This window comes from Frankia sp. CpI1-P (assembly GCF_001421075.1).
Lineage (GTDB): Bacteria > Actinomycetota > Actinomycetes > Frankiales > Frankiaceae > Frankia > Frankia torreyi.
This window is the reverse complement of record NZ_LJJX01000038.1, coordinates 1-57,671: the sequence shown is the minus strand read 5'-3', so window position 1 is coordinate 57,671 and position 57,671 is coordinate 1. Positions and strand designations below refer to the sequence as shown.

Annotated in this window: 36 protein-coding genes and 40 pseudogenes (1 of these 76 running past the window's edge); 34 read left to right on the top strand and 42 right to left on the bottom strand. The window is 73.5% G+C overall.

Going from position 1 to position 57,671, the window contains the following annotated elements:
* From FF86_RS54820 to FF86_RS54810, 3 genes and pseudogenes are all read right to left on the bottom strand, one after another.
* Nucleotides 1-2,091, bottom strand: partial view of a WD40 repeat domain-containing protein gene (locus tag FF86_RS54820; RefSeq protein ID WP_255355875.1) — the 5' portion only. 3 nt of this gene lie to the left of the window's left edge; 2,091 of the gene's 2,094 nt are visible here — the first part of the coding sequence; it begins with the start codon at nucleotides 2,089-2,091; the stop codon falls past the left edge of the window.
* 591 nt (nucleotides 2,092-2,682) lie between these two features.
* Nucleotides 2,683-3,123: pseudogene (locus tag FF86_RS54815) on the bottom strand (hypothetical protein); the annotation flags it as partial.
* Nucleotide 3,124: 1 nt separating this feature from the next.
* Nucleotides 3,125-4,035: DUF4062 domain-containing protein (locus tag FF86_RS54810; protein WP_242419276.1), on the bottom strand; the 911-nt coding region annotated here is incomplete at its 3' end.
* A 285-nt stretch (nucleotides 4,036-4,320) separates the two neighbouring features.
* On the opposite strand from FF86_RS54810, the pseudogene FF86_RS54805 reads away from it, so the two are divergent.
* The 4 genes and pseudogenes from FF86_RS54805 to FF86_RS22180 all read left to right on the top strand — a co-directional run.
* Nucleotides 4,321-4,436: pseudogene (locus FF86_RS54805) on the top strand (nicotinate-nucleotide--dimethylbenzimidazole phosphoribosyltransferase); the annotation flags it as partial.
* A 1-nt stretch (nucleotide 4,437) separates the two neighbouring features.
* A pseudogene (locus tag FF86_RS54800) lies at nucleotides 4,438-4,784 on the top strand (nicotinate-nucleotide--dimethylbenzimidazole phosphoribosyltransferase); the annotation flags it as partial.
* Between the two features lies 1 nt (nucleotide 4,785).
* Nucleotides 4,786-5,457 (top strand): nicotinate-nucleotide--dimethylbenzimidazole phosphoribosyltransferase (locus FF86_RS54795; RefSeq protein WP_242419275.1); only part of this gene is annotated, 672 nt, incomplete at its 5' end.
* Nucleotides 5,457-6,293 (top strand): adenosylcobinamide-GDP ribazoletransferase, encoded by an 837-nt coding sequence (locus FF86_RS22180; RefSeq protein ID WP_044888264.1) that lies wholly within the window; start codon nucleotides 5,457-5,459, stop codon nucleotides 6,291-6,293. The genes FF86_RS54795 and FF86_RS22180, both read left to right, overlap by 1 nt.
* Before the next feature lie 16 nt (nucleotides 6,294-6,309).
* Here the strand turns inward: FF86_RS22180 and FF86_RS54790 are convergent.
* From FF86_RS54790 to FF86_RS67650, 3 genes and pseudogenes are all read right to left on the bottom strand, one after another.
* Nucleotides 6,310-6,720: pseudogene (locus FF86_RS54790) on the bottom strand (glycine cleavage T C-terminal barrel domain-containing protein); the annotation flags it as partial.
* Nucleotide 6,721: 1 nt separating this feature from the next.
* Nucleotides 6,722-7,333 (bottom strand): annotated as a pseudogene (locus FF86_RS54785) (glycine cleavage system protein T); the annotation flags it as partial.
* Between the two features lies 1 nt (nucleotide 7,334).
* Nucleotides 7,335-7,455, bottom strand: a 121-nt coding sequence (locus FF86_RS67650) for a hypothetical protein (RefSeq protein WP_396230007.1), incomplete at its 3' end; no start/stop codon positions are given.
* A 90-nt stretch (nucleotides 7,456-7,545) separates the two neighbouring features.
* Between FF86_RS67650 and FF86_RS22170 the strand changes: the two genes are divergently transcribed.
* From FF86_RS22170 to FF86_RS22155, 5 genes and pseudogenes are all read left to right on the top strand, one after another.
* Nucleotides 7,546-9,124 (top strand): leucyl aminopeptidase (locus FF86_RS22170; RefSeq protein WP_242419274.1); only part of this gene is annotated, 1,579 nt, incomplete at its 5' end.
* Between the two features lie 339 nt (nucleotides 9,125-9,463).
* A complete protein-coding gene (gene lpdA / locus FF86_RS22165) occupies nucleotides 9,464-10,846 on the top strand; it encodes a dihydrolipoyl dehydrogenase (RefSeq protein ID WP_044888267.1) in 1,383 nt (460 codons plus the stop codon).
* A 145-nt stretch (nucleotides 10,847-10,991) separates the two neighbouring features.
* Nucleotides 10,992-12,263 (top strand): annotated as a pseudogene (locus FF86_RS22160) (2-oxo acid dehydrogenase subunit E2); the annotation flags it as partial.
* A 1-nt stretch (nucleotide 12,264) separates the two neighbouring features.
* Nucleotides 12,265-12,434: 2-oxo acid dehydrogenase subunit E2 (locus FF86_RS54780; RefSeq protein ID WP_242419281.1), on the top strand; the 170-nt coding region annotated here is incomplete at its 5' end.
* A 103-nt stretch (nucleotides 12,435-12,537) separates the two neighbouring features.
* A complete protein-coding gene (locus tag FF86_RS22155; protein WP_044887544.1) occupies nucleotides 12,538-13,449 on the top strand; it encodes a TIGR01777 family oxidoreductase in 912 nt (303 codons plus the stop codon).
* A 1-nt stretch (nucleotide 13,450) separates the two neighbouring features.
* Here the strand turns inward: FF86_RS22155 and FF86_RS22150 are convergent, their stop codons facing one another.
* The gene (locus FF86_RS22150; RefSeq protein ID WP_242419273.1) at nucleotides 13,451-15,427 is read right to left on the bottom strand and encodes a serine/threonine protein kinase; all 1,977 of its coding nucleotides are present in this window, start codon (nucleotides 15,425-15,427) and stop codon (nucleotides 13,451-13,453) included.
* Between the two features lie 375 nt (nucleotides 15,428-15,802).
* Between FF86_RS22150 and FF86_RS22145 the strand changes: the two genes are divergently transcribed.
* From FF86_RS22145 to FF86_RS22125, 8 genes and pseudogenes are all read left to right on the top strand, one after another.
* Nucleotides 15,803-16,537 (top strand): peptidase E, encoded by a 735-nt coding sequence (locus FF86_RS22145; protein WP_044887536.1) that lies wholly within the window; start codon nucleotides 15,803-15,805, stop codon nucleotides 16,535-16,537.
* 53 nt (nucleotides 16,538-16,590) lie between these two features.
* Nucleotides 16,591-17,259 carry a lipoyl(octanoyl) transferase LipB gene (gene lipB / locus FF86_RS22140; protein ID WP_236706459.1) on the top strand — a complete coding sequence of 223 codons (669 nt, stop codon included), beginning with the start codon at nucleotides 16,591-16,593 and terminating at the stop codon, nucleotides 17,257-17,259.
* Nucleotides 17,256-17,357 (top strand): annotated as a pseudogene (locus tag FF86_RS54775) (lipoyl synthase); the annotation flags it as partial. The gene lipB and the pseudogene FF86_RS54775, both read left to right, overlap by 4 nt.
* Before the next feature lies 1 nt (nucleotide 17,358).
* A pseudogene (locus FF86_RS54770) lies at nucleotides 17,359-17,945 on the top strand (lipoyl synthase); the annotation flags it as partial.
* A gap of 1 nt (nucleotide 17,946) precedes the next feature.
* Nucleotides 17,947-18,089 (top strand): annotated as a pseudogene (locus FF86_RS54765) (lipoyl synthase); the annotation flags it as partial.
* Nucleotide 18,090: 1 nt separating this feature from the next.
* A pseudogene (locus FF86_RS54760) lies at nucleotides 18,091-18,205 on the top strand (lipoyl synthase); the annotation flags it as partial.
* 172 nt (nucleotides 18,206-18,377) lie between these two features.
* Nucleotides 18,378-18,686 (top strand): hypothetical protein, encoded by a 309-nt coding sequence (locus FF86_RS22130; protein WP_044887533.1) that lies wholly within the window; start codon nucleotides 18,378-18,380, stop codon nucleotides 18,684-18,686.
* A gap of 137 nt (nucleotides 18,687-18,823) precedes the next feature.
* The gene (locus FF86_RS22125; protein ID WP_044887532.1) at nucleotides 18,824-19,654 is read left to right on the top strand and encodes a DUF4191 domain-containing protein; all 831 of its coding nucleotides are present in this window, start codon (nucleotides 18,824-18,826) and stop codon (nucleotides 19,652-19,654) included.
* Between the two features lie 208 nt (nucleotides 19,655-19,862).
* Here the strand turns inward: FF86_RS22125 and FF86_RS54755 are convergent.
* Nucleotides 19,863-20,056: pseudogene (locus FF86_RS54755) on the bottom strand (RDD family protein); the annotation flags it as partial.
* Nucleotide 20,057: 1 nt separating this feature from the next.
* Nucleotides 20,058-20,342: pseudogene (locus FF86_RS54750) on the bottom strand (RDD family protein); the annotation flags it as partial.
* Between the two features lie 182 nt (nucleotides 20,343-20,524).
* Here FF86_RS54750 and FF86_RS54745 point away from each other — a divergent pair.
* The 7 pseudogenes from FF86_RS54745 to FF86_RS54710 all read left to right on the top strand — a co-directional run.
* A pseudogene (locus FF86_RS54745) lies at nucleotides 20,525-21,227 on the top strand (glutamine synthetase beta-grasp domain-containing protein); the annotation flags it as partial.
* A 1-nt stretch (nucleotide 21,228) separates the two neighbouring features.
* Nucleotides 21,229-21,531 (top strand): annotated as a pseudogene (locus tag FF86_RS54740) (type I glutamate--ammonia ligase); the annotation flags it as partial.
* Between the two features lie 42 nt (nucleotides 21,532-21,573).
* Nucleotides 21,574-21,668, top strand: a pseudogene (locus FF86_RS54730) (hypothetical protein); the annotation flags it as partial.
* Nucleotide 21,669: 1 nt separating this feature from the next.
* A pseudogene (locus FF86_RS54725) lies at nucleotides 21,670-21,949 on the top strand (glutamine synthetase); the annotation flags it as partial.
* Nucleotides 21,950-22,399: 450 nt separating this feature from the next.
* Nucleotides 22,400-22,525, top strand: a pseudogene (locus FF86_RS54720) (glutamine synthetase); the annotation flags it as partial.
* A 1-nt stretch (nucleotide 22,526) separates the two neighbouring features.
* Nucleotides 22,527-23,128: pseudogene (locus FF86_RS54715) on the top strand (glutamine synthetase); the annotation flags it as partial.
* Between the two features lies 1 nt (nucleotide 23,129).
* Nucleotides 23,130-23,461 (top strand): annotated as a pseudogene (locus tag FF86_RS54710) (glutamine synthetase); the annotation flags it as partial.
* Between the two features lie 335 nt (nucleotides 23,462-23,796).
* Here FF86_RS54710 and FF86_RS22105 read toward each other — a convergent pair.
* The 15 genes and pseudogenes from FF86_RS22105 to FF86_RS63730 form a co-directional block, all read right to left on the bottom strand.
* Nucleotides 23,797-26,105, bottom strand: a pseudogene (locus FF86_RS22105) (bifunctional [glutamine synthetase] adenylyltransferase/[glutamine synthetase]-adenylyl-L-tyrosine phosphorylase); the annotation flags it as partial.
* Nucleotide 26,106: 1 nt separating this feature from the next.
* Nucleotides 26,107-26,961: pseudogene (locus FF86_RS54705) on the bottom strand (bifunctional glutamine-synthetase adenylyltransferase/deadenyltransferase); the annotation flags it as partial.
* 10 nt (nucleotides 26,962-26,971) lie between these two features.
* A pseudogene (locus FF86_RS54700) lies at nucleotides 26,972-27,624 on the bottom strand (glutamine synthetase family protein); the annotation flags it as partial.
* Nucleotide 27,625: 1 nt separating this feature from the next.
* Nucleotides 27,626-27,750, bottom strand: a pseudogene (locus FF86_RS54695) (hypothetical protein); the annotation flags it as partial.
* 1 nt (nucleotide 27,751) lies between these two features.
* The coding region (locus FF86_RS54690) for a glutamine synthetase beta-grasp domain-containing protein (protein ID WP_242419271.1) at nucleotides 27,752-28,330 on the bottom strand (579 nt) is incomplete at its 3' end.
* Between the two features lie 1,584 nt (nucleotides 28,331-29,914).
* Nucleotides 29,915-30,581, bottom strand: a pseudogene (locus FF86_RS67645) (ParA family protein); the annotation flags it as partial.
* Nucleotide 30,582: 1 nt separating this feature from the next.
* Nucleotides 30,583-30,639 (bottom strand): annotated as a pseudogene (locus FF86_RS67640) (hypothetical protein); the annotation flags it as partial.
* 1 nt (nucleotide 30,640) lies between these two features.
* A pseudogene (locus FF86_RS67635) lies at nucleotides 30,641-30,783 on the bottom strand (hypothetical protein); the annotation flags it as partial.
* 1 nt (nucleotide 30,784) lies between these two features.
* Nucleotides 30,785-31,219 (bottom strand): annotated as a pseudogene (locus tag FF86_RS36270) (ParA family protein); the annotation flags it as partial.
* Between the two features lie 68 nt (nucleotides 31,220-31,287).
* Nucleotides 31,288-31,689 (bottom strand): HEPN domain-containing protein, encoded by a 402-nt coding sequence (locus FF86_RS22090; RefSeq protein WP_110431508.1) that lies wholly within the window; start codon nucleotides 31,687-31,689, stop codon nucleotides 31,288-31,290.
* Nucleotides 31,690-31,834: 145 nt separating this feature from the next.
* Nucleotides 31,835-32,790 (bottom strand): annotated as a pseudogene (thrS, locus tag FF86_RS54685) (threonine--tRNA ligase); the annotation flags it as partial.
* Nucleotide 32,791: 1 nt separating this feature from the next.
* Nucleotides 32,792-32,907: pseudogene (locus FF86_RS54680) on the bottom strand (hypothetical protein); the annotation flags it as partial.
* 1 nt (nucleotide 32,908) lies between these two features.
* A pseudogene (gene thrS, locus FF86_RS54675) lies at nucleotides 32,909-33,734 on the bottom strand (threonine--tRNA ligase); the annotation flags it as partial.
* Nucleotide 33,735: 1 nt separating this feature from the next.
* Nucleotides 33,736-33,985: pseudogene (locus FF86_RS67630) on the bottom strand (hypothetical protein); the annotation flags it as partial.
* Nucleotides 33,960-35,090, bottom strand: coding sequence for a TetR/AcrR family transcriptional regulator C-terminal ligand-binding domain-containing protein (locus FF86_RS63730; RefSeq protein ID WP_044887525.1), 1,131 nt, complete (start codon nucleotides 35,088-35,090; stop codon nucleotides 33,960-33,962). The pseudogene FF86_RS67630 and the gene FF86_RS63730, both read right to left, overlap by 26 nt.
* Nucleotides 35,091-35,390: 300 nt before the next feature.
* On the opposite strand from FF86_RS63730, the pseudogene FF86_RS54665 reads away from it, so the two are divergent.
* Both FF86_RS54665 and panB read left to right on the top strand, forming a co-directional pair.
* Nucleotides 35,391-35,646: pseudogene (locus FF86_RS54665) on the top strand (3-methyl-2-oxobutanoate hydroxymethyltransferase); the annotation flags it as partial.
* 1 nt (nucleotide 35,647) lies between these two features.
* On the top strand, nucleotides 35,648-36,302 hold a 655-nt coding region (panB, locus tag FF86_RS22075; protein ID WP_242419270.1), incomplete at its 5' end, for a 3-methyl-2-oxobutanoate hydroxymethyltransferase.
* 115 nt (nucleotides 36,303-36,417) lie between these two features.
* Here the strand turns inward: panB and FF86_RS22070 are convergent.
* The 3 genes and pseudogenes from FF86_RS22070 to npdG all read right to left on the bottom strand — a co-directional run.
* Nucleotides 36,418-37,035 (bottom strand): annotated as a pseudogene (locus FF86_RS22070) (helical backbone metal receptor); the annotation flags it as partial.
* A 1-nt stretch (nucleotide 37,036) separates the two neighbouring features.
* The coding region (locus FF86_RS54660; protein WP_242419269.1) for a helical backbone metal receptor at nucleotides 37,037-37,305 on the bottom strand (269 nt) is incomplete at its 3' end.
* A gap of 14 nt (nucleotides 37,306-37,319) precedes the next feature.
* On the bottom strand, nucleotides 37,320-38,003 hold the full coding sequence (gene npdG / locus FF86_RS22065; RefSeq protein WP_044887523.1) for an NADPH-dependent F420 reductase: 684 nt from the start codon (nucleotides 38,001-38,003) through the stop codon (nucleotides 37,320-37,322).
* A gap of 453 nt (nucleotides 38,004-38,456) precedes the next feature.
* On the opposite strand from npdG, the gene FF86_RS54655 reads away from it, so the two are divergent.
* Nucleotides 38,457-38,675 carry a hypothetical protein gene (locus FF86_RS54655; RefSeq protein WP_009742848.1) on the top strand — a complete coding sequence of 73 codons (219 nt, stop codon included), beginning with the start codon at nucleotides 38,457-38,459 and terminating at the stop codon, nucleotides 38,673-38,675.
* A gap of 161 nt (nucleotides 38,676-38,836) precedes the next feature.
* Here the strand turns inward: FF86_RS54655 and FF86_RS54650 are convergent.
* The 3 genes and pseudogenes from FF86_RS54650 to FF86_RS54640 all read right to left on the bottom strand — a co-directional run.
* Nucleotides 38,837-39,278 (bottom strand): annotated as a pseudogene (locus FF86_RS54650) (tyrosine-type recombinase/integrase); the annotation flags it as partial.
* A gap of 1 nt (nucleotide 39,279) precedes the next feature.
* Nucleotides 39,280-39,717, bottom strand: a pseudogene (locus FF86_RS54645) (tyrosine-type recombinase/integrase); the annotation flags it as partial.
* Between the two features lies 1 nt (nucleotide 39,718).
* The coding region (locus tag FF86_RS54640; protein WP_396230005.1) for a site-specific integrase at nucleotides 39,719-39,988 on the bottom strand (270 nt) is incomplete at its 3' end.
* 117 nt (nucleotides 39,989-40,105) lie between these two features.
* On the opposite strand from FF86_RS54640, the gene FF86_RS22050 reads away from it, so the two are divergent.
* Nucleotides 40,106-40,795 (top strand): hypothetical protein, encoded by a 690-nt coding sequence (locus FF86_RS22050; protein ID WP_044887522.1) that lies wholly within the window; start codon nucleotides 40,106-40,108, stop codon nucleotides 40,793-40,795.
* A gap of 650 nt (nucleotides 40,796-41,445) precedes the next feature.
* A partial coding sequence (locus FF86_RS54630; RefSeq protein ID WP_242419267.1) for a PKD domain-containing protein occupies nucleotides 41,446-41,757 on the top strand: 312 nt, incomplete at its 5' end.
* A gap of 184 nt (nucleotides 41,758-41,941) precedes the next feature.
* Here FF86_RS54630 and FF86_RS22040 read toward each other — a convergent pair.
* From FF86_RS22040 to FF86_RS22010, 10 genes and pseudogenes are all read right to left on the bottom strand, one after another.
* On the bottom strand, nucleotides 41,942-42,565 hold the full coding sequence (locus FF86_RS22040) for an NUDIX domain-containing protein (RefSeq protein WP_044887520.1): 624 nt from the start codon (nucleotides 42,563-42,565) through the stop codon (nucleotides 41,942-41,944).
* A pseudogene (locus FF86_RS54625) lies at nucleotides 42,562-43,086 on the bottom strand (CTP synthase); the annotation flags it as partial. The pseudogene FF86_RS54625 and the gene FF86_RS22040, both read right to left, overlap by 4 nt.
* A gap of 1 nt (nucleotide 43,087) precedes the next feature.
* A pseudogene (locus FF86_RS54620) lies at nucleotides 43,088-43,327 on the bottom strand (CTP synthase); the annotation flags it as partial.
* Nucleotide 43,328: 1 nt separating this feature from the next.
* Nucleotides 43,329-44,544, bottom strand: a 1,216-nt coding sequence (locus FF86_RS54615; RefSeq protein ID WP_242419266.1) for a CTP synthase, incomplete at its 3' end; no start/stop codon positions are given.
* Nucleotides 44,545-45,153: 609 nt separating this feature from the next.
* The gene (locus FF86_RS22030; RefSeq protein ID WP_044887518.1) at nucleotides 45,154-46,107 is read right to left on the bottom strand and encodes an aldo/keto reductase; all 954 of its coding nucleotides are present in this window, start codon (nucleotides 46,105-46,107) and stop codon (nucleotides 45,154-45,156) included.
* A gap of 81 nt (nucleotides 46,108-46,188) precedes the next feature.
* Complete coding sequence (gene recN, locus FF86_RS22025) at nucleotides 46,189-47,943, bottom strand: DNA repair protein RecN (RefSeq protein WP_044887517.1); 1,755 nt, start codon at nucleotides 47,941-47,943, stop codon at nucleotides 46,189-46,191.
* Between the two features lie 111 nt (nucleotides 47,944-48,054).
* Nucleotides 48,055-48,860: pseudogene (locus tag FF86_RS22020) on the bottom strand (NAD kinase); the annotation flags it as partial.
* A 1-nt stretch (nucleotide 48,861) separates the two neighbouring features.
* On the bottom strand, nucleotides 48,862-48,942 hold an 81-nt coding region (locus FF86_RS54610; protein ID WP_242419280.1), incomplete at its 3' end, for a hypothetical protein.
* A complete protein-coding gene (locus FF86_RS22015; RefSeq protein ID WP_044887540.1) occupies nucleotides 48,939-49,871 on the bottom strand; it encodes a TlyA family RNA methyltransferase in 933 nt (310 codons plus the stop codon). The genes FF86_RS54610 and FF86_RS22015, both read right to left, overlap by 4 nt.
* 17 nt (nucleotides 49,872-49,888) lie before the next feature.
* Nucleotides 49,889-50,104 carry a hypothetical protein gene (locus tag FF86_RS22010; protein ID WP_044887515.1) on the bottom strand — a complete coding sequence of 72 codons (216 nt, stop codon included), beginning with the start codon at nucleotides 50,102-50,104 and terminating at the stop codon, nucleotides 49,889-49,891.
* Nucleotides 50,105-50,349: 245 nt separating this feature from the next.
* On the opposite strand from FF86_RS22010, the pseudogene FF86_RS54605 reads away from it, so the two are divergent.
* Together FF86_RS54605 and FF86_RS54600 are read left to right on the top strand one after the other, a co-directional pair.
* Nucleotides 50,350-50,481 (top strand): annotated as a pseudogene (locus FF86_RS54605) (alkyl sulfatase); the annotation flags it as partial.
* Between the two features lies 1 nt (nucleotide 50,482).
* Nucleotides 50,483-50,688 (top strand): SCP2 sterol-binding domain-containing protein (locus tag FF86_RS54600; protein WP_242419264.1); only part of this gene is annotated, 206 nt, incomplete at its 5' end.
* A 42-nt stretch (nucleotides 50,689-50,730) separates the two neighbouring features.
* Here FF86_RS54600 and FF86_RS22000 read toward each other — a convergent pair.
* Both FF86_RS22000 and FF86_RS21995 read right to left on the bottom strand, forming a co-directional pair.
* Nucleotides 50,731-51,912 carry an HAD-IIA family hydrolase gene (locus FF86_RS22000; RefSeq protein ID WP_236706615.1) on the bottom strand — a complete coding sequence of 394 codons (1,182 nt, stop codon included), beginning with the start codon at nucleotides 51,910-51,912 and terminating at the stop codon, nucleotides 50,731-50,733.
* Nucleotides 51,913-51,998: 86 nt separating this feature from the next.
* The gene (locus FF86_RS21995) at nucleotides 51,999-52,442 is read right to left on the bottom strand and encodes a lipopolysaccharide assembly protein LapB (RefSeq protein ID WP_173667376.1); all 444 of its coding nucleotides are present in this window, start codon (nucleotides 52,440-52,442) and stop codon (nucleotides 51,999-52,001) included.
* A 494-nt stretch (nucleotides 52,443-52,936) separates the two neighbouring features.
* Here FF86_RS21995 and FF86_RS54595 point away from each other — a divergent pair.
* The 3 genes and pseudogenes from FF86_RS54595 to FF86_RS21980 form a co-directional block, all read left to right on the top strand.
* Nucleotides 52,937-53,122, top strand: a pseudogene (locus FF86_RS54595) (DUF1015 family protein); the annotation flags it as partial.
* 1 nt (nucleotide 53,123) lies between these two features.
* The coding region (locus FF86_RS21990) for a DUF1015 family protein (RefSeq protein ID WP_242419263.1) at nucleotides 53,124-54,289 on the top strand (1,166 nt) is incomplete at its 5' end.
* Between the two features lie 1,791 nt (nucleotides 54,290-56,080).
* A complete protein-coding gene (locus FF86_RS21980; RefSeq protein ID WP_044887511.1) occupies nucleotides 56,081-56,821 on the top strand; it encodes a hypothetical protein in 741 nt (246 codons plus the stop codon).
* Nucleotides 56,822-57,671 lie beyond the last annotated feature (850 nt).

Here is a 57,671-nt window from a genome sequence, read left to right as displayed (position 1 = left end):
GAGGTCGAGGTCGTAGCGGTGCAGGCCGGCCGAGCAGGCCAGGATGATGCCGCCGCCCAGCTCGGGAGGCAGCCAGACGCAGTCCCGGGCCCCGCCGTCGAAGCGCATCACGGCGGCGCACGTCCAGCTCGTCGTGTCCCAGACCAGCAGCGCGCCGTCGCCGCCCGCCGTGGCCAGCCAGGCCCCGTCCGGTGAGAACCGCGCCGAGCGCACGGTGTGCTGATGGCCGGTCAGCGTCGCGACGGACGCGCCGTCGCCGACCAGCCAGACCCGCACGGTGTGATCGGCCGCGGCGGAGGCCAGCAACCCACCGTCGGGTGAGAACGCGACGCCGAGGACGCCGTCGGTGTGCCCGGCGAGCTCACGGCGCAGCCGCCCTGTCGCGACCTCCCACAGCCGCACGGTCCGGCCCTCTCCCCCCGCGGCGACCCAGCGTCCGTCCGGACTGACGGCACAGGCCTCGACGGCACCCCGGGGCACGGGTGGGCCCGACACGTCGGTCGGGGCGGGAGGGGCGGCCAGCGGCGGCAGCGGGTGTCCGGTCATGACGTCCCAGCGCGGCAGCGTGCCGTCCCGACAGGCGGCGACGGCCCAGGAGCCGGTGGGGTCGAGGGCGAAGCCGGTGATCTCGGCGTCGGCCGTCAGCGTCCCCAGGACGGCGCCCGTCACCGGATCCCAGCGGCGCAGCGCGGTGAGGTCCGCGGGGACGAGCACCCAGGCGCCGTCGGGACCGGCCTCGGCGCCGCGAACCCGGTCCGCGACGCCGCCGATCGCGACGCCGGTGCGCTCGCCGGTGTCCAGATCCCAGACGGCGGTGCCGTCGTCGGTGTAGGCGACGACCAGGGAGGCGCTCTCGCCGCCGCGGGGGGCGACGACGGCGCAGCCCCGCATCGGTCCGTCCCGCCCGCCGACGGACGGTTTCGGCAGGTCGACGTCGGTGGCCCACAACCGGATCGCGCCGTACCGGCCGCCGGCGGCCACCCACGTTCCGTCCGGCGCGAGGACACAGGCCCGGCTGGCGACCGCCCCGGACAGGTCGGCCCGGTGCCTACCGGTCGGCGCGTCCCACAGCCGGATCACGCCCTCCCGGCTCGTCGTCACCAGCAGCCGGCCGGCCCGGTCGACCGCGGCGGCGTGGATCGCCCCGGAGTCCTCCCGGATCAGACCGATCTGGCGGCCGGCGGGCATCGTCCAGCGGCGCAACGTGCCGTCGCGGCCCGCCGAACCCAGCCAGGTGCCGTCCGGCGCGACCGTCAGCGACAGAACGGGCCCGACGTGACCGGTCAGGGTCGTCGTCTGGCGGCCGGTCAACGGATCGCAGATCCGGACCACGCCATCGTCCCCGGCGACGGCGAGCCAGTCGCCGGCCGGAGCCACGACGCAGCATCGCAACGGCGCGTCCGCCAGGGTCACGGTCAGCAGCGGCTCTCCGTCGAAGGCATCCCACCCGCGCAGGGTCCCGTCCGCGCCGACGGACAGGACGCGGGCGCCGTCCGGGCTGAACATGCAGGCGGTGGCCTCGCCGTGATGGCCCCGCAACACCCGCGGCGCGGCCGGTCGACCCGGGCCGACCGCCGGGCCGACCGCCGGGCCGGCGGGCCAGGCGCCGTCCGCGCGGACCGGGGAGCCGTCGTCCCACCGCCTCGGCACCGCCCAGATCCGCACCGTCCCGTCCGCTCCCGCGGAGACGAGCGCCCGGCCGTCCGGGGCGAACGCGCAGGCGGACACGTCGCCGTCGTGCCCGGCCAGGACGGCCTGGCCACGCCCGTCGGGCACCTCCCACAGCCGGATGGCGCCGTCACCGCCGGTGGAGGCCAGCGACCGCCCGTCAGGGGCGACGGCGAGCCCGTCCACCCAGCGCCGATGCCCGGCGAAGGTGCGGCGCAGGGCCGGATGCGGCTGGTCGGGTCGCGACCATCGGTTGGTCAGCCGGGGCCGGGCGACGTGGGCCGCGAGGGCGGACCGGGCGTCGTCCAGTTCCGGGCTGCCGTCGAGGCGACTGGTCAGGACCGCGCCGAGGGAGGCCGGCGGGTCGGTCGGGCCGAGCAGGTGGGCGTTACGCAGGACGGCGCGGCGCAACGCGGCCAGCACCGGCTCGTCCGGTAGGACGGTCGCCGCCAGGGCGAGGTCGGCCTGGACAGCGACCGGGCCGAGCTGCGGGCGTTGCAGCTTGGCCAGGGTCCAGCGCAGATCCCGGACCAGCGCGGCGACCTCGGCCGTCCGGCCCGCACCGACGAGATGGCCGACGAGGTGGGTCCACGCGTAGTCGGCGGACTCCNGCAGCAGCCACCACGGCTCGCCCGGCGCCACGGCCAGGACCGCCGGCGGCACCGTCGCCGAGGCGGCCGAAGCGGGCAGGGCGGGCAGGGCGGGCAGGGCGGGCAGGGCGGGCAGGAAGGTGTCGCGCAGCGCGTCGCAGAGCACGNCCTCGAACTCGCGCAGCCGGTCCTCGCCGACCCGGACCCGCAAGTAGGTGCGCAGCACGTCCTGCAGCAGCAGCGCGGGCGGCGACCTGCGGTAGGCGACGACCAGGGAGAGGTCCGCCAGCTCCTGGCAGAGGTCGTCGACCTCGTCCGGATCGAGATCGCCGGTGGCCCCCCAGTAGGCGTCGAGCACCCGGCGCGGGATCTCGACGTCCTCGGGGAAGACCGCGAGTTCCAGGTAACGCTCCAGACGGTGCCNGGTCAGCAGGCCGAGACTCGCCGCCAGGGTGGCCTCGACCGCCTCGGTGCGCTGCGCGGCCCGGCTGACGTCGAGCCCGGTCGGGCCGCGCCGGCGCATCCGGCGCAGCACCCGCTCGGCGGCCCGGGTCAGGCTCATGCCGTCGCGGACATGCCGCACGAGCGCGCGGTTGACCAGGCGCAGCAGCACCGGCCAGCGCCCGGTCACCCCCAGCAGCCGTTCGGCCGCCTCCGGCGCCTGCATGTCGAGGTCGCGCAGCAGCAGTGTCATGGCCTCGGTGGGGAGCATCGCCGGAATCTCGATCATCCGTGCCCGGGGCACGAGGTCACGCAGCCGGGTGGTGACGAGCCGGACGGTACCCGCCCCACCCAGCAGAAACGGCTGCAACTGGGCGGGGTTCCACACGTCGTCGACGACCAGTAGCCGGGACTCGTCACCAAGNAGCGTCCCGAGGTGGAAGCCGGCCTGCTCCGGATCGGCGAGGGTCGGCCGGACGCCGCTGAGCGCCTCACTGAGATCGTTGATCCGTTCCGCGAGCCGGGCGCCGTCCAGCGTCTCCCCGATCGTGACCCAGAGCAGCCCGCCGCCGAACGTTTCGGCGATCTCCGGTTGCCGGCAGACCCCGCGGGTCAGCGTGGTCTTCCCCATCCCGCCGGTGCCGTGCAGCACGATGGGCTCCCGGACGGCGCCGAGCCGGGCCGCGCCCGCCGCACTCGCGAGCACCTCGGCGAGCACGACCGCGGTGAGCGCGGGGCGGGGCACAAAGTCGTCCCGGTCGCCGGGCAGCATCCACGGCCTGCGTGGCCGACCGGCGCCCGCGACCGGTGCGCCGCCGCCGGCCGCGGTCGAGTCGCCACCACTGAGGTCGACCGCCCGGCGCTGGCTCTCCCGCAGCTTCACCAGGGCGTCGAGGACGGCCGTCTCCAGATCGCCGGCACCGCGGAAATCGGCCGTGATGATGCCGGACTCGCGCAGCCGACTGCGGAACGCCTTCTGGCGTTCCGCATGGCTCTCGTCGACGAACTCACCGAACGGAACCTCGGCGAGATAGTCCAGCAGGAACACCAGGCGGGGCATTCCGGCCCGGGTGGCCGTGTCGAACTCCAGCTCGGTGTAGGACGTCTCGGGCCGGCCGGTCACCAGCGAGCCGTAACGAAAGCCGATGAGCCCCAGATAGACGTCGGAGGAAAGGACCGTCCGCACGCAGAAGTCGGCCGGATCGGCGTCCCGGGCGCCGAAGTACTCCATGTCGATCACCCGGTCGCCCGCCAGCGCGACGGCCCGCTCGGCGGCGGCGACGAACGATCGCTCCCGCGGAAACCGGCGCAGCTCCGCGGTATGGCTCAGAAACACCCGCCGTTCGCGCTGTACCGGCGGCCCACCGCCGGCCGGCCCCGAGCCGGGTGCCCGAATCCGATCCGAGGACGGATCAACCGGGAACGACACATGTCGCAACGTATCCGATCGACTCCGCTACCCGCATCCTCCGCCGCTGCTGCGTGGCCGCCCGGGGACGGTCCGTCCGCCTCGGCCTCGGGTCGCCGCCCGCTCGGCGCCGTCCCGCCGCGCGTCGGCGCGGCCTGCCGCGGGGGAGACGGGGTGCCAGCTCCCCCAGACCGATCAGGTAGTAAGGACCTCGTGGATTCCCGTGACGCTAGCAGCGTCGTTCCCGTCGTCCCGGTGTTGGACAGCGACGCGATGGCGGCGGCCCGGCGCCGGCAGGGCGAGCTGACCAAGCCGCCGGGCGCGCTCGGNCGGCTCGAGGAGCTGTCGATCTGGCTCGCCGGCGTGCAGGGGACCTGTCCCCCGCGGCCCTTCGAGCGGGTCCGGGCGATCGTGATCGCCGGCGACCACGGCATCGCCGAGCTCGGCGTGTCCGCGTTCCCCAGCGATGTGACAGCCCAGATGGTGGCGAACTTCGCCGCCGGCGGGGCGGCGGTCAACGTCCTCGCCCGCCAGGTCGGGGCCGCCGTGCGGGTCGTCGACGTCGCCGTGGACAGCCCGCGGCCCACGACCGTGGGCGGAGTCGACGGCACCGCGCCGCCCGACCGTTACCGGGTGCGGCGCTCGAGCGGACGGATCGACCGGACGGACGCGTTGAGNGTGGCCGAGGCCGAGCGGGCGTTCGCCGTCGGCCGGCTCATCGCGGACGAGGAGATCGACGCGGGTGCGGATCTGCTCGTCCCCGGGGAGATGGGGATCGGGAACACCACCCCCGCGGCGACCATCGTCGCGCTGCTGTGCGACCGCGAGCCCATCGAGGTGGTCGGGCGCGGCACGGGCATCGACGACCGGCGCTGGATGGTGAAGACGGCCGCGATCCGGGATGCCATGCGACGCGGGCGGCCGTTCGCCGGCAACGCGCTGTCGATGCTGCGGGTCGTCGGCGGGGCGGACCTGCTGGCGCTCGCCGGCCTGCTGGTGCAGGCCGCCGTGCGACGGACCCCGGTCGTCCTCGACGGCGTGATCGTCTGCGCCGCGGCGCTGGCGGCCGAACGCATCGCGCCGGGCGCCCGGCAGTGGTGGGTGGCGGGCACCCGCTCCCCCGAACCGGCGCAGGCGATCGCGCTGGGCGCGCTCGGGCTCACGCCGCTGATCGACGCCGGGCTGCGTCTGGGCGAGGGCACCGGGGCCCTGCTGGCGGTGCCGTTGGTGCGCGCCGCGCAGGCGACGCTGGCGGAGATGGCGACGTTCGACCAGGCCGGCGTGAGCGGCAAGTCCGAGGCCGTCGGCGGCCTCGACGCCACCGACGGCGCGGCGGTCGACGTCACGTGATGGTGGCGGCGAGAACCGCGTTCACGCTGCTCACAGCGCTCCCCCTGCGCGGGCCGGAGCGGCTCGACCGGCGTCTGGCCGGCCGCGCCATGGCGCTGGCTCCCCTGGTCGGCCTGGTCCTCGGGCTGGTCACCGCCGTGGTCGTGGTCGCCCTGCGGGTCACGACCGGGACGCCCGGCCACCGCAACCAGAGCCTGCTGCCCGCCGCGGTCGGCATCGCCATCCTCGCGCTGGCCAGCCGGGGCCTGCACCTCGACGGCCTGGCCGATCTCGGCGACGGCCTCGGCGCGCGGCGGGTGCGCGGGCGGGACCGCGCCCTGGAGATCATGCGCGAGTCGACGATCGGTGCTTTTGGCGTCGTCAGCGTCGTGTTCGTCGTGCTGCTGCAGGTCGTGGCGCTCAGCGCCGCCATCACCGTGCACCGCGGCACGGTCTCGATCCTCGTCGCCGTCATGACCGGGCGGCTCGCCGCGACCCTCGCCTGCACCGGGCACACCCCGCCCGCCCATCCGGACGGCCTCGGCGCGCTCGTGGCCGGCACCGTGCGCACGCGGGACGCGGTGCTCGCCGTCATCGGCGTCTGCGCGGTGGCGGCGCTGGCCGGCCGCCTCGACTTCGACGGCGGGGATGTCAGCCGAGCCGTGCGCGCCGTCGTCGCCGTCTGCCTCGGAACCGCCTTCTCGGTGGCCCTGCGCCGCTATCTGATCAGCCGCTTCAGCGGCCTGACCGGCGACATGCTCGGCGCGATCATCGAGCTCACCACCATGGTGACCCTGATCATCATGGCCATGACCCTGCCGACCCCCGCGGTGCACTTCCTGGGGCACCAGCGGTAGCGGCAGACCGCGGTCGCTACCGGGGGGAGGACTGGACGAAGGGGGGTCGGACGACCGTCATGGGGCTCGGGCGGCCGCGGACGTCGACGTTCACGGTGTCGCCCTCGTTGACGCCGCGGCCCAGCAGTGCCAGGCCGATGCCCTGGCGCAGCGTCGGGGAGAAGGTGCCGCTGGTGACCTCGCCGACCGGTTCGCCGCCTGCCGTGGTCACGGGCATGTGCGGCCGCGGAATGGCCCGCCCGGTCGACGTCAGCCCCCACAGCAGGCGCGCGGCCCCGGCGGCCCGCTCGGCGAGCAGCGCCTCCCGGCCCCAGAACCGTTCCTTGCCCCAGCCGACCGCCCACCCGGACCGGGCCTGCACCGGCGTGATCTCCCGCGACAGATCCTGGCCGTGCAGCGGGTAACCCATCTCCGTGCGCAGGGTGTCNCGGGCGCCGAGACCGACGGGCGACGCGCCGAGCGCCTCCCCCGCGGCGAACAGCGCGTCCCACAACGCAGGCGTGTCGTCCCAGCGAGGCAGTAGCTCATAGCCTCGCTCGCCGGTGTAACCGGACCGGCAGACGATCACCGGGTGGCCCTTCCACTCCGCCTCGACGAAGCTCATGTACGCCCCGTCGGTGGGCAGGCCGAGGGCCGCCACCAGGGTCGGGGCCGCGGGGCCCTGCACCGCGAGCACCCCGAACCCGGTGTGCCGATCGGTGACGGACACGCCCGCGGGGGCGGCCTCGGCGAGGCGGGCGACGACCTCGGCGTTGTTCGCGGCATTGGGAACGAGCAGGACCCGCTCGGCGGAGAAGAGGTAGGCGATCAGGTCGTCGACGACCCCACCGTCCTCAGCGCAGCACAACGTGTACTGAGCCTGCCCGGCGGAGATCCGGCCCAGGTCGTTGCTCAGGCAGGCGTTGACGAACGCGGCGGCGCCCGCGCCGGTCACCTCGGCCTTACCGAGATGGCTGACGTCGAAGATTCCGACCGCGCCACGGACCGCGGAGTGCTCGGCGAGCACTCCGCGCCCGGCGTATTCGATCGGCATCTCCCAGNCCCCGAAGCCGGCCATCTTCGCGCCAAGATCGACATGACGGCCGTACAACGGAGATCGACGCAGGTCTGCCATGGCGGACAGCCTAGTGCCGCCGCGATCCGGATCGGCATGAGCGGCGATGGAACGACGAAGGAGCGGCGAAGGACCGATCGCGGCGCCCGGAGGGTCGTCCACCGGGCTTGTCGTTCAATACGCTCACCGCATGACCANCATCGCGCCCAGCTCAGCAGCTCTAGTCGATCTCGAGGCGGATGCGGTGGTGATCGGCACCGCGTCGGGCGAGAACGGCCTTCTGGTGGCCGGTGGCGCCGCCGAGGTGGACGCGGCGCTCGGCGGCCGGCTTGCCGCGGTGCTCACCTCGCTTGGCGCGACGGGGAAGGCCGGCGAGACCGTTCGCTTCGCGACCCTGGGGGCGCTGCCGGCGGCGACCGTCCTCGCGGTCGGGCTCGGCCCGCTGGCGTCCGCGTCCGCTCCCCTGTCCGCCTCGGTGGACGCCCCGGTGGACGCCCCCCTGGACGCGGAGGTGCTGCGCCGCGCGGCGGGCACGGCGGTGCGGGCGCTGGCCGGGACCGGATCCGTGGCGCTGGCCCTGGCCGCCGCGCCCGGCGCGATCACCGCGGAGTCGGTCCGGGCGGTGGCCGAGGGCGCGCTGCTCGGCGCCTACTCCTTCGACCGCCTGCGCACCACCTCGGCGAAGGGCCTGCCCACCCCCGTCGGCGCGCTGACGCTCCTCGTGGACGACAGGTCCCTGCCGCTCGCGCAGGGAGAGATCGACCGTGCCGTGGTCGTCGCCGAGGCGGTCGTCCTGGTCCGGGACCTGGTGAACACCCCGCCGAGCCACCTCTCCCCCGCTCTGCTCGCCGACGTCGCCGTCGAGAAGGCAAGCGCCGCCGGCGTCACCGTCGAGGTTCTCGACGAGGTGGCGCTGGCCGAGGGCGGCTTCGGCGGGATCATCGGGGTCGGGCAGGGTTCCGCCAACCCGCCCCGGCTGATCCGCCTCGAGTGGCGCGGCGGCGAGGGCCCGGCGCTCGCGCTGGTCGGCAAGGGCATCACCTTCGACTCCGGCGGCCTGTCGCTGAAGCCCCCGACGGCGATGGAGTGGATGAAGACGGACATGGCGGGCGCGGCCGCGGTCCTCGCCACGGTCGTCGCCGCGGCGCGCCTGCGGCTGCCGGTCACGGTGACCGGATGGCTGCCCTGCGCGGAGAACATGCCGTCGGGCGAGGCGATCCGCCCCTCGGACGTGCTGACGCTGCGCGGCGGCACCCGGGTCGAGGTGCTCAACACCGACGCCGAGGGCCGGCTCGTCCTCGCGGACGCCCTCGTGCGGGCGGCCGAGGAGGGACCGGACCTGATCGTGGACATCGCGACGCTGACCGGCGCCCAGATCGTCTCGCTCGGCCAGCGCACGAGTGGGGTGATGGGCCGCGACGGCGCCGTCGAGGCGGTCACGACGGCCGCCGCCGCGACCGGGGAGAGCGTCTGGCCGATGCCGCTGCCGCCGGAGCTGCGCAAGGGGCTGGACTCCACGGTCGCCGACATCGCGAACGTCCCGCCCGGCGGCAGCCGGGACGGCGGGATGCTGGTCGCGGCGCACTTCCTCGCCCACTTCGTGCCCGACGAGGCGAGCTGGGCGCACATCGACATCGCCGGTCCGTCGTGGAACGGCGGGCAGCCCTATGGGCACACCCCCAAGGGCGGCACCGGCGTGATCGTCCGCACGCTCATCCAGCTCGCCGAGAACCGTGCCGGCACGTCGTCGGGCCACGGCCCCACGATCTCCGGCTGACCCATCGCCGACCGACCGCCCACTGACCAACCGCCCACTGACCGACCGGGAGAATGGCAGAGCGTCGATAGCGGCCGCACCCCGCGCGATGCAGCACACTCGCCCATCCGAGCGGAAGGGGCCCCACGGCGTGAAAGACTGGGCTCGGACCGACGTGGTGTGGCGAGTCGTGGCCTGAAACGCCGGCCCGAAGGGCACGCCGATGCCGGCGTCCCCGGCCCGCCGCCGGCGCGGCCGGCCGTGTCACCGGCGTCGCGGGCACGCGACACCGGTGGGTACGGGTCACGCTTCCGGCATCACCGGCACAACCATAGAAGTCAACGAGAAGGGACCTCTGGCGTGGCGGATTCAGCGGCCGGTCCCGTCGACCTGGTCATCCTCGGTGGCGGCAGCGGCGGATACGCCGCCGCGCTGCGCGCCGCGGAACTCGACCTGAGCGTCGTTCTGATCGAGAAGGACAAGCTCGGCGGCACCTGCCTGCACCGAGGCTGCATCCCGACCAAGGCGCTGCTGCATTCGGCGGAGATCGTCGACAACATCAATGAGAGCGAATCCTTCGGGATCCGCTCCACCTTCGACGGCATCGACATGGCGAAGGTCAACTCCTACAAGGACTCGGTCATCGCCGGCCTGTTCAAGGGGCTGACCGGCCTGATCAAGTCCCGCGGCATCGAGGTGGTCGAGGGATTCGGCCGGCTCACCTCGCCGACGTCCGTCACGGTCGGCGATCGTGTCATCACCGGCCGGCACGTCCTGCTCGCCACCGGCTCGTACTCGAAGTCCCTGCCCGGTCTGGACATCGACCACGACAAGGTCATCACCAGCGACGACGCCCTGACCCTCGACCACGTGCCGGCATCCGCCGTGGTCCTCGGGGCCGGCGCCATCGGCTGCGAGTTCGCCTCGGTCTGGCGCTCCTACGGCGCCGAGGTGACGATCGTCGAGGCGCTGCCGCATCTGGTGCCGCTGGAGGACGAGTCCAGCTCCAAGCTGCTGGAGCGCGCCTTCCGCAAGCGTGGTATCAAACAGCACCTCGGCGCCCGCTTCGCCGGCGTGAAGACGACCGACCACGGGGTCACCGTGTCGCTGGAGAGCGGCACGACCATCGAGGCCGAGCTGCTGCTCGTCGCGGTGGGCCGCGGACCGGTCTCGGCCGGCCTCGGCTACGAGGAGGTCGGCATCGCTACCGACCGCGGCTACGTCCTGGTCGACCGCAACCTGCGCACGAACGTCCCCACCGTGTCCGCGCTCGGCGACCTGCGGCCGGGCCTGCAGCTCGCCCACGTGGGGTTCGCGGAGGGCATCTTCGTCGCCGAGCAGCTCGCCGGGCTCAACCCGGTGCCGGTCGACTACGACAACGTCCCGCGGGTCACCTACTCCCACCCCGAGGTGGCGTCGGTCGGGCTGACCGCCGCGGCCGCCCGGGAGCGCTTCGGCGACATCCGCACCGTCACCTACAACCTGGCGGGCAACGGCAAGTCGCAGATCCTCAAGACCGCCGGTGCCGTGACGTTGATCGCAGTCCCCGACGGTGCGGTGGTCGGCGTCCACATGGTCGGCGACCGGGTGGGCGAGCTCATCGCCGAGGCCCAGCTCATCACGAACTGGGAGGCGTTCCCCTCCGACGTCGCCCAGTTGATCCACCCCCACCCCACCCTGTCCGAGGCTCTCGGCGAGGCGCACCTGGCGCTGGCCGGCAAGCCCCTTCACGTCCACGGCTAGGGCGATCGCCCTGGGATCGGTCCGCGACCGGGTTCGCCCCGCGGCCCGATCCCGCCCAGGTACTCACGTTCACGCCAAAGCATGAGCGCCTCCGGCCGGCCGCTTGCGCGGTGCATGCCGGACGCGACGAAGGAGTCGTTCCAGCATGTCTGTATCTGTCACGATGCCCCGGCTCGGGGAAAGTGTCTCCGAGGGAACCGTCACCCGTTGGCTGAAGCAGGAGGGTGAGCGCGTCGAGGCCGACGAGCCGCTTCTCGAGGTCAGCACGGACAAGGTCGACACCGAGATTCCTGCCCCCGCCTCCGGTGTCATCAGCTCCATCAAGGTCGCGGAGGACGAGACCGTCGAGGTCGGCGTCGAGCTCGCGGTCATCGACGACGGCTCCGGCGGCGGTTCCGCCGCGGCCGCCCCCGCCGAGGCCCCCGCCCCCGCCCCCGCTCCTGAGCCCGAGCCCGAGCCGGCCAAGCCCGCCGCCGCGGCTCCCCCGCCCGCCCCGGCCCCCACCCCGGCCCCCGCCCCGGCGCCGGTCCGCGCGCCGGAGCCGGCCCCGGTGCCCGCCCAGGCACCGACCGCACCCGCCCCGGTGGCCACCTCCAACGGCGACGGCGGGATCGGTCGCTACGTCACGCCGCTGGTCCGCAAGATGGCCGCCGAGCTGGGCGTCGACCTCGCCGACGTGACCGGCTCGGGCCCCGGCGGCCGGATCACCAAGCAGGACATCCAGGAGGCGGCCCGCTCCGGCGCCGCCCCCGCCGCCCCGGCAGCTCCCGCCGCGCCGTCGGCACCGGCCCGCCCCGCGGCCCCGGCCGCCCCGGCTGCGGCCGCCCCGGCGACGACCGGCACGGGCACCTCCGCCCCCGCCCCGGTCCGTGGGCGCACCGAGAAGCTCTCCCGGCTGCGCGCCCTGGTCGCCAAGCGCATGGTCGAGTCGCTGCAGATCAGCGCCCAGCTCACCACCGTCGTCGAGGTGGACGTCACCCGCATCGCGCGGCTGCGGGACCGGGCCAAGGCCGGCTTCCAGGCCCGCGAGGGACTGAAGCTGTCGTTCCTGCCGTTCTTCGCGCTGGCGACCTGCGAGGCGCTGCGCGAGTTCCCGCAGCTCAACGCCAGCCTCGACGTCGAGGCGGGGACGGTCACCTACCACGGCGACGAGAACCTCGGCATCGCCGTGGACTCCGAGCGCGGCCTGGTCGTGCCGGTCATCCACAGCGCCGGTGACCTCAACCTCACCGGTCTCGCACGCAAGATCGACGATCTGGCCAGCCGGACCCGGGCCAACAAGATCTCCCCGGACGAGCTCGGCGGGGGGACCTTCACCCTCACGAACACGGGCAGCCGAGGCGCCCTGTTCGACACGCCGATCATCAACCAGCCGCAGGTGGGCATCCTCGGCACGGGGATCGTGACGAAGAAGCCCNCCGTCATCGACGACCCGGAGCTCGGGGAGATCATCGCCGTGCGGTCGGCGGTGTACCTGTCGCTGACCTACGACCACCGCATCGTCGACGGGGCCGACGCCGCCCGCTTCCTGACCTTCATCAAGCGGCGGCTCGAGGAGGGTGCCTTCGAGGCCGACCTGGGCCTCTAGGCTCCGCCAGCCTCAGGACGCCGCCAGTCTCCAGGCGCCGGCAGCGGACACGGGCCCGGTCGCCGCCTCGCATCCGAGGCGGCGACCGGCCACGATGGTCACCATGCGCATCGTGGTGACCGGGGCCTCGGGACTGATCGGTTCAGCACTCGTCCCCGCCCTGCACGGGGACGGCCACACCGTGACCACCCTGGTCCGGCGGACACCCCGCACCGGCGGCGAGATCCAGTGGGATCCCGCCGCCGGTCGGCTCGACCCGGCGGCGCTCGCCGGCACCGACGCCGTCGTCCACCTCGCCGGCGCGGGCATCGGCGACCGCCGCTGGACCGACGACTACAAGCGCCTGCTGCGCGACAGCCGGATCGCCGGCACCGACCTGCTCGCCCGCACCCTCGCCACCCTCACCCCGCCCCCGCAGGCGTTCCTCTCCGGCAGCGCCGTCGGCTGGTACGGCACCTCGGCGGGCGGCGACGCCGGCCCGCTCGACGAGAACGCCCCCGCCGGCGCGGGGTTCCTCGCCCGGCTCGTCGAGGACTGGGAGGCGGCGGCCACGCCCGCCCGCGAGGCCGGCATCCGGGTCGTCACGCTGCGGACCGGGGTCGTGCTCTCCCGCCACGGAGGCAGCCTCGGCCGCCAGCTCCCGCTGTTCCGGCTGGGGCTCGGGGGTCGGCTGGGATCGGGCCGCCAGTGGCTGAGCTGGATCAGCTGCACCGACCACGTGGCGGCGTTGCGCCTGCTGCTCGCCGACGACTCGGTGGCCGGGCCGGTGAACCTGGTCGCGCCCGAACCCGTCACCAACGCCGCCTTCACCGCGGCGCTCGCGTCGGCGCTGCACCGCCCGGCGTTCGCCGCGGTACCCCGCCTCGCCCTGCGCGCCGCCCTCGGCGAGTTCGCCGACGAGGGCGTCCTCGCCTCCCAGCGGTTGGCCCCCGCCGTGCTGACCGCAGCCGGCTTCCGGTTCACCCACCCCGACATCGACACCGCGCTGCGGGCGATCCTCACCGACGGCGCCTGAACTAGTTCCCCGCGACGGGGATGCTCTCCGAGACCCGCCAACCGGAGCCCGTGCGGAGCAGCACGAGATCGTGGCGCTGGGGGTCCTTCGCCGGCTGGTGGGCGAGAAGCTGGCCGCGGGCGTCGAGGTAGTCGTAGGCGGCCAGGCGTTCGGTCACCCGCAGCACCGTGCGGTTCGGCTGCTCGTCGCGGACCTGCAGCGCGAGGATCTCGCTGTGCAGCGGCGACGCGTGCGCGCCCTGGGCGATGACCTGTCGCATGAGGGTGACGTCCGCGTTGTAGGCGGGGCTGCCGGCGGCGTCGGACTGCCCCAGCAGGGACTCGTCGGCGTGCTCGAAGGCCCCACTGCGGGCGGTGTTGAGCGCGCCCAGCACGGCACGCCAGATCTGCTCGGGCGACTGGTTCGCCACCGGTGAGGCGGTCGGGTCCCGGCCGGGCACGCCGGCCGCGGGCGGCGACGCCGGCTGCGGCGCGGGCGCCGCGGTATCGCTGGTGCCGTCCCCCGACGGGCTCGTCATGAGCAGCACGACGGCCACCACGACGGCGAACAGGCCCAGCCCCGCGGTGACCGGCAGCAGCCAGCGCCGCCGCCGGGCGCCCGTGCGGCGCGGCCGACGGCCGGCGCCCGCCCGCCCGGCCCGACCCGACGAACCCGCCGCCCCCGGCGGAGAACCAGGCGCCGCGGAAGCACCGGTCCGGCCGTGGGTCCCACGGGATCCTCCGGCCGCCGCGCCGGCGGCGGGCCGCGACGGGCGGGTGGCGGGCCGCGACGCTTCCGGGGGCGCCTTCACCGGGCTCGCTCGGTCCGCCGCGGCCGGGGTCGTGCCGGCACCCCTGCCCGCGACACGGGACGTCCGGCGGGCGGGCGTCGAACGCCGCGGGGGCGGGGGCAGGGAGTCGAGCAGCTCCGCCGCGTCGACGGCGGTGGCGCCGCTGGTCGGCCGGCCGGGCGCGCGGCCGCCAGGAGGGGGCTGGTCGGCGTCGTCATGGGGGCCCGGCCCGTCGCGCGGGTCGCGGGTGCCGTCCGGCCCCGGGTTCAGGCGGGCACCCGCCAGCAGCCGCGGCCGACCGTCGCCGTCGCCGTCGCCGTGTCCGTGTCCGCCGGGCTCCGGGACGCCCACCGCGTCGGCGGGGGGCTGTGGACGGCGCGGCGAGCCGGGTGGGTCGGGCGGCCCGGCCGGGGTGCGCCGCGCGCCGGGCGGCCGGGATTCGGCGGCAGGGGGCCGGCCCGCCGGGGGAATCCGCGGCAGGGTCTGCGTGGGTGAGGGTTCCGCGGGGCGCACGGCCGTCCTCGGCTCGCCGTCGCCGGGCAGCCGCACGGGCAGGGGGGTGGCGCTGCGGGCCAGCGCGGCGGCGAGCTCGGCGGCGCTCGGCCGCCGGTGCGGATCGTCGATCATGGCGGTGGCGACGGCCACCGCGACCGCGGCGGCATCCGGGCCCGTCGCCTCCCGCATCGCCCCCAGCAGCAGATCGGCGAGGTCGTGCACGTCCGCCGAAGCCGCCTCGGGCGGAAGGGGATCGGCCCTTGCGGCGTCGGCCAGCGCGGCGATCCCGAGGCCGGTCAGGACCGGGCGCCCGTTCGGCTCCAGCAGGATGTCCTCCCGTTCGAGCCGGCCGTGCACGATGCCGACCGCGTGCGCGGCGGCCAGCGCCTGCGCGACCGGCAGGCCGACGGTGACGACCTCGCCCGGATCCAGATCGCCGCGCAGCGCCAGCAGGCGGGCGAGGCTGATCGCGCCGACGACCGGTTCGGTGATCAGCGCCAACCCCTCCGCCGTGGGCAGCACCGCCACCACGGGGTTGATGTGCGGGTGCGCCAGCTCCGCCAGCGCGCGGGCCGCGGCGACCGCCGCCGAGCGCAGCACCGGGTCGGGGGCGAGACGCACCCGGCGCACGACGCACTCGATCCCGGACTGGTCGAACTGACCCGCCCAGAGCTCGCCGGAGCCCGCGTCCCGCAGCCGGGAACGCACGCTCACCCCCGGCACCTCGGGTGCCCCGCCGACGCGCCGTGCCGGCCTGTCCGCGGAATCGTCGGTGAAGGTCACAGGTAGCGACGCTAGGCTCAATCGGGGCGACTCTGCATTGTTCTTCGTCCGGTTGTGGATAACTTTTTACGATCACTCCTGCGGCGGCGTCCTGCCCCGCACCGGTCTGGGTGAGGACATGCCTGGTCACGACGGGTGCGGGCCGGCGCCGGGCGAGACTGGGCGGCAGACCTGTCGGACCCGGCCGGAAACCTGACGGCGACGTCCGGCCCCCCGCGAGGGCGCGGATGCGCGGATGGCGGACAATCGCCCGAGACCGGGTCCGGACGGCAGCGCCGCCGGCCGACGAGCCAGGGGGAAAGCGGAGTGCAGATCCTCGCCACCAGCGGCGGTTTCCTTCCCGACGGCCGGTACGGCGCGAAGGTCGGGCCGATCCTGACGCACGCGATCGACCTGGCCGGGGCCGGCCCGCGGCCCCGGGTCTGCCTGCTGCAGACGGCGCTGGGCGACGACCAGGGCGCCTATGCCCGCGGCTACGCCGCGTTCAACCGCGACCGGCCCGACGTGCGGGTCTCGCACCTGGCGCTGTTCCCCATGCCGAACATCCCGGACATCCGCGGCCACCTGCTGGCCCAGGACGTGATCTGGGTCGGTGGGGGCAGTGTGGCGAACCTGCTCGCGGTCTGGGCGGTGCACGGGCTGGGCGAGATCCTGCGCCAGGCGTGGGAGGCCGGCGTCGTCCTCGGCGGCGTCTCGGCCGGCTCCCTGTGCTGGCATGTCGGTGGCACCACCGACTCGTTCGGCCCGGACCTGCGGCCGGTCACGAACGGGCTGGGCCTGCTGCCGTTCAGCAACACTCCGCACTACGACTCCGAGCCGGGCCGCCGCCCGCTGTACCAGCGTCTCGTCGCCGACGGGACGCTGCCAGCCGGCTGGGCGACCGACGACGGCGTCGGGCTGCACTTTCGCGGCACCGACCTGGTCGAGGCCGTCGCCGATCGGCCAGGCGTGCACGCCTGGCGGGTCGAGCGCGGCCCCGACGGCGCCGCGGTCGAGACCTCGGTCACACCCCGCCTGCTACCCGGCGCACGCGTAGTCTGAATGGCGTGGATGTTCTGAGGCTTTCCGTGGTCCCCTACCGCGAAGCGTGGGACATGCAACGATCCCTCGCCGAGGCCCGGGTGGCCGACGAGGTGGACGACACACTCATCCTGGTGGAACATCCCAGCGTCTATACCGCGGGCCGGCGGACGCAGCCCTTCGAACGACCGCTGGACGGCACCGAGGTCGTCGACGTCGACCGCGGCGGCAAGATCACCTGGCATGGCCCGGGGCAGCTCGTCGGCTACCCGATCGTCAAGCTGCCTCGTCCACTGGACGTCGTCGCCTACGTGCGCGCCCTGGAGGAGGCCCTCATCGACTCCTGCGCCGAGCTGGGGCTGGCGACCCGCCGGGTCGACGGCCGCAGCGGCGTCTGGACGATGGACGGTCTGCGCAAGGTTGCCGCGATCGGCGTGCGGGTCCGGCAGGCGGTGACCACCCATGGCTTCGCGCTGACCTGCTCGTCGGACCTGGGCGCCTTCGGGCAGATCGTCCCCTGTGGCATCACCGACGCCGGGGTGACGAGCCTGTCCGCCGAGCTTGGTCGGGCGGTGACCGTCGCCGAGGCCCGGCCGGTGGTCGAACGGCACACCCTGGCCGTGCTCGCCCGCTACCTCGGCGGGCGCAACCTCGGCGATCGCCTCACCGCGCGGGTCGAGCCGGCCGAGGAGCCCCCGGCGCAGCCGCAACCCGGGACCGAGCGGATGGAGCTGGTCGGATGAGCGCGGTCGCCCCCGAGGGACGCCCCCTGCTGCGCCTGGAGGCGCGCAACGCGCAGACGCCGATCGAGCGCAAGCCGCCGTGGATCCGCACCCGGATGNGCACCGGCCCGGAGTACTCCGACGTCAAGGGGCTGGTCCGTGCTGCCGGGCTGCACACGGTGTGCGAGGAGGCCGGCTGCCCGAACATCTACGAGTGCTGGGAGGACCGCGAGGCGACCTTCCTGATCGGCGGGGACGTCTGCACCCGGCGGTGCGACTTCTGCCAGATCGACTCGGGCCGCCCCACACCGCTGGACCGCGACGAGCCGCGGCGGGTGGCGGAGTCCGTGCGCACGATGGGGCTGCGCTACGCAACCGTCACCGGCGTGGCCCGCGACGACCTGGCCGACGGCGGTTCCTGGCTGTACGCCGAGACGGTCCGCCAGGTCCACGCGCTGTCCGCGGATACCGGGGTCGAGGTGCTCATCCCCGACTTCGGCGGGCGGGCCGACCAGCTCGACGAGGTTTTCGGTGCGGCCCCCGAGGTCCTTGCGCACAACCTCGAGACGGCGCCGCGGATCTTCAAGCGCATCCGGCCGGCGTTCCGCTACGAGCGCTCCCTCGACGTGCTGCGCCAGGCTCGCACGGCCGGCCTCGTCACGAAGTCGAACCTGATCCTCGGGCTCGGCGAGACCGGCGAGGAGATCNACGAGGCCATGCGGGACCTGCGCACAGCCGGCTGCGAACTACTCACCGTAACCCAGTATCTGCGGCCCACGCCCCGTCACCACCCGGTGGAGCGTTGGGTGCGGCCGGAGGAGTTCCTCGACTGGGAGCGCGTCGGCGCCGAGNTTGGCTTCTCCGGCGTCATGTCCGGGCCGCTCGTGCGCTCGTCCTACCGGGCCGGCCGGCTCTACCAGCAGGCGATCATGGCTCGTGGCGAGGGCCGCACCGCGATGTCCGATCTNCCCGAAAGTGTGCTGGAAACCTCTCACACGCTGTGACGGGCACGCTGGTGGGCATCCCCCGGACGGGCTAGGCTACACATCGTAGCGTTACCCCCTTGTCACGAGGGGGGTCTCTCTCTGGCCCATCATCGAGGTGTGCGCCCACGACCGTGCCGGGAGGTCGTTCCCATCGTGCTCCGTTCACTGCTCAGTGTCATCGAAGAAGCGACTCTGCTCGTGCTGCCGCATGGCGGACAGAAGACCGCGCGGCGCAACGCCTGGCGCGCAGCCGCCGACCTGCACGTCACATCGGGTTACCGATGGGTCGACCCGGTGTCGGTGGCCCCGATCGCACCCGGACCCGACGCGTGCGCCAGCATCCCGGGCACCGAGGGCGCCGCACGGGTTTCTCGCCTGGCCGGCCTGGGCGGCGCAGCGACCACCGCCCGCATCGGCGCGGCCGTTCGTGGGCTGCCGCGGGTCGTCGCCGCCCAGAGCTGATTCCCCGGCCGGCGGGCTGCCCCGCCGACAGCCAGGACAGCGGGGATCGGGCAGACCGAGCAGATGGTCGCGGCGGATGATCCCGGCGGACGCGACAGCCGCACTGCGGCGAGCCGCCAGGCCGTAGGCTCGCGGTCATGGCACTGAGGAAGCAGCCGAGGGACACCGCGGGATCGTCGACCCCCGCGGCGGCGGGCAGGAACGCGGCAGCGAGCGGGAAGAACGACGGGAGCCGGGGCGGCGCCACGGGCCGCGGCGGTGGTGCGGGCCGCAGTGGTGGTGCGGGCGGGGGCGGCGCCGCGGAGGGGACCGGTTTCGCGGCCCGTCTCGCGCAGTTGCGGATGGTCTTCACGATCACACGCCAGCGCGATCCGCAGGTGCTCTGGTTCACCCTGGCGGCCTTCTTCGTCCCGCTCGTGATCGGCGTTCTGCTCGGCATCCTCGTCGGGCCGCTGTACGTGTGGATCCCTATTGCCATCCTGCTCGGCGTCGTGGTCGCCCTGAACGTGTTCAGCCGGCGCGTCCAGCGCACCGCCTACGCGGAGATGGAGGGCAAGCCCGGAGCCGCGGCCGGCGTGGTCGAGCGGATGCGCGGCGACTGGCGGATCACTCCGGCGGTCGGCGTGAACCGCCACCAGGATGTGGTGCATCGGGTCGTCTCCCGCGCCGGAGTGGTGATCATCGCGGAAGGCCGCGGCCGCGGGCCGAGGGAGCTGCTCGTTGCGGAGAAGCGCCGGATCCGCAAGGTCGTCGGCGACACGCCGGTGACCGACATCATCGTCGGCACCGGCGAGGGCGAGACGCCGCTACCGAAGCTCCAGGGCACGCTGATGCGGCTTCGCCGGACTCTGCGTCGCGGGGAGGTGGACGCCCTCGACCGCCGGCTGCGCGCCATGGGCGGCGCGGCCCTGCCGATCCCGAAGGGCCCGATCCCCCGCAACGTGCCCCGGGGCGGCCGCCTGCGCTGACCCGACGACGCGGCGGTGACGGGGCCGGTCGTGGGCGTGGGAGGGCGAGGCCTGGCGGGCGAGGCCGTGTCACGGCCGACGGTCTGGGTCGAGTCCGGGTGTGGGTGTGGTGAGCCCGGTTGCGCGGAACACATGAACCCGGGTCGCTCCAGTCGCACCTGGCCACGGCCTCTCCCGCCGGGGACCGCCGGACTTCGGGCCTGCCTGCCTAGGGGGCGGAGTCCGCGCGGACGGGATCGCGCACGACCACGGTCCCGGCCGCACGATCATGCAGGCCGCGCTGGTCGCGGTCCCAGACGACCACGGGCACCAGCAGCGCCAGCAGCAGGGTGCGCACCCCGATCCAGGGCCAGGACTGCCGGCCGCGGTCACGCAGCCGGATCACCCGCATGCCCAACAACCNCATGCCGATCGTCTGGCCGCCGGTGCTGACGAGGATGAACTCCTCCAGCAGGAACACCAGGTAGATCGCCAGGCCGCGAACGTCGCCGGCGTAGCTGAGCCCGGCCAGATACAGCACGCCGACGATCAGGTTCGCCACGACCGCGTCGATGAGGTACGCGCCCAGCCGCGGCCCGAAGCCCACGACCGAGCCGCGGCCCTCCGCCGGCAGCCCCAGCCGGACGCCCGGCGGCGTGTCCCGGGGCAGACCAGGCCCTTCGAGCCAGCCTCCAAGTGCTCGTCCCACGACGCAAGCTTATCCGCCGCACCGACCTGCACCCAAGGGTTCACCAAGGGTGATAAAGTGCGCTCCCGTAACATAAACGAAACGACTTCGTGATGTCGCGGGTCCGCCGGGGCATGACCGAAGACACATCGACATGCCGTAACCTACAGGCTTGATAAGCGTGACGGGACGCTGGAGGTCGAATGTTCACAAAAGCCGAGGACGTGCTCCGTTATATCCGCGACGAGGACGTGCAGTTCATCGATGTAAGATTCTGTGATCTGCCCGGAATCATGCAGCACTTCACTATTCCGACGCAGGTCTTCGCCGAGTCGGTGTTCACCGACGGGTTGATGTTCGACGGCTCCTCAATTCGAGGTTTCCAGGCCATCCACGAGTCCGACATGCTGTTGCTGCCGGACCCGCAGACCGCCTTCGTGGATCCGTTCCGTGAACACAAGACCCTCGCGATGACGTTCTTCATCCACGACCCGATCACGAAGGAGCAGTACTCCCGGGACCCGCGGAACATCGCCAAGAAGGCGGAGACGTACCTGCGTGGTACCAGCATCGCCGACACGGCCTATTTCGGACCCGAGGCGGAGTTCTACATCTTCGACGACGTCCGCTATGACTACAACCCCTACGGGTCGATGCACCAGGTCGACTCGGTCGAGGCCGCCTGGAACACCTCCCGAAAGGAAGAGGGCGGCAACCTCGGTTACAAGCCCCGCTTCAAGGGCGGCTACTTCCCGGTCCCGCCGACCGATCACTTCACGGACCTCCGCTCGGAGATGACGCGGGTCCTCTATGAGACCGGCATCACCGTCGAGATGCAGCACCATGAGGTCGGCACCGCCGGGCAGGCGGAGATCGACATCCGCTACGACACGCTGTTGAAGACCGNGGACAACCTGATGCTCTACAAGTACGTCATCCGCAACGTCGCCCGCAGCCGGGGCAAGACCGTCACCTTCATGCCGAAGCCCCTGTTCGAGGACAACGGGTCCGGCATGCACGTGCACTCCAGCCTGTGGAAGGACGGCGAGCCGCTGTTCTACAGCCCCAACGGCTACGGCGGCCTGTCGGACACCGCGCGCTACTACATCGGCGGCCTGCTGCACCACGCACCGGCGCTGCTGGCGTTCACCAACCCGACCACGAACTCCTACCGCCGGCTGGTCCCCGGCTACGAGGCACCGGTCAACCTNGTCTACTCGGCGCGCAACCGCTCCGCGTGCTGCCGCATCCNGCTCGGCGGCGACTCGCCCAAGGCGAAGCGGGTCGAGTTCCGCGTCCCGGACCCGAGCTGCAACCCGTATCTGGCCTTCGCCGCGATGCTCATGGNCGGCCTGGACGGCATCCGCAACAAGATTGACCCGCCGGACCCGATCGACAAGGACCTCTACGAGCTCCCGCCGGACGAGCTGGCCGCGGTCCCGCAGGTTCCCGGCTCGCTGGAGAAGGTGCTCGACGCGCTCGAGGCGGACAACGATTTCCTCCGCGAGGGCGACGTCTTCACCACCGATCTGATCGAGACCTGGCTGGAGTACAAGCGGCTCAACGAGGTCGACGCCATCCGGCTCCGGCCGCACCCGTACGAGTTCACCCTCTACTACGACATCTGACCGACAGCGTCACCTTCACCGCCGGCCGGGCCGAGAAACCCGGCCGCGCGGCCGGGGCGCCGCGCGCGCCGGCCGAGAATCGGTGGAGATTCCCGTCGGCCGCCTTCTCCGGGCCCCGTTCCAACAGCGCCGGAGTGGGGCCTCCCGCACGGTCGTGGGCGCCCTCCGAGAAAAATATTCCGTGCTGTCTGGGCGGGACCGGTAAAATTGACGCCCACCACCTTGGGACGACCGGCCGAACGGCTTCGAGGAACCAATGCCCTGGTCCGGCCGCCAATACCATCTGTGACGCACCAGAGACGAAGAATTAACAATCGCGGAACCGGGCGGTAACGGGGCCCGACGAGGCTCCGACCGAACCCTCCCGTCCATCGCGGCCTGGGTCGGCCTCCCCCAGGCCGATCACGAAGTCGCACCGTTTCGTGCAGGACCAACCACGGGGAGTATTGAGTGAGTTATCAGGCCGAGTACATCTGGATCGACGGCACCGAGCCCGAGCCTTTGATGCGTAGCAAGACGCGCATCATCAAGGACGGCAAGGAGCCGGAGATCTGGGGCTTCGACGGCTCGAGCACCNACCAGGCGCCGGGATCGAACTCGGACTGCGTGCTGCGTCCCGTCTTCGAGACGCCCGACCCGATCCGGGGAGGCGACAACCGCCTGGTGCTGTGCGAGGTCCAGCTGACCGACTTCACGCCCCACCCGACGAACACCCGGGCGGCCGCCCTCGGTGTCGCCGAGCGGTACGCCGACATGTCGCCCATGTTCGGCATCGAGCAGGAGTACACCTTCTTCAAGGACGGCCGCCCGTACGGCTGGCCGGAGGTCGGCTACCCCGCGCCGCAGGGTCCGTACTACTGCGGCGTCGGCGGCTCGAAGATGCCCGGTCGCCAGATCGTCGAGCGGCACACCCAGGCATGCCTCGACGCCGGCCTCGCCATCGAGGGCACCAACGCCGAGGTCATGATGGGCCAGTGGGAGTTCCAGATCGGCGTCCTGCCCGCGCCCGCCATCGGCGACCAGATCTGGTTGGGCCGCTGGCTGCTCCACCGGATCGCCGAGGACTACGGCGTCGAGGTGTCCTTCGCCGCGAAGCCGATCCCCGGTGACTGGAACGGTGCCGGCGCGCACACCAACTTCTCCACCAAGCAGACGATGGAGGGCTGGGACGCCATCGTCNCGTGCTGCGAGGCGCTCGGCACGCGCGTCACCGAGCACGTCACCCACTACGGGAAGGGCATCGAGGACCGGCTGACCGGCAAGCACGAGACCGCCCCCTGGAACAAGTACTCCTGGGGCGCCTCGGACCGCGGCGCCTCGGTCCGCATCCCCTGGGCCGTCGAGAAGGCCAAGAAGGGCTGGCTGGAGGACCGTCGTCCGAACGCGAACATGGACCCGTACCTGGTCACCGCGCTCATGATCGACACCTGCTGCAGCGCCCTGGCCGGCGACAAGCCGACCCTGTTCGTGCCGTCACAGACCACTCCGGCGCCCGCCGAGGCGAGCGTCTGAGCCTGACCGACACGTCTGCCCGGACCGGTCGGCCGAGCAGTCCGCCGGGCCGGAAACACGCCGGCGCGGCGGAGGCAGGTCGACACGCCTGCAGCAGGTCGACGCGGCTGGGCAGACATCGCGTCCTGGCCGGGGCGCTCGCGCGGGGGAGCGCCGGCGCCCCGATCCCCCGGTTCCCGCAACGGTGCGCACCGCGACGTGAGGTGGCAGCCGACAGGCCGGCCGTCCGAGGCTTCCCTCGGACGGCCGGCCTGTCGGCGTCCTGGGGCGGATTCACGACCCCGAGATCGGGCCGGAGCCGGCGGCGCGCCGGAGCGGACGGCGGTCCGCGGCGCTCAGCCGAACTCGGCGGTCCGCTCCCGCGCGAAGACGTCCGCGACGACCGCCTCGGCCCGCGTCGCCAGCCGCCGGTACTCGGCGAGGAGGTCGTCGGCGCCGTCCGCCGGCCAGCCCGCGGCCCGCGCCGTCGCCTCCAGGGCCCGCGGGCGATCAGGGAGCACGTCCGGCCGCGGCCAGCCCGCGAGCGTGCTCGCGTTGCGCAGCCGCGACGCCGACAGCCAGGCCGCCTGCAGGTCACCTGCCTCCGCCTCGCCGAGCAGCCCGGCGAGCACCGCGGCCCGCAGACCGTCGAGGGTTGAGGTGGTGCGCAGCGACGGGACCTGCCGGCCGTGGCGAAGCTGGAGAAGCTGCACCGCCCACTCCACGTCGGTGAGCCCGCCGGGACCGAACTTCAGGTGGCGGGTGGGATCGACCCCGCGGGGGATCCGCTCGCGCCGCATCCGACCGCGAAGCCGGATGATCTCATCGATCGCCGCCGCCGGCAGCGTCGTCGGGTAACGCACCGTATCAGCGAGCCGGCAGAACCGGTAGGCGAGCTCGGGATCCCCCGCCAGCGGCCGCGCGCGCAGCAGCGCCTGCGACTCCCAGTCCTGCGACCAGCGGCGGTAGTAGGCGTCGTAGGCGTCGAGCGGGCGCGACAGGGCGCCGCTGCGGCCCTCCGGGCGCAGCGTCGTGTCCAGCCGAAGCGCCGGATCCGGGCCGGGCACGGCGAGCAGCCGGTGCAGCTCCCCGATCACCTCGGCGGCGGCCCGGTGCGCCTGCTGCGCCGAATGGCCCGGGCGGGCCTCGTGCACGAACAGGACGTCGGCGTCGCTGCCGTAGGACATCTCCGCCCCACCGAGCCGGCCCATCGCGATGACGGAGATCCGCGCCGGCAGGCAGGTGGGATCTCCCCCGGCGATCCGGCGCTCCGCGACGAGCAGCGTCGCGGCGACGGTGGCGGCGGCGGCGTCCGCCAGGGCCCGCCCGACCGCGGCCACGTCGAGCAGGCCGAGCAGATCGGCGCAGGCGACCCGGACCAGCTCTTCCCGGCGCACCGCCCGGGCCCGGCCGACGGCGTCCTCCCAGTCGGGGTTGCGGTGTGCGATCGCGAGCATCGTTCGGCTGAGCGTCTCGCGCGGCACGGGGACGAGGTCGGCCTCCGTGCGCAGCAGCCGGACCGATTCGGGCGCCCGCGTCATCAGATCCGCGACATACCGGCTGGAGGCGAGGACCCGGGCGAGCCGGTCGGCGGCGCCGGCGGAGTCGCGCAGCAGCCGCAGGTACCAGGGGGCGCGGCCGAGCGCCTCGCTGACCCGGCGGTAGGCCAGCAGGCCCGCGTCGGGATCGGGCGCGTCGGCGAGGGTCGGCAGCAACGTCGGTAGCAGATGCCGCTGGATCGCGGCCGTCCGGCTCACCCCGCTGATCAACGCCTCGATGTGGCGCAGGGAGCGGTCCGGGGCGGCGAATCCCAGCGCGGCGAGCCACTGCTGCGCCTCGGCGTGGGACAGCCGGACCTCCTCGGTCGACAGCCGGGCGACCGCCTCCAGCAGCGGGGCGTAGAACAGCTTCTGGTGCAGTGACCGCACGGTGCGCACGATCCGGGCGTGGGCGTCGGCGAAGTCCTGGGCGGTACGCATCCCCATCGACCGGGCAAGCCAGCGCAGCTCGCCCGGATCTCGCGGCAGGCTGTGCACCCGGCGCAGGCGCTGAAGCTGGAGCCGGTGCTCGGCGTTGCGCAGGAAGCGGTACGCCTCGGCGAGGTCGGCGGCGTCGCGCCGGCCCACGTACCCACCGCGGGCGAGGCCGTCGAGGGCGGCGAGCGTCGAGCGCTCCCGCAGCTTCGCGTCCACCCGGCCGTGAACAAGCTGCAGGAGCTGGACGGCGAACTCGACGTCGCGCAGCCCGCCCGGGCCGAGCTTGAGGTTGCGCTCCGCCTCCGCGCGCGACAGCGACGATTCGACCCGCCGGCGCATCGCCCGCACGTCGGCGACGAAGTCCGGCCGAGAGGCGGCGGTCCAGACCAGCGGCGCGACCATGGCACAGAACTCCGCGCCGAGCACCAGGTCGCCGGCGATCGGGCGGGCCTTGAGCAGGGCCTGGAACTCCCAGGTCCGGGCCCAGCGACGGTAGTAGGTGCGGTGGCTGTCGAGGGTGCGCACCAGGACGCCGTCGCGGCCCTCCGGGCGCAGGCCGACGTCGACCTGGAACAACGCGCCCGCGGAGGTCGCCAGCCCCGCCGCCCGTACCAGCCCCTCGGCCATCCGCGTCGCGGCCCGCAGCGCCGTCTCCGCATCGGCCGCCTCGCCGCCCGCCACCGGCTCGGNGACGAACAGGACATCGACGTCACTGACGTAGTTCAGCTCCCGGCCCCCGCACTTGCCCATGCCGATGACGGCGAGCCGGACCGCGGGCAGGTTCGGGTCGAGGCCGGCGCGGGCGATCGCCAGCGCCGCGTCGAGTGCCGAGCCGGCCAGGTCGGCGAGCTCCGCGGTGGCGTCGTCCAGCGCCACCGCGCCGGTGAGGTCCCGCGCAGCGACGACGAGCAGCGCCCGGCGGTAGGCGACGCGCAGCGCGTCGAGGGTCGCCGGCCGGTCGTCGGCGGCGCAGGGCGCCGGATCGGCGGGGTCCGCGCCGACCGCGCGCAGCAGTGCCGCCCGGACCCGGCCGGCCTCGGGCGGGGCGCCGACCAGCTCGTCGGGCCGCAACACCCGCCAGTCCACGGGATGGCGGGCCAGGTGATCGCCGAGTGCGCGGCTCGCGCCGAGCACGGCGCACAGCCGGTCCCGCAGCCCGGCGTGCCCGGCCAGGTCCGCGACGAGTGCCTGCCCGTCGGCCGGGCCGAGCGCGTCGATGAGCCGGTCCAGCGCGGCGAGCGCCAGGTCGGGGTCGGCCGCCGCGGCCAGCGCGCCGACCACGACGTTCGCCGCGAGCCGGACCTCCCCGCCGGAGCCGGGCCGCCCATCCCCACGGGTCGGCCCATCCCCACCGGTCGGCCCATCCCCACCGGTCGGCGCCGCCGAACCGCCGAGCAGGCCGAGCCGCTCCATGGTCGCCGCCACCTGGTCGACGTCGCTGAAGCCGAGGCGCGCGAGCTGGGCGGCTACCGAGCTGCCGCGCGGATGGTCCGCCGCGGGCGGCGCGCCGGACCCGGTCGAGATCCCCGGCCATTCGACACGCATGCCGGAACGCTCACAACACGGGCAGGTAGCGGTCGATCTCGAACGGCGTCACCTGCCGGCGGTAGTCCTGCCACTCGGCCCGCTTGTTCCGCAGGAAGAACTCGAACAGCTCGTCGCCGAGGGTCTCGCGCACCAGCGAGGAGCGCTCCATCACCGTGATCGCCTCGGCCAGCGAGCCCGGCAGGGCGGTGATTCCCCGCTCCTGACGCTGGACGTCGGTAAGCGTCCACACGTCGTCGGCCGCCGGCGCGGGCAGATCGTAACCGCCCTGAACACCCCGCAGCCCGGCGGCCAGCACCAGGGCGAAGGTGAGGTAAGGGTTGCAGGCGCTGTCCGGCAGCCGGAACTCCACCCGGGTGGCCTGCGACTTGTGCAGCTTGTACAGCGGCACCCGCACCAGGGCCGACCGGTTGTTGTGGCCCCAGCACACGTAAGCGGGCGCCTCCAGCACCTCACCGAGGCGCTGGTCGCCGATGAGCCGCTTGTAGGAGTTCACCCACTGGTTCGTCACCGCGGTGATCTCCGCGGCGTGCGTGAGCAGGCCGGCGATGAACGCCTTCGCGACCTTCGAAAGCTGGTATTCGTCGGTCGGGTCGTGGAACGCGTTGCGGTCACCCTCGAAAAGGCTCAGGTGAGTGTGCATGCCCGAACCGGCCTGATCGCNGAACGGCTTCGGCATGAAGGTGGCATAGATTCCCTGCCGCAGTGCCACCTCCTTCACCACCTGCCGGAAGGTCATGATGTTGTCCGCGATGGTGAGGGCGTCGGCGTAACGCAGGTCGATCTCCTNCTGCCCGGGCGCAACCTCGTGATGGCTGAACTCCACCGAGATACCCAGCCGCTCCAGCATGCTGATCGCCTGCTGGCGGAAGTCATGGCTGATGTCGTTCGGCGTGAGGTCGAAATACCCCGACTCGTCGACCGGCGCCGGCATCGGGCCACCGCGCTTCGGCGGCTCCTTGAGCAGGAAGAACTCGATTTCGGGATGCGTGTAGAAGGTGAAACCCGCATCCGCCGCCCGGGCCAGGGCGCGGCGCAGTACCCACCGCGAGTCCGTGGCGGCCGGCGCCCCGTCCGGCATGATCAGGTCACAGAACATCCGAGCGGTGAGCGGATGCTCACCGCGCCACGGAAGCACCTGGAACGTGGAGGGGTCCGGCCGGGCCAGCATGTCGGCCTCGTGCACCCGCGCAAAACCCTCGATCGCGGAGCCGTCGAAACCGATGCCCTCGGCGAGCGCGCCCTCGAGCTCGGCGGGCGCGATCTCCACCGACTTCAGGTAGCCGAGCACGTCGGTGAACCAGAGCCGAACGAAGCGGATGTCCCGCTCCTCCAGAGTCCGTAGAACGAACTCCTGCTGCTTGTCCATGGTGCCTCCGCGCTGAGGTGGGGACTCGACCATACGGGCCGCCCGGTCAGCCTGACCCGACCATAGCGAGGACATCGCTCCGCCGCCGTGATGTTGCGTGCCGGCAACCGGCCCGCCAACAGCGCGTCACATCCTGCCCCCAGCACCTACAGCACGGTCTACCCCGCAACCCACAGCCGCACCGCGGATCATGCTGCCGGCGGAGCGAGGCAGAGACGGAACTCAGGCCTGACCCTTGCGCCCCATTCCCAGCGCCTTCCGGTAGAGCTCCGGGACGCGATAACGCTCGGCCTCGTCCCGCGTGCCGGAGTCGATGTGCAACAGGCCGACCTCCAACCCCAGGCTGACCACATCCGAGTCCACCGCGAGCTCGCCGGCCGGGAACGGCGTGCGCCCGATCTCCCGCAGCGCGTCGAACAGCGGGACGAGTTCGGCGAACTCCTCCTCCAGCGAGACCATCTCCTGGTCGCTGATGTCGTCCAGCGATTCCACCAGCGCCCTGGGCCGGATCAGGCTTCGNTCGTACGGCGATGCCGGGTACCATCCGCGCTCNCGCCCCAGAGCGCGATCGAACAGCCGGACCAGCGATCGGGGCGAATGATCCCCGTTGCCGTCCGCCAGTCGACGCCATACCCAGTTGTAGGTGAAGGCGGTCTTGTCTCCGGAGATCCGCTCCCCCACCAGCACGCGCCAGGCATCGATCACCCGGGACTGCGGCCATGAATCGACCACGGCCGGCGAAAGCGCAGCCGAGCCGATATCAGACATTCTCTGCCCGACCAGTTCGGCAACTTCCCGAACCCGCAGCGCCTGTTTGACGATCACCTTGAGATAGTCGGTCTGGTTCGCCCAGGACAGCCGTGCGTCGCGGCCGAAGAAGTGGGACTTGTTCGGGAGCTGGACGGCGCGCCAGATGTCGTCTCGGAGCAGGATCTTCAGCCGGAGGTTCACCAGCTCGTCCCCCCGCTCGGATACCAGCGACAGCAGGCCACCGACGCCGTCGCGGCGTCTTTCCAGATCCTCCGGGGTGCGCCCGAAGCCCGCATCCAGACCGTCGAACAGCAGGAGGGTGTCACGCGGCATCGTCGCGTCCAGCTCCCGAAGCCACTGCCAGGAGACAAGGCCGACGTCACGGGCCGCGAGCATCGTGCGCACGTCCTCGACCAGATCGAGCGCGGTGTACTCCGACTCGTCCTTCGCCTTGCAGGCCAGCTCACCGAAGGCGGCGGGCACAGTATGGCGGTCTCCCCCGCGGAGCAGGATCGCCACACCGATCACCAACGTCCAGGCCACCCGCCAGTCATTGCCACCGTCCGAGAGTGCCGTACCCACCGCCTTGTACGTATCGCTGGATGGCATCCATGGACGGCGCATGGGCAGGTCGGGGGGGCTGGTCACCACGACGCTCCCGCCCGCGGTGGCGAGCCGGCGGAACAGCGCCGTCTTGCCGGTGCCCTTGCGCCCCAGGATAAGCGGGATGTCTGCCCGGGTGGCCCGCCCGACCGTCTCGGTCTGGAGAAACGTCTCCTGGAATTCGACGTCCGACTGGTCCTCGGCAGCGCCGGCCGAGAACCGCAGCTCGGNCAGGGCGGCGGATTTCGAGGTCGACACGAGCGCGACCGACACCACCGGGGCACCGAGTTCTTCGGCTGCCGATCCCGGGACGAAACCCTTGATCCATTCACTGATCGGCGCGTAAGCGCCGATCCCGGTCTCGGTGACCACGCTGTCGGTTCCAGCCACATCCTCGCTGTAGCCGACGACGTGGATGAGCTCCTCGACCTCTCCGAAGGCGGCCTGGCCGCCCTCGACGACCGCGGGCGCGAGCCACTCGCCGATCCAGTCGGCGGCCCGGTCCTCGTAACGCCTCCGGATCTCCGGCGCTCCCGCGCCGGGCACCGGACTGACGACAAACCGTGGTTCGGGCGTATAGGAACGTTCGGACCTCGCGGCCAGCAGCGCCCGCGTCAACGCCCGCGTCCCCACCCGCGCCTGCGGATGCGGAAAGAAGGTCACGACGGCGATGTCGGCAACGTCGAACAGCAGCGGTGCCGACAGCGGGCTGATTCCGGTCCGCGCGTCGATGAGGACGATCTGCGGGGCGATCCGCAGCCGGCCTACCGCAGCGATCAGATCCCGCAGCGGGTTGTTCTCCTCCCGGTACCACGCCGCCGGGTCGAGCTGGGCGAGCTGGCGGGCATAGTTGGCGTCCGGGTGACCGGCGGGAAGCAGGTAGAGCTCACGGTCGGGGNGCACACGCAGCAGATGGGGCGTCACGTCCGGGACCTGCCCGGCGATGTCGGACTCCANCAACAAGGGAACGATGCCCCGTCCAGGCTCCACGTCGCGCTCGACGTCGAAGAGCGCCGCGAGACCGGGGGCCTCCAGGTCCATGTCGAGGCAGAGGACCCGGTGCTCGCGAGAGAGCAACAGGGCGGTATAGGCGAGCGACGNCGACCTTCCGACACCACCGCGTAGGGAGTAGAACGTCGCGACCAGCGGCTCGGAAAGAAAGTCGTCCGAGCGGGAGGGCAGCCGGACCTCGATCGGCTCCTGTTGGCCGCGCGCAAGCGAATCCGGCCACAACGGCAGCTCCAACGCCTCGTGCCGCAGGATGTCCGCCGTTCCCTCGGCCGCTGACGCGGCTGCCTCATCGGGCGTGAGAAGACCGATGGCTGCGATTTCAGAATCCGGCAGAACTGAGCCGAGCGCAAGTGAACGTCGCTCGGCCGGAATCTGATCGTAGAAAAGTCGGGTGACCACCCGGATCCGATAGCCACGGAACGGGTCCGGCGCCACCTGCACCTGCGCCAGGTGGTCGCGTGCGCGCAGCCGACTCAGGACGGCCACGCGGATCCGATCCGCCGCCTCCTGGGCGCTGTTCGGCATGTCCACGCCTCCCGCCCTTGTCGGTGATCGTGCTGGCTACGCCTTCGCGCGCCAGGAGCGCGACGAGATCATCCTAACCGTCGGAGCCGAAGCCCGAGGTAGGCGGCGAGCCGCCGGGCCCGCGCCAGCTCGGTGGCGTAATCGATGTCGGGAGAAAGCGTGGGGTCGTACCGCATGGTGACCGTACGCTCGTCGGCGTAGGTACGTAGATCTCCCGGAAGATCGGTCCGATGGATGCCGCAGTCCTCAAGCAGCGGCATAAGTTCATGTATCTTTTTCGCCGACTTGCCGCGGGCCGAGGCAAGCGCCTTGGCGTAAGCCTCGACGACATATCCCATGAAGTACAGCGCCGCGAGCTGACGCGACTGCGCGTGCAGCACGTCGGCGTCGGTGCCACGTTCACGGGCGACAGCCGCCCAATGGTCGGCCCGCCTACGCCATGCCGGATCCAGTGCCCCCGCCTCCCCCACCCCTCACGGCAACATCTTCGCGCGAGTGTAACCAGTCGGTATCGGGGCGGATTCGCGCACTGAATGCGATTCCGGAAGGCGAGCTCATCTGGACACGGGCTGTCCCTCCACGTCGGTACCCGGGTAGGACGTGAAGGGGCGGCGGTCAGACCTGGAGGCGGCGGGTGACGGCGTCGAGGATCTCGGCGACGGCCTCGTCGACGGGCACGCCGTTGCGCTGGGAGCCGTCGCGGAACCGGAACGACACCGCGCCCTTGGCGACGTCCTCGTCCCCGGCGAGCAGCATGAAGGGGACCTTCTGCTTCTGCGCCGTACGGATCTTCTTCTGCATCCGGTCGTCGGCGGAGTCGACCTCCACCCGGAGGCCGTGGGCGGCCAGCTTCGCGGCGACGGCGTCGAGGTAGGGCACGTGCTCGTCGGTGATCGGGATGCCGATCACCTGGACCGGAGCCAGCCACGGCGGCAGCGCCCCGGCGTAGTGCTCGAGCAGGATGGCGAGGAACCGCTCGATGGTCCCGAACAGCGCTCGGTGGATCATGAAGGGGCGCTGGCGGGTGCCGTCCGCGGCCTGGTACTCCAGGTCGAAGCGCTGCGGTAGCTGGAAGTCGACCTGGATGGTGGACAGCTGCCAGGTCCGGCCGATGGCGTCGCGGGCCTGCACGGAGATCTTCGGGCCGTAGAACGCGCCGCCGCCCGGGTCCATGACGAGCTCCAGGTCCTGCTTCTGCGCCGCGGCCCGCAGCAGCTCGGTGGCCTCCTCCCATTCGGCGTCGGTGCCGACGGCCTTGCCCTCCGGCTTGGTCGACAGCTCCAGGTAGAAGTCGCTGAGCCCGTAGTCCCGCAGCAACCCCAGGACGAAGTTCAGCACGCTGTCGAGCTCCGCGGGGAGCTGCTCGCGGGCGCAGAACAGGTGGGCGTCGTCCTGGGTGAGCCCGCGCACCCGGGTCAGGCCGTGCACGACACCGGACTTCTCGTACCGGTAGACCGTGCCGAACTCGAACAGCCGCAGCGGCAGCTCCCGATACGACCGGCCCCGCGACCGGTAGATCAGGATGTGCATCGGGCAGTTCATCGGCTTGAGGTAGTAGTCGGTGCCGCCGTNGAGCTCCATGGGCGGGTACATGCCGTCGGCGAACCAGTCCAGGTGACCGGAGATCTCGTACAGGTCCGACTTGGTGATGTGCGGGGTGTTGACGAACGAGTAGCCACCCTCGATGTNCCGGCGCCGCGCATAGTCCTCCATGGCGGTGCGGATCGCGCCGCCCTTGGGGTGGAACACGGCCAGGCCCGGCCCGATCTCGGCCGGGAAGGAGAACAGGTCCAGCTCGGCGCCGAGGCGACGGTGGTCGCGCTTCTCGGCCTCGGCGAGCCTGGACTGGTAAGCCTTGAGGGCGTCGCGGGACTCCCAGGCGGTCCCGTAGATGCGCTGGAGCTGCGGGTTCTTCTCGCTGCCCCGCCAGTAGGCCGCCGCCGAGCGCAGGAGCGCAAACGCCGGGATCGACCGGGTGCTCGGCACGTGCGGTCCCCGGCAGAGGTCCTTCCAGCACAGCTCGCCGGTCTTCGCGTCGAGGTTGTCGTAGATCGTCAGTTCGCCGGCGCCGACCTCGACGCTGGCCTCGGCGTCGTCGCCCGCGCTCGACTTCAGCCCGATCAGCTCGATCTTGTACGGCTCGGCGGCGAGCTCGGCGCGGGCCTGCTCCTCGGTGACCACCCGCCGCGAGAACCGCTGGCCCGCCTTGATGATGGCCTGGGCCTTCTTCTCGATGGCCTTCAGGTCATCCGCGGTGAACGGCGTCTCGACGTCGAAGTCGTAGTAGAAGCCGTTGTCGATGGGCGGGCCGATGCCGAGCCGGGCCTTCGGGAACAGTCCCTGGACGGCCTGGGCGACGACGTGCGCGGCGGAGTGCCGCACGATGGCCCGGCCGGCCGGCGAGTCGATCGCGATGGGCTCGACGACGGCGCCGTCGTCGAGGACATGCGCGAGATCACGCTGCTGGCCGTCCACCAGGGCGGCGATGACGTCGCGGTCGTCGGCGAACAGGTCGNCGGCCGTCGTCCCGGTCGGCACCACCCGCGGATCGCTACGCTGGGCGTGCTGGACGGTAACGCGGACGTCGGACACCGAAAGTCTCCTGTTGCGATAGAACACACGCGCGGGGATCACCGCGCCGACGACGTGTCGCCGGCCCTGCGGGCGGCCCCACGGCGGGCCTTCCTGGCCCGATCGCGATGCTACTCGCGCCCGCGCAGGGCCCCCAAGGCGTTTGTACTCAGGGTGACGAGTCCGCCCCGCCACGCCCGTTGGTGACGACCGGCCCGGTCAGCCGGTGCGTCCCGCCGGAGCCATGCCGGCCGGCCACGCCACGCACGGCCCGGGTCGGGTACACCCCGCCGTGGCCACGCGAACCGCCGACGCCATTGGGCCCACCGGCGCTGTACGGACCGCCGGCGCCGTAGGGCCCGCCGACGCTGTACGGACCGCCCACCGGGTACGGACCGCCCACCGGGTACGGACCGCCGACCGGGTAGACGCCGGAGTCCGACCCGCCGCCCGCGCCCGGATGGGCGGGCGTGCCCGAGCCCGTGGAACCCGCGGTCCCCGCGGCGCCGACCGGGACCGCGGGGCCAGCCGAACCCGCAGGTCCCGCCGAATCCGGCCCGTCAGGGCGGGCCGGGCCCCGCGGGCCGCCGTCCGGGTCGTCGGCGCCGGGGGCGGCCTCCGGGCCGGCATCGGTTCCCGGCAGCCCGGGGTCGCGGCGCAGGATGCCACCGAGCACGGTGTCGACGATCGTGCCGATGCGAGTGCCGCTCACCTCACGATTGCCACTCATGTACTGGCGGTAGGCGACCGGACCGATGAGCATGTCGACGACCAGGTCGACATCGACATCGGCGGCCAGCTCCCCCGAGTCGATGCCCCGGCGCAGGAGATCGGCCGCGCGTTGCCGGGACGGCTCGATCACCTTCTGCGAGTAGGTGGCGAACAGCTCCGGATGGGTGGACCGCTCCGCGGCGAGCCTGGGCAGGATGCGCCCGGACAAGGACTGGATGTTGTGCCGGCGCAGGGCGTTGAGCCAGGCCACGAGGTCATCGCGCAGCGAGCCGGTCTCGACGGCGTCCACGCTGTCGGCCAGCGTGTCCAGAGCGTCGACGATCAGGGCGTCCTTCGTCGGCCACCGCCGGTAGACGGTGGCCTTGCCGACGCCGGCGCCGGTCGCCACCGCCTCCATCGACAGGCCGGCGAACCCGACGGTGGCCAGCTCGTGCAGGGCGGCGTCGAGGATCGCCTCATCGCAGCGGGGATCCCGGGGCCGGCCGGGAGAGCGCGCGGGCTTCACTCCGGAGGGCACACGATCGGCCGGACGCCGGGGACGCGGGGGGCGCGCATCCGCGGTCGTCATCCGGCGCGTCCTCCGTCTGCTCTGCCATCCATCCCGTCACCACCGTGCCGATGCATCCGCATGGATAGGCCACCCGCTACCTGGTCGCGCCGTCTGTTCCCGCCGCATTTCAAGATCAGCATACGTGCCCGGCGGCCCAGACGCATCCGTTTGCCATGGCAGCGGCGTGGCGGGCGATTCCATTCCGCCCAGGTGTGCGGTGCGCACCGGTTTCGCCCACTCGGCGGGTGGGCCCGACCGTGGCAGCATGGACAGCACGCCGGGACGCCCAGCGCCCGGACGGACGCATCAGGAGTGCTCATGGATTCGTCAGGCACTGTCCGCAATCAGACATCCGACGACCACCCGCGGCCCGCGGACTCTCCGGGCACGGCGGCGACGCTCTACGGCGCGCCGGCCGAAACCCGGCCGCCGCGCCGGTCGCGGTTCACGGTCCGCGACGTGGCGGCGGCGAAGAGCCGGGGCGAGAAATGGTCGATGCTCACCGCGTACGACTTCACCACCGCCACCGTCTTCGACGAGGCCGAGATCCCCGTCCTCCTGGTCGGGGACTCGGNCGCCAACGTGGTCTACGGCTACGACACGACCGTGCCGGTCACGGTCGACGAGCTGATCCCGCTCGTGCGCGCCGTGGTGCGCGGCGCGCCGCACGCGATGGTCGTCGCCGACCTGCCGTTCGGGTCGTACCAGGCCGGCCCGGAACAGGCGCTCGCGACCGCCACCAGGTTCCTCAAGGAGGGCGGCGCCCAGGCGGTGAAGCTCGAGGGCGGCGCGCGGGTCGCTCCGGCGGTCGCCGCGCTCGTCGGTGCGGGCATCCCGGTGATCGGTCATCTCGGCCTGACCCCGCAGAGCATCCACGCCCTGGGCGGCTACCGGGTGCAGGGCCGAGACGAGGCGGGCGAGGTCCTGCTCGCCGACGCGCTGGCGATCGAGGCCGCCGGCGCGTTCGCGGTCGTGTTGGAGGTCGTGCCCGCGGATCTCGCCGCGCGCGCCACCAAGGAACTGCGCATCGCCACGGTCGGGATCGGCGCCGGCGCCGACTGCGACGCGCAGGTACTGGTCTGGCAGGACATGGCCGGGCTGAGCGGCGGCCATGTCCCCCGCTTCGTGAAGCGATACGCCGACCTGCGCACCGTGCTCGGCGACGCCGTGCGCACCTACCGCGACGAGGTGCGCGGCGGCCAGTACCCGACGGTCGAACACAGCTACTGATCGCCCGCTGATGCCGACGGTCGGTGGCCGGTCGCGGACGCCGCGATCCGGCCACCGACCGCCCGTCCACCGGCTCCGCCCCGGCCCGAGACTCCGGCGCGCCGGGGTCGGGCGGTCAGGCGCGGGCCAGCGCCGCCGCGAGTTCGTGGCGCGCCGCCGCCAGCGACGGTCCGTACCAGGTCAGCAGGCGGCCGGGGACGCAGACCGCGGGGGCGGCGAACGCCTCGGGCCCGTCGGTGGGGCTGAAGGCGTACGGCTCGTCGGGCAGCACGACGAGGTCGTGCGGCGGGAGGTGGGCCGGATCAAACCGCGGGTAGCGCTGCGGGGAGTCCGCCAGCACGTTGTCCACCCCGAGGCGGCGCAGCACGTCGCCGGCGAAGGTGTCGCGCCCGACCGCCATCCACGGGCGGCGCCAGATCGGCACCAGGGCGCGGCGGCGCGCGCCGGGGCGCACGGCATCGCCGACGGCCGCGTTGGTGACGGCCGCGTTGGTGACGGCCGCGTTGGTGGCGGCCGCGTTGGTGGCAGTGCTGGCTGCGTCGGCGGCGGTGTCGGCCCAGGCCGCCCGGGCGGCGTCGAGCCAGGCGGGGCGCGGTAGTCCGCAGGCCAGCCGCAGCATCCGATCGAGGCTGTCCAGGGCCGCCTCGACGGTATTCGGCGCCGTCACCCACACCGCGAGCCCGGCGGCGCGCAGAGCGGCGAGGTCGGACTCGCGGTTCTCCTCGGCGTTGGCNCAGACCAGGTCCGGGGCGAGCGCAACGACCGCGTCGACGTCCGGATTCTTCGTTCCGCGCACCCGGGCCACCGCGAGCCCCGGCGGATGACTGCACCAGTCGGTCGCCCCCACCAGCAGTCCCGGCGCGGAAAGGGCGATCGACTCGGTCAGGCTGGGCACGAGCGAGACCACCCGGCCCACCGGTGCGGAAATCCGCACCGGGTGGCCGAGGTCGTCGCGGCTCAGGTCGTCGCGGTGAGGTGCGCCCGGGTGGGGCCCTGTCTGCATCGCCCGCGCGGTGGTCAGACGTCGGTGATGCGCAGGCCGGCGTGCGACTTGTAGCGGCGGTTGACCGAGATCAGGTTCGCGGTCAGCGCCTCGACCTGGCCGGCGTTGCGCAGCTTGCCGGCGTAGATGCCGCGCATCCCGGGGATGCGCTCGGCGAGCGCGGCGACCAGGTCGGTGGCGGCCCGGTCGTCCCCGAGCACGAGGATGTCGGTGTCGATCTTCGCGACCGACTCGTCGGCCAGCAGCACGGCGGAGACATGGTGGAAGGCGCCCACGACGGTGCTGTCCGGCAGGACGGCGGCGGCCTGCTGGGCGGCGCTGCCCTCGGGCACCGCCAGCGCGAAGGCGCCGCCGGAGTCGAAGCCCATCGGATTGACGCAGTCGATGACGATCTTCCCGGCGAGCGGCTCCCGCAGCGCCTCGAGCGTCTCCCGGTGACCGTCCCACGGGACGGCGACGATCACGACGTCGGCACGCTGCGCGACGGTGGCGTTGTCGGCGCCCTCGATGCGACGCCCGGGGCCGGCGAGCTTGGCCGCCGCCTCCTGGCCGCGCTCGGTCGACCGGGAGCCGATCAGGACAAGGTGGCCGGCTGCGGCGAAGCGCAGGCCCAGGCCGCCGCCCTGCGGCCCCGAGCCGCCGAGGATGCCGATCGTCAGTGCGGGGACGTCCGGGAGGACGCGGTCAGTCGAAGTCACCCTGTCATCCTGCCCGACCGGGCCGTTCGCCGCGCGAATCCATGACCGGCCGTGAATCCGTTCCCGGACCTTTGCCGAACGGTGGGAACCGGGACGTTCACCCTCCGGCGCGACGTCCAGCCACGAGCCCACCCCCCCGCGGACAGCTGGGGGCAATGAGGGACTATGCATGAACAACGGGACAGCTACGTGTTTGCTTCACCCGCCCCCAACCGGCCGGGACTTCGGCCACACCCGACGGGGCCCANACACGTCGCTACCGGCAGAGGAGCAGCGCACGTGACTGACAGCTACAACACCTGGACCACCACAATAGGTGATCGAGCGCATACGCCGAGCGAGACCGGTGGCATCCACGGCAACCCCGGGCGTGCATTGGTCCCAGATGGGCCGTACCGTTNCGTTCCACACGCATCGAGCAGATCTTCCGAATCAGGCGAGAGAGGTCGAGCAATGGCGGACGTATCGGTTCGCTTCGCGATGACGAACGACAGCGAAGTGGTGCTGAACCTGTCGCTGCCGCAGGCGCTGCGCCTGATGGAAGCGATCGCACGCAAGGTGGGCGAGACTCTCGCCGAGCGCAGCACGCAGGCGGTCGGCGGAGTCGGCGGGGTGCCGACGTCGGCGCCGTCGAACGGCATGCCGAGCCTGGGGCCCTACACCCCGTCCTGAACGGCCGGTTCCGGGCACGCTCGGTCGCTACCGGCGGCAGGGCCGCCCGCGCGATGCCGTGCCGCCCGAGTGCTGTGCCGCCCGAGTAGCGTGCCGGCCGAGTACCGTGCCGGCCGATCGGGGCACGACCGGCGCGGCCGCAGCGGCGCCGGTGGGGTTCCTCATCCACCGGCCGGGGGCCCGGGAATCCAGCCACCGCCGCCGGCGGCGGGCGGACCCGTGCCCAGCGCCCGGGGATGTGACGTCGCATACACCTCTCGCAGCCGATCCACCGTCACCAGGGTGTAGATCTGGGTGGTGCTGACCGATGCGTGGCCCAGCAGCTCCTGGACAACCCGGACGTCTGCTCCCCCGTCGAGCAGGTGGGTGGCGAAGGAATGCCGCAGCACATGCGGTGAGACGCCGTCGACCCCGGCCTGGGCAGCCGCGGTCCGCAGCACCGTCCACGCGCTCTGCCGGGACAGCCGGTTGCCGCGCCGGGAGAGAAAGACCGCCGCCCCCGACCGGGGCCCCGCGAGGCTCGGCCGGCCCAGGCGCAGGTAGTCCGCGAGCGTGGTCACGGCGCACCGGCCCAGGGGAACGATCCGGTCCCGGCCGCCCTTGNCGTGCAGCCGCACCGCGGCAGCCTCCAGGTCGAGATCGTCGACGTCCAGCCCGACCGCCTCGGAGATCCGCGCACCGGTCCCGTAGAGCAGCTCCAGCAGCGCCGTGGCGCGCAGCCGGCGGACCGCTTCGGCGGGTTCCACCGCCGCCGGCGCGGGATCCTCGGCCCGGTCCGCCACCCCCGCCACCCCCGCCTGCGCGGTGCCCGCGGCCGCGGCGAGCACCGCGGTCACCTGGTCCACGGAGAGCGCCTTGGGCAGCTTGCGGGGCGGCGTCGGCGGTCGCACCGGACGGGACACGTCCTCGCTGACGTCCCCCTCCTCGGCGGCGAAGCGGTGCAGTGAGCGCACCGCGACGAGCATCCGCGCCACCGATGCCGCGGCGAGCGGCGGATGGGTGTCGTCCCCCGCACGCAATGCCGCGGCGAAGCCGGCAACCTNTGCCTCACCGACCGCGTCCAACGAGCACAGGCCATGCGCCGACAGATGGCTCAGGTAGCGGCGCAGATCGCGACGGTAGGCAAGGACGGAGTTCTGGGCGAGTCCCCGTTCGCCCTCCAGATGATGGAGATAACGCGCGATGATGTTCCCGGGCGTGCCCCGCTGCGAGGGCACGGGATGATCGAGGGCGCGGGCGGGCCCGCTGCCGCCGGGCGGCGTTCCCAGCCGCACCGCCTCGACCGGCCCGCCCGCCGCAGCGGGAGGGCGCATCCGGAATGTCCGGTCGCCGCCGGTGGCTCCCATCATCAAACTGATAGTAGGACCTGCGCATCGTTCTCCGTTGGCGCCTATCCACATGCCGGGCTCCTGCGGCTATTCTGGCGACTTGTGCGGACGGACGCCGAATCGTCACGCTACGCCGCACGGCTGGGGGTCGTCATCACCGCCGTCACGACACTTGCCCTCCTGTCGGGAGCGGGCCTGCTCGCGGGTTGTGGCGGCGACGGCCACGAGCCCGCTGGCGCGGCCGTCCCCGCCCGCCCGGACGCGGCGTCCGCCGGCAACCCGCCCGTCGGCAACCCGCCCGTCGGTGGCTCGTCTGTCGGTGGCTCGTCCGTCGGTAACCCTTCCGCTGGCGGCTCCTCCGCAACGGCGGCCGGCCCGGCTGGGGGCTCCGACGACGCGCCCGCCGCGGCCGCCCGCACGGTCGAGGCCTACTTCCGCGAGATCAACGACGCCGCCCGGGGCGGCCGGCTCGCCGTGACCACGCCGACCGCGCTGGCCGGCTGCCAGCCGTGCGCCCTGGACGTCGGGGTGACTCGATCGCTCCAGCAGCGCGGCCTGCACGCCGACGCCGCCGCCTACCGCCTGACCGACCTGTCCGCCCGGCCCCGGGCCGGGCTCGTCGCCGCAGTGACCTTCACCCTGCACACCAGCGCCGTCGGGCTGCTGGACCTCGCCGGACGCCACGTCGCCGACGCCCCCGGCGTGCCCACCCGGGCCGCCACCGCCGAACTTGCCCTCACCCAGCACGGCTGGCGCATCCAGACCCTGCGCTACGCCCCGGGGCCGGCATGACGGCCCCGCCTGCGTCCTCGGACTCCCGTTGCGGTCGGCGAACGCTCGCCAACCCGCGTCCGCTGTCGGGCCGGCGGTGGCTCGTCCGGATGGCGGTGGTCGCCGTCATGGTCGGGCTGCTCGCGGGTGTCGGCGGTCTGCTGCCCGGCCCGGGGCTGCCGGGCCTGTCCACCGCCGGCCGCGCCGAAGCGGCTCCTGGCGACGAGACCCGGGTACCCTGCGTCGGCGTGCTCTGGGGAAGCTGCGACACCCGGGCCACCGCCAACGGCTACCAGTACCGTTACCACGACGGGGTGCTCGAGCGGATCCCCGACGGCGCCGACGGGGGCGTCCCGAGGCGGGCATCCTGCGGGCAGGCCTGCCCGGATGACCCCGCCGCGGTCTGTGAGCTGTACGAGCTCGTCGGCCCGGACCCGGCGATGACACCCGCCGAACGCGCCCAGTTCGACCAGACGATGGCCGGGTGCAACAACTACCTGCTGCCCGACAACGCGGTGCCGCTCGCGGCCGTGCAGGCGGCGCTCGCCGACTACCTGCGGGACAAGCTCCTACCGAAACCGTCGATCGTCATCGCGCCGTCCGGGCGCAGCTTCGCGAACCTGGCGACGATCCTCTACACGCCCGTGCCGGAGTCGTACACGTTCAACGTNGACCAGCCCGTCGTCGCCACGATCAGCGCGATCCCCCACTACCGCTGGGAGTTCGGCGACGGCGAGACCGGCCCCGACGCGCCCGGGCGGCCCTACGATTCGGCGATTTCCCCGCGTGACCATCCCGAGGCATACGTGTCGCACGAGTACGCCCGGCCGGGGCAGTACCAGGTGACCCTCACCGTGACCTGGGACGGAACGTTCACCCTGCCCGGCGTCGCGGAGGCCTTCCCACTGAACCCGGTGACCCTCGCCGCCGCGCAGGGCCTCGTCGTCAACGAGGCCGCCGGCGTCCTGGTCCACAACGACTGACCAGCCTGGACGGAACCCTAGGGGCCCTCGTGACCGTCCATGAGCACCGGCGAGCCCACGCACGGGTCGGGCGCGGGTGCGGCAGCGGATGCCTGGGAGAGCGCCTCCATGTCTCTTCCACAGGGTTCAGCGTCCGGATTTATCCCTGTGGAAGAGACAGATGGCGCCGCTCCCCCGCCCGGCGCTAGCCGCGGTGGGCTGGTCGGGCCGGCCAGGGGGAGTCGATGGGGCGCAGGCCGGCGAAGTTCGCCGCCCGCGCCCGCGCCGTCGCCAGCAGGCCGACGACCGCCATCGCGTTGGTGATCTCGCCGCGCAGGACCCGCGCGACGGCCTCGTCGAGGTCGATGCGCGCCAGACCCATCTCGGCCTCCTCGTGCACCGGCACGTACCGCTCGGCCGCCGGAATCTCGTGCAGGTCCCGAGCCAGGAAGACCCGGTATGCCTCGTCGGTCATCCCCGGCGAGGACCAGACGTCGACGAGCAGGTCGTACCGGTCGGCGCGCAGCCCGGCCTCCTCGGCGAGCTCCCGGGCGGCGGCGACGGACGCCGGCTCCCCGGGCACGTCGAGGATGCCGGCGGGCAGCTCCCACAACGGGCCGCCGACGGGATGGCGGTACTGGTGCACCATCACGACCCGGCCGCCGTCGTCGAGTGCAACCACGCCCACCGCACCGGGGTGGACGACGACATCGCGCTGGGAGACGTCGCCCTCGGGCATGCGCACCTGGTCGCGGCGGACGGAGATGATCCGCCCGGAGTAGGCGAGCGTGCTCTCGGTGACCTCGTAGCGGTGCGCGTCGGCGGTCACGGCGACACCAGGGCGGCCGTGCCGTTCGAGCTGGCCCCCGGACGGGCGTTGCCGGCGCCGCGGCGGCCGCCGCCACCCCGGCCGGATGTGCCCCCCGGGCCGCCCGCTCCCCCGGCGTGCCCCGCGCCGGCGACGGCCGGCGCCGCGGCGTCGTCCTCGGCCCCCTCGGCGAGGGCGGCCCCCGCCCGGGCCCCGGTGTCGGCCCCAGCGCCGGACACGGTTCCGGCCGTGGCAGTCCCGGCCCCGGTGCCGACCGCCGAGGCGTCCGTGCGGGCCCCGGACACCGAGGCGGGCGTGGCGGCGGCGTCGGTGGCCGGCAGGTCGACGGGCAGCACCCCGCGGCGACGATCGGCGTGCGCGATCGCCGCGGCGACGAGCCCCCGGAACAGCGGATGGGCCCGCGTCGGCCGGGACCGGAACTCCGGATGCGCCTGGGTGCCGACGTAGTAGGGGTGCACGTCGGCGGGCAGCTCCACGACCTCGACCAGCCGGCCGTCCGGCGAGGTGCCGGAGAAGACCAGNCCGGCGGCGGCGAGCCGCTCGCGGTAGTCGTTGTTGACCTCGTACCGATGACGGTGACGCTCGGCGACCTCCGGCACCGCGTACTCGCGGCGGGCGACCGTGCCGGGGGCGAGCGTGCACGAGTACAGGCCGAGGCGCATCGTGCCGCCCATGTCCCTCGTGCCGGCGACGACCTCGTGCTGGTCGGCCATCGTGGAGATCACGGGATGCGGGGTGTCGGGCACGAACTCGGTGGAGTTCNCTCCCTCGAGGCCCGCGAGCCCGCGGGCCGCCTCGATGACCATGCACTGCAGGCCCAGGCAGATCCCCAGGGTCGGCAGGCCGTTCTCGCGGGCGTGCCGCAGCGCGGTGAGCTTGCCCTCGATGCCCCGGATCCCGAAGCCGCCGGGCACGATGATCCCGTCGACCCCGTCGAGCAGCGCGGCCGTCTCCTCCGGAGAGGAGCACTCGTCCGAGGTGATCCACCGCAGGTCGACCCGGGTGTCGGTGGCGAACGCGCCCGCCCGCAACGCCTCGGTCACCGACAGGTAGGCATCCGGCAGGTCGACGTACTTGCCGACGATCGCGATCGTCGCCGAGTTCGTCGGATGATGCACCCGGCGCAGCAGGGTGTCCCACTCGGTCCAGTCGACGTCGCGGAACGACAGCCCCAGCCGGCGCACCACGTAGGCGTCGAGGCCCTCCCGGTGCAGCACCCGCGGGATGTCGTAGATCGAGCTCGCGTCCGGCGCCCCGACGACCGCCTCGTCGTCGACGTCGCACATCATCGCGATCTTCTTCTTCAGGGCGTCGGGCAGCGGCCGGTCGGAGCGGCAGACCACCGCGTCCGGCTGCAGGCCGATGCTGCGCAGCGCCGCCACCGAGTGCTGCGTCGGCTTGGTCTTCAGCTCCCCCGACGGACCCAGATACGGCACCAGGCTGACGTGGACCGTCAGCGCGTTGTCCCGGCCGACCTCGTGGCGCACCTGGCGGATCGCCTCGAGGTAGGGCAGCGACTCGATGTCGCCGACGGTACCGCCGACCTCCGTGATGACCACGTCGACGCTGTCGCCGGCGAGCCGCCGGATCCGATCCTTGATCTCGTCGGTGATGTGCGGGACGACCTGCACCGTCTGGCCGAGGTAGTCGCCGCGGCGCTCGCGGGCGATGACCGCCGAGTACACCTGGCCGGTCGTGACGTTCGCGCTGCCGTCGAGGTTCACGTCGAGGAACCGCTCGTAGTGCCCGATGTCCAGGTCGGTCTCGGCGCCGTCGTCGGTGACGAACACCTCGCCGTGCTGGAACGGGTTCATCGTGCCGGGATCGACGTTGAGATAGGGGTCGAGCTTCTGCATCGTGACCCGCAGTCCGCGAGCCTTGAGAAGCCGCCCGAGGCTGGATGCGGTCAGTCCCTTGCCGAGACTGGACGCGACCCCGCCGGTGACGAAGATGTGCTTCGTAACATGCACCTGGCCCACGTGAAACTCCCGTGGTCACGCCGCCGGTCCGGACCCGACGCCTCCACGGGACTTCACGGTAACACCTTCCCCGTGAGGTGCCTCCGGCACCTCACGGGGACCCCGGGTTCCAGGCCGCCGTATGGGGTCTCGTTCGATCGCCTCCGGCGATCCTCCTGGACACACCACCCGGCGACGCCTTGGGCGCATCACGGGGACCCCGAGTAGCCAGAGAGGTCCAGGAGTTCGCGGCTCGCGGCGACGATCACAGAGCGTGGCGGCGGCTGGCGGGNGTTCGGGGNGCATGCGTGGGAGAGCGCCGACGTGGTTCCTCTGATGGGTTCGGCGTCCGGTTTGTCCACACAGAGCGACCACGTGGCACCGGTCCCACGCACATCCCCGCTTCCGGCCCCTTCGCCGGCCACGGAACGTCGTCGTCAACCCCGACCCGACCCGACCCGGACCGGCGCAAGCAACCGTGCTTACGCGGCCGCCGCCGACCGTGACAGTCCCGCCCCGCCGCACAGGAGGACAGCCCGCCGCACCCNCAGCAGACGAACTCACGTCAGGCGATCGCGCCCAGGATCCGGGGACGATGCGGTCCATGCTCGCGGTGGATGACGATGGGAATCAGTAGCGGGCGCCGACCACCTGGGCGTCGAGGGCGTCGAGGACAGCCAGGTCGTCGGCGTCCAGGGTGAGGTCGAGGGCGCCGGCGTTCTGCTCCAGCCAGCGGCGGCGCTTGGTGCCGGGGATCGGGACCACCGGGACACCGAGCCGCTCGGCCTGCCCGTGCACCCAGGCGAGGGCGACCTGCGCCGGGGCGGCGTTCCTGCGGGCGGCGATGTCGGCGACCGCCTGCACGATCGCGCGGTTGGCCTCGCCGGCCTCCCCGACGAAACGCGGGCTGCGCGACCGGAAGTCGAGCGCACCGAGATCGGAGCCGTCGAAGGTCGCGGTGAGGAAGCCCCGGCCGAGCGGGGAGTAGGGCACCAGCCCGACGTTCAGCTCGCGCAGGGCGTCGAGGACGGACGTCTCGGGATCGCGGGTCCACAGCGAGTACTCGCTCTGCACCGCCGCGATCGGGTGCACGGCGTGCGCGCGCCGCAGCAGCGCGCCGTCGACCTCGGACAACCCGAGATAGCGCACCTTGCCCTGCGCGACGAGCTCGCCCATCGCCCCGACCGTCTCCTCGATCTCGGCGGTCTGCGGCGGCCGGTGCAGGTAGTACAGGTCGATGACGTCCACGCCGAGCCGCAGCAGCGAGGCGTCGCAGGCCCGCTGGACGTACGCCCGTTCCCCGCGGACGACCCTGGCGCCGTCGCCGCCGGAGCGGTCGATGCCGAACTTGGTGGCCAGTTGCACCTGGTCCCGGCGGTCGTGGATGGCCCGCCCGACCAGCACCTCGTTGTGCCCGGCCCCGTAGACGTCGGCGGTGTCCAGGAACGTGACGCCCAGGTCGAGCGCCCGGTGGATCGTCGCGATCGACTCGTCCCAGTCGGTGGCGCCGTACCACTCGCTCATCCCCATGCAGCCCAGCCCCTGGGCCGAAACGTTCAGTCCACCAAGGTTGACCTCGTGCATGCCGCTGCTCCCTGCCCGCCGATCCGTACGCCGTCAGCGGTAACCCTAGGTGTTGGAGCGCGCGCTAAGACAAGCCCGCGCTTACGGTCGGGCCTTGTCGGCGGCGGCGGCGGCGAGGAGTTCCTCGGCGTGGCCGCGGGCCAGCGTGCTCTCCTCCTGGCCGGCGAGCATCCGGGACAGCTCGCGGACGCGGCCGGCGTCGTCGAGGGTGATGACGCCGCTGCGGGTGACCGAGCCGTCGTCGGCCTTGTGCACGACGAGGTGCCGGTCGGCGAACGCGGCGACCTGCGGCAGGTGGGTGATGCAGATGACCTGGTGGGTGCGGGCGAGGCGGGCCAGGCGGCGGCCGATCTCGACGGCGGCGCGGCCGCCGACGCCGGCGTCGACCTCGTCGAAGACCATCGTGGAGCCGGCGTCGTCGGCGGCGAGGACGACCTCGATGGCGAGCATCACCCGGGACAGCTCGCCGCCGGAGGCGCCCTTCTGCACCGGCCGGGGCGGGGCACCGGGATGCGGGATGAGGCGCAGCTCCACGTCGTCGACGCCGGCGGGGCCGAAGGCGACGAGCCGGTCGCCGACGGGCAGGCCGGCGGGATCGTCACGCTGGGCCACGGCGGCCTCGACCCGGGCGCGGGGCATCGCGAGGCCCGCGAGCTCGGCGGCAACCGCCTCACCGAAGCGGGCCGCCGCCGCCGACCGGGCCTCGCTGAGGGTGGCGGCGAGGCGGGCGAGCTCGGCGGTCAGCTCGTCGCGGCGGGCCGTGAGGGTCTCGGCGCTGTCGCCGGCGCCGTCGAGCTCCAGCAGCCGGCGGCCGGCCTGGTCGGCCCAGGCGAGCACGCCGTCGATGTCGGTGCCGTGCGCGCGGGTCAGGCCGGTCAGGGCGGCCTTGCGGTTCTGGGCGTCGGCGAGGCGCTCCGGGTCGGCGTCGATGCTCTCGGCGTAGGAGGCGAGGTCGGCGGCGACGTCGGTGAGCAGCATGCTCACCTCGGTCAGCCGGGCACCGAGCGCGGCGAGGTCGGCGTCGAGGTCGGCGTCGCCGGCGATGACGCGGCGGGCGGCGGAAACCAGGTCGACGGCGCCGGAGTCGTCGGAGCCGGACGCGGGATCGCTGATCAGCGCCGCGTGGGCTGTGCGGGCGGTGCGGACGAGCGTCTCGGCGTGTTCGAGCTTCGTCAGCTCGGCGTCGAGAGTGACGTCCTCCCCCGGCGCCGGTTCGACCCGCTCCACCTCGGCCAGGCCGATCCGCAGCAGCTCCGCCTCCTGCTCGCGTTCCCGGGACCGCTCGGTGACCTCCGCGAGCGCCCGGCTGACCCGGCTCAGCTCCGTGTAGACCACGCCGTAGCGGGCCAGGGGCCCCGCGACGGCGTGGCCGGCGAAGCGGTCCAGCGCCACGCGCTGCGTGGACGGGCGCAGCAGCCGCTGCGCCTCGGACTGGCCGTGGACGGCGATGAGATCCTCGGCGATCTCCGCGAGGAGGCTCGCCGGCACCGAGCGGCCCGCCACCTGTGCCCGGGAGCGGCCCTCCGACGTCAGCGTCCGCCCGACGACGAGGACGGCGCCGCCGGGATCGTCGTCGAGGTCGCCGCCGACGTCGCGGACCCGCGCGGCGACCGCGGAGTCCGCCGGGATGAGCAGGCGCCCCTCGACGAACGCCCGCTCCACCCCCGGCCGGACCAGGCCGTAGTCGGCCCGGCCGCCGGTGAGCAGGCCCAGGCCCTGCACAATCATCGTCTTGCCGGCGCCGGTCTCGCCGCTGACCACGGTCAGGCCGGCGGCGAGATCGAGGGCAGCGTCGTCGATGACCCCGAGGCCGCGGATGCGAATCTCCTCGAGCACGCCCCGAACTCTAGCCGCCCCACCGGGTCCGCCGACATCCTCAACCGTCAACAACCGTCTACAACCGTCAACGGACCCGCCCGAGTCCACCCCAGCGGGTCCGATGGCCGCTCAGCGCTCGTTGCGGCCCCGCCAGCCCGCCACGGGCAGGTCGAACTTGGCGACGAGCCGGTCGGTGAACGGCAGCGGGCGCACCACGGCCAGGCGCACCGGCCGCCGGCCGCGCACGACCTCGACCCGCGACTCGGGCGGCACCTCGGCGAGACGCCGCCCGTCGCAGTAGAGCACGCCGGGCACCGGCTCCAGGATCTCCACGGCGACGGTCGCGCTCGGCGCGAGCACGAGCGGCCGGGCGAACAACGCGTGCGCGCTGATCGGGGCGACAAGCAGCGCCTCGACCCCCGGCCACATCACCGGGCCGCCGACGGAGAACGCGTACGCCGTCGATCCGGTGGGCGTCGAGCAGATCACCCCGTCGCAGCCCCACCGGGACAGCGGACGACCGTCGATCTCCAGGACGCATTCCAGCATCCGCGCCCGTTCGGCCTTCTCCAGCGACATCTCGTTGAGCGCCCAGCCGGAGTAGGTGACCTCGCCGCGGCGGCGGACGGTCACGTCGACGGTCATCCGGTCCTCCACCGTGTAGTCCTTGCGGACGACGTGGTCGATGGTGGACTCCAGCGCGTCCGGTTCGGCCTCGGCGAGGAAACCGACGTGGCCGAGGTTGACGCCGAGCAGCGGCACGTCGGCGCCGCGGGCGAACTCCGCCCCGCGCAGCAGGCTGCCGTCGCCGCCGAGGACGAGCACCATCTCCACCCCGACGGCGGCGTCCGCGTCGTGCGGGACGACGTTCGCGCCGGTCAGGTCGAGCTGCTCGGCCTCGTCGCGCAGCACCCGCGGCGACACCCCGGCGCCGGNCAGCCCCTCGATCACCCGCTGGGCGCTCTCCCGCACGATCGAGCGGCGTGGATGGGTGACGACGAGGATCTCCCGGGTCATGCCGGACGCTCCGGTCGGTTCCCGGCAGGACCGGCCTCGATGGCGCGGGTGAGCGCGTCGTCGTCGAGTGGCGGCGCGCCCGCGGCGAGCCAGAGCAGGTACTCCACGTTGCCGGCCGGGCCGGGCAGCGGACTCGCGGTCACCCCTCGCACGCCGAGACCGAGCCCGCCCGCCACGGCCGCGACCTCGCGCACCACCTCGGCGTGCAGCGCCGGATCGCGGACCACGCCGCCGGCGCCGAGCCGCTCGCGACCCACCTCGAACTGCGGCTTGACCAGAAGCACGAAATCGGCGTCCGGCGCCGCGCACTCCCGCAGCGCCGGCAGCACCAACCGCAGCGGGATGAACGACAGATCCCCGACGACCAGTTCGACCGGCTCGCCGACCTCGGCCGGGGTCAGCGCGCGGGCGTTGACCCGGTCGAGCACCCGCACCCGCGGATCCGAGCGCAGCCGCCACAGCAGCTGGCCGTAGCCGACGTCGACCGCGACGACCGACGCCGCACCGTGGCGCAGCAGCACGTCGGTGAACCCTCCGGTGGACGCCCCCACGTCGAGGCACCGCCGCCCGGCCACCACCAGCGACCCACCCGGATCCGCCACGGCCGGCGCGGTCGACGCGGCGTTGGGCTCGGCATTGACCGCCTCGGCATTGACGGGCTCGGCAGCGACCGCCTCGGCGTCGTAGGCGGGGACGCCGAAGGCGGCGAAGGCGCCGAGCAGCTTGTGCGCGCCGCGCGACGCCCAACCGGGATCGTCGCTCGCGGATACGGCGATCGATGTCGTTCCGTCGACGACCGTGGCGGCTTTCGTCGCCGGGATGCCGCCGACCAGGACCCGGCCGGCGTTGATCGCGGCCACGGCCTGCTCCCGCGAGCGGGCGAGTCCACGCCGGACGAGCTCGCTGTCCAACCGCACGCGACGGGCCACCACGCCCCCTGCTCGACTCACCGAACCGGCCGGACCGGACCCGGCCGTGGCTGCGCCCGATCGACCTCGGCTGCCGCGCCGCCGCCCGACCCGTCCAGGTCGGCCAGGGCGTCGGCCAGTCGGCGGTTCATCTCCTCGAAGACCTCCACATGTTCCGACGTCGCCACGACGTCGAGGGTGTCCAGCCGCGTAAGCGCGTCCCGGATCTCGGCGGGCAGGTTCTCGGTGCTCACTCTGTCAGCCTCCCGCACTTTTCGTCGATGGTGCGACGCCTCCCCCACGACGTGGGTCATGCGACGAATCTCATGACCCGCCGCATCCGCCGCGGTGCCGCTCGCGACCCGTCCGCCCGGGCGCTGCGCCACCTTCGCCGGCCACTCGCCCGGTGAGCGTCGCCTACCGCCCGATGGAAGGCACCATGGGAGGGCCCCCGCCGACGGGAGGCCCCGAACCGACCCGAAGGAGGCCGGAGCTCCCGATGGCCGACAGGTCACAGTGTGAGACCGCGTTCCGTAGCATCGCCGACCGTCTGGACAGGCTCGCCGCCGAGGGCCGCCCGCCCCGAACCCCCGACCGCACGATCGTCTGCCGCATCCCGGACCTGGGAACCNCCTTCTCCGGTGAGCTGCGCGACGGCTGCCTGCGCGACCTCGGCGAGGGTCACCGCGACGACGCCCAGATCACCCTGACCGTGAACAGCGACGATCTGATCGCGGTCACCGAGGGGCGGTTGTCGGTGCTGTCCGCCTGGACGAGCGGCCGGCTGAAGGTGGACGCGAGCGTGCGCGACCTGCTGAGGGTCCGCTCCCTGCTCTGACCGGCCGCCGGGTGTGCCCGCGCTGCCGACGTACTGCCGAGGTCAGGGCGCGACGGTGGGTACGACCAGGTCCGCGCAGCCCGCGGGCCGGTCGGCCGCGATCGCGTGGACTGCGACGCCCACATCGATAGCGGACCAGACCGCCGCGCACGCGGCCCGCAGCGCGTCGAGTCCGTCCCCCGCGCCGCCCTCGCCGTCACCGCCGTTCGCGTTGCCACCCTTGGTGTCGTTGCCGGCGTTGATGCCGTCGCCCCCGTCGTTCGCCGACCAGCTCAGCTCGCCGTCGTCGACGCGGGCGACCCACCCGCCGCAGGCGGCGGCGTGCTTGCCGGCGTCCGGCCGCGCCCGCACCGGTGGCGCCGGCCGCAGCAGGCCCCGCAGGTCGGCGGCCAGGAAGGTCGGGCGGTGCTCCGGCGGCGCGGCGAGCAGCTCCGACGGCGTCGTGACCCCGGTGAAGACGAGCAGGGTGGGCGTGGACGACCGGGTTCCGGCTTCGATGTCGGTGTCGAGCCGGTCTCCGACGATCATCGGGGTGCGGGCGCCGCTGCGCCGCATCGACTCCCGGTGCATCGCCGCCTCCGGCTTGCCGGTCACCAGGGGCTTCTGGTCGGTCGCGGCGCGCAGGAACGCGGCCACGGCGCCGTTGCCGGGGGCGATGCCGCGCTCGGTCGGCACCGTCCGGTCGGCGTTGCTCGCGACCCACCAGGCGCCGGCCCGGATCGCGTAGGTCGCCTCGGCCAGGCGGGCGTAGGTGAGGTCGGGGTCGAATCCCTGGACGACGGCCACCGGGGCGTCCTCGGCGGAGTCGACCGGGGTCAGCCCCTCCTCGATGAGCGCCTGGCGCAGCCCGCGCCCGCCGAGCAGGAGCACCCGGGCGCCGGCGGGCAGTCGTTCGGCGAGGACGTGCGCCGCGGCCTGCGCGGAGGTGACCACGTCCTCGGCCCGCGCCGGCACGCCGAACCCGGTCAGCCGGTCGGCGACCTCCGCCGGCGGGCGCAGGGCGTTGTTGGTGACGTAGACGGTGCGCAGGCCGCGACGGCCCGCGGCGGCGATCGCCTCCGGGGCGTGCGGCACCGCCGACCCACCGCGGTTCACCACCCCGTCGAGATCCATCAGGGCGACGTCGAACAGGTCGGCGAGCGGTCGGTCGGTGCCGCGCAGCGGGCCGGCCTCGGCCGCGTCGCGGGGCTTGGCCACCAGGCCGGCGGTCAGATCTGGGGACACGGCGAACTCTCCGGGGATCGCGCTGGTCGCGGGCCTGTCGGCCGCGCGGGACGGTGGCCACCGGGACGTCCCCGGCAGCCGATCGGTCATGCCCGGGCCAGGGCCGCGCGGGCACCGCGCAGCGCGACTCCGTAGTGCCGGATGTCCGGGCGCATCGCCACTGCCAGCGCGAGGTGCTCGACGGCCGCACGAAGATCGCCGATCTTGCGGGCGGACAGGCCGAGGCCGAACTGCGCGTAGTCGTCGGTGGGATGACGGTCGACGATCCAGGCGAAGGTCTCCCGGGCGGCGACGTACTGGCCGGCGCTGAACTGGGCACGGCCCAGCGCCTCGCGAACGCTCGGCGAGGCCGGCTCGGCCGCGACCGCGTGCGCGAGCAACTGCACCGCGGCATTGGCGTCCCCGTGGCCCAGCAGGGCCATCCCGCGGGTGTACCAGTCGTAGACCTCGCCTGCCGGCCCCGGGCGGATGCTGTCCGTCGGGGCGCCCTCGTCCGGAGTCTCTTCCGGGCGGCCGGTCTTGTCGACCATCTTCACCTCCACCACGTGGACGAACACCTACGCTGCGCCGGCCGCTCGCACACCCCTACGCGGCGGACCACTCTGCGACAGCGTCCCCGGCGAGCACCGCCTGCGCCGCACGGCGCCGCAGCGCAAACCCGCCCCCTCGGACCAACACCGCCGTGGACGGAATCACTCCGGTCGGCTCTGCCGCGNCTGGCAGGCCCACCAGCCGTGATCCCAAGAGCTGGGAATCACGCTTCGTAATCACTCCTCTCACCAGCGAGGATGGCGACACTCCCGGGTCCAGTGTCGCCGCAAAGCCCGCCGGGACGCCCCCGGATCGGATAATGATCACTACCGGTGGCCCGCGGCCTTGCCGTCACGACCGGACACACCACGCCCTGCGCTCACGGCGGCCGCGGCGGGCGATACCCGATGACGCCCACCAACGGGCCGCCGGCGCCACCCCACCCGGCCGGCGGATCCCCGGGTCGGCCGGCCGGCACCGGCCGGGTCCTACGATGCGGCTCATGCTGCACGCCGATCATCCCGTCCCCGTTCCCGCGGGACTCGTGCTCACCCCGTTCCGGGCGGCGCGCTTCCCGGTCTCAGGGCCGGCTCTCGCCGCGTTGACCTCGCCGCCCTACGACGTGATCGACGATGCCGAACGCGCCCAACTCCTGGCCCGCGACGTCCACAACGTGGTGNGGCTCATCCTGCCCGGCGACGACTACGACGGCGCCGCCCGCACGCTGCGGGAGTGGCTCGACGGCGGGGTGCTGCGCCGGGACGACAGGGCGTCCGTCTACGTGTGTGAGGAGGAGCAGGACGGCCACGTCCAGCGGGGGCTGATCGGCGCCGTCGCACTGGCCGACCCGGCGGCGGGGATCATCCTGCCGCACGAGAACACCATGGCGGGGACGGTCTCGGACCGGCTGGCGCTGACCCGGGCGACCCGCGCCAACCTGGAGCCCATCTTCCTGCTGTACTCCGGCGGCGGCGAGACCAGCCGAGTTGTCAGCGAACTGGTCGAGACTGTCCCGCAGATCGAGACGACCACAGACGACGGGGTGACCCATCGGCTCTGGGCGATCGACGACCCGACGGTGCTCACCGCCATGGCGGCCGACCTGCTGCCCCGGCGGGCCGTCATCGCCGACGGGCACCACCGCTACGCCACCTATCGGCAGTACCAGGCCGAGCGGCACGCCGCCGGGGACGGCTCGGGTCCGTGGGACTTCGGCCTCGCCTTCCTCGTGGACGCGACCGTCTCCGGCCCGCGGGTGCACGCCATCCACCGGGCGGTGACCGGTCTGGACCTCGCCGCCGCGGTGCGCCGGGCCGCCGCCGAGTTCACCGTCCGCAGACTCGCCGGCCCGGACGTCGCCAGCCCCGAACGGGCCGGCGCTGCACCGGCCGCCGCTGAACGGGCCGGAACCGAACAGGCGGGCGTCGACCCGAACCACCTGCTCGACGAACTGGCCAAGGCCGGTCAGGGCGGGCACGCCTTCGTCGTCACCGACGGCACCTCCGCCTACCTGCTTACCGAGCCCACCGCGGGCCTGCTGGCCCGCAGCCTGCCGGCGGGCCGCTCGGCCGCCTTCCGCCGGCTCGACGTCACCGTCGCCCACCTGGCGCTGATCGTTGACGTCTGGGAACTCGCGGACACGGTCGGCGTCGTCGACTACCACCACGACGCACCGGCCGCGATCGCCGCGGCGGCTGCGGCCGGCGGGACCGCGCTGCTGCTCAACCCGACCCCGGTCGCGGATGTGACCGCGGTCGCCGAGGCCGGGGAGCGCATGCCTCGCAAATCGACGCTGTTCACCCCGAAGCCGCGCACGGGCCTCGTCCTGCGCCCGTTGGACGCCTGACCGGCCCGACCGCGTCGCCCCGGCCACACGCCGTCTTCCGGCCACGCCGTCTTCCGGCCACAGTGCGGCCAGATCGTGCCGAGGCCGGAACGCGGTCTCGGCTCCGAGAACCGCCGCCAGACCTCGACACGATTCGGTACCGGCCTAGGACGGATCGTGTGACCGCTCCGCCGCTTCCCCCGAATCCGCTTCCGCCGAATCCGCCGGATTCACCACCGCTGCGGTGACGTCCCCCGAGTCGGCCAGATCCCCCGCATCCGCCAGATCGCCCGAGTCAGCCAGATCTCCTGCGCTCGTGGCATCCGGCGCATCAACGACGTTCGGCTCCTCGATGGCGGAGNCCCCGAAATCCGGATCGGCATCCGTGATGTCGACCGAATCGGTGGCGCCCGCTGCCGAGGAATCGCCAGAACCGGTGACGCCGGCTGCGGCCTCCTGATCCGTGGCTGCCTGCCCGCCGCCCAGCAGCTCGACGGCGTTCACCGCCTCGGACTCGACGTCCGCCTCGGACTCGACGTCCTCGTCCTCGGGCATCGGCTGGCCGGTGACGATCTCGTAAGCGCGAGCGGCCGCGTCCGTCTCGCCGTCGTCGACGGCCGCGGCGGAGGTGAACCACCGGGCCGCTTCCTCGGGACGGCCGGCGGCCAGCAGCGCCTCGGCGTAGGCGTACCAGAGCCGCGGAGCCCACGGCGCCGGCGCGCCCTTCGCGGTGGCGAGGTCGCGCAGCAGCACGACGGCGGCCTCCGGCTGGCCCAGGTCCCGGCGCGCCCCGGAGATCACGATCAGCATCTCGGCGCGGGCCGCCGGGTCCAGTTCGTCGGCCTGCGGATCGCGCAGGTAGGCGATGGCCCGCTCGGGCCGACCGAGGCCGCGCTCGCTGTCCGCCATCAGCGGCAGGTTGTGGCCCGAACCGTCCATCCGCCGGGCGGCCCGCAGCTCGACGAGCGCCGTGGCGTACTCGCCGGCGTGGTAGGCCGCGATGCCGACCGCCTCACGCACGGCGGGAAGGCGGGGCACCCGGTCGGCGGCGGCCCGCGCATGGGCGAGGGCCGCGGCCGGATCGTCGTCGAGCAGGAGCGCGGTCGCGACGAGATGCCGGGCGATCGTGTCCGCCAGATTCGTCGGCAGCCCCCGCAGCGAGCGGCGGACGTCGTGGTCGAGCATGTCCGCGCGGGCCTCGTCCGGCAGCGGCGGGGTCTGCACCCGGGGCCGCCGGCTGCCGACATCGGTGCGATCCGGCCGGGCCGACCGATCCGGACGGTCCCCCCGCCGATCGTCGGGACGGCCAGGTCCACCTGGTCGCCCACCGCGTCCCTGCGGGGCCCCGCGCCCCTGGCTCGCCCCGCGCGCCGCGGCGCCTCGGGGGGCGCCGTTACCCCGCGCGCCCGGTGCACCGGCGCGTTCCCCACGGCCACCCGCGTCCCGAGCACCCGCGCCCCGAGGGCCGGCGCCAGCGCCTCGAGTACCTGCGCCCGAGCCTCGAGTACCTGCATCGGGGACGCCGGAGCCAGCCCCGTCGCGCCATGACCGCTGCTCGCGGTACTCGCGCCGCTCGGCGCCGTCCGCCGCGGCCGGTCGGGGCGCGGCGGGTGCGTCACGACGATCGTTACGATCGTCGCCGGCCGTGGAGCCAGCGGGCCGCGTGTTCGCCGGACGGTTGGACGACCACCTGTCGGATCGGCCGTCACGCGCCGACGGATCACGGTCCGGTGCCACACGCTCCCGGCCGCGCTCCCACGGCCGCTGCTCCCGGCCATCTCGCTGGTCCTGGCGGGGACGCTGGTCCTGGCCTTGGCGGGGCGGCCGCTCGCCACCGGCGACCCGTGGCCGTTCGGACGGCGTTCGGGTTCCGGTGGACGGCCGCTGCCCGGCGGTCCACGGCCGGGCAGCGGGCCCTCCGCGTCCCTGTCCCTGGCCGGACTCGGCCCGCTGCCACCCGCCGCGGCCGGCAGCGCTCTCGGGACGCGACGGCCGCTCAGCCTGCACGCGTCCGTGCGCCATGCCGCGGTCGGGCGCGCCGCGGTCGGTGCCACGCTCGGTGGTACCGGCCGCACCGTACCTGCGGGCACCGTCGTCACGACGGTCGTTCCGGTCGCGCGACGGCTCCCGGAATGGGCGGCGCTGCGCGTCCGGGGCGCCGGTACGGTGGCCGCCGGTGGCGGTCCGCTCATCCGCACCCGGCCGGCCGCGGCGAACCCGCCACGCCGACTCCGCCGTCATCCGCCCCGGGACCTGCCCCGCACGGCCGACGCCGCCGCGCGCCGCCCCGCCAGCACGCCCGCCACCGCTGGCACCCGCGCCCTGACGAAAGCCGGGGCCGCCCTGACGGTCCCCGCCGGTTCGGTCGTCACGGGGCTGGCCGGCACCGAAGGACGCCCCGGCCGGCCCGCGCCGATCGAAGCGGTCGCCGCCGGACGAACCCTGCCCACCCTGCGGGCGGTCATTTCGCGGGCGGTCGGTCCGCGGAAAGCGCGCACCCCCGTCCGGACCACCGCCGGAGTCGCCGGCAGGCCGCGGCCGCCGGGCCGGTGAATCGGCCCGGCCATACCCACCGCTCTCGCCCTCCGTCCGGTCGGCCCAACGGCGGCCTGCCCCGGTTGGCCGAGAGCCTCGGCCGGGGGCGGCGTCGGTCAGCCGCCGGACCTGCCCGGACCTGGCTCGGCCCGCGCCGCTGGCGGCATCGCCGGACCAGCCGCCGCGGGTAGCGCTCTGCCCCCGGGTGCCACCGGCACGCGGCGCCGCCGACCGGGCCGGAGCTGCACCCCGCCCGGCGCCACCCGCCGCATGGTCACGGCGCGGTGCTCCCCCGAACGCACCGTCCGGGCCGGACCGGCCACCGCGCCGAGGGGTACCGTCCCGCCCGGGCTCCCGGTCACGCCGCTGGGGCCGGTCGGAGGCGTACGGCACCGATGTGCCGCGCTCATTCGCTCTGTCTTCCCTCGCCATGACCGGCCGTTCCCCTTCGTCCCGCATGCGCCGCGGTCGGCGGCCGCGGATCTGATGTGTGCTCTGCCAGGAGGGCATGGACCCACCGGTCTGCCCCGGCGCGGTCCGCCGCGGCGTCGGAGGAGACCTCGACGAGGATCCGGACGCCGATCCGCGGGATGCCCGCAGCGATGTCCACAGTACGGGGTATGCCCGACGCCGCCGCTCCCAGCCGGTCGGCGCCGCCACGCCGGCAGCGAGTCCGGGCCGGTCTGATCCCCGACCGGCCTGGCGCCGAACGCCGCCGGAGGACAACGCCGGAACCGGCCTCAGCCGCACGCCGGGGATCGTCCACGCACAAAACAAGTGTGGGGTTGCCTTAAAAAGGCAACCCCACACTTTGTGTAAGTCCGGCGGCGTCCTACTCTCCCACACAGTCCCCCATGCAGTACCATCG

Coding starts and splice junctions, on each gene's coding strand:
- FF86_RS22180 (WP_044888264.1), top strand. CDS start 5,457: ATGGTGGCGGCGAGAACCGCGTTCACGCTGCTCACAGCGCTCCCCCTG.
- FF86_RS22155 (WP_044887544.1), top strand. CDS start 12,538: ATGCGCATCGTGGTGACCGGGGCCTCGGGACTGATCGGTTCAGCACTC.
- lipB (WP_236706459.1), top strand. CDS start 16,591: ATGCAACGATCCCTCGCCGAGGCCCGGGTGGCCGACGAGGTGGACGAC.
- FF86_RS22125 (WP_044887532.1), top strand. CDS start 18,824: ATGGCACTGAGGAAGCAGCCGAGGGACACCGCGGGATCGTCGACCCCC.
- FF86_RS63730 (WP_044887525.1), bottom strand. CDS start 35,090: ATGACGACCGCGGATGCGCGCCCCCCGCGTCCCCGGCGTCCGGCCGAT.
- FF86_RS54655 (WP_009742848.1), top strand. CDS start 38,457: ATGGCGGACGTATCGGTTCGCTTCGCGATGACGAACGACAGCGAAGTG.
- FF86_RS22030 (WP_044887518.1), bottom strand. CDS start 46,107: ATGCACGAGGTCAACCTTGGTGGACTGAACGTTTCGGCCCAGGGGCTG.
- FF86_RS21995 (WP_173667376.1), bottom strand. CDS start 52,442: ATGGTCGACAAGACCGGCCGCCCGGAAGAGACTCCGGACGAGGGCGCC.